Annotated in this window: 50 protein-coding genes and 1 tRNA gene (2 of these 51 cut by a window edge); 25 read left to right on the top strand and 26 right to left on the bottom strand. The window is 65.0% G+C overall.

The window, feature by feature from the left end:
• Positions 1–444, bottom strand: partial view of a transposase gene (locus EJ068_RS14975; RefSeq protein ID WP_189512649.1) — the 5' portion only. Its footprint begins 129 nt before the window's first position; 444 of the gene's 573 nt are visible here — the first part of the coding sequence; it begins with the start codon at positions 442–444; its stop codon lies beyond the left edge, outside the window.
• A 207-nt stretch (positions 445–651) separates the two neighbouring features.
• Entirely contained in the window at positions 652–2667 is a 2016-nt protein-coding gene (locus EJ068_RS14970; protein ID WP_129554608.1) for a thioredoxin domain-containing protein, read from the bottom strand.
• Positions 2668–2787: 120 nt separating this feature from the next.
• On the opposite strand from EJ068_RS14970, the gene mnmE reads away from it, so the two are divergent.
• The 7 genes from mnmE (at position 2788) to EJ068_RS14935 (ending at position 10461) form a co-directional block, all read left to right on the top strand.
• Positions 2788–4095, top strand: a complete 1308-nt coding sequence (mnmE, locus tag EJ068_RS14965) for a tRNA uridine-5-carboxymethylaminomethyl(34) synthesis GTPase MnmE (RefSeq protein WP_127252953.1) — start codon at positions 2788–2790, stop codon at positions 4093–4095.
• A 167-nt stretch (positions 4096–4262) separates the two neighbouring features.
• Positions 4263–6137: a tRNA uridine-5-carboxymethylaminomethyl(34) synthesis enzyme MnmG gene (gene mnmG / locus EJ068_RS14960; RefSeq protein WP_127252952.1), complete on the top strand. Its 1875-nt coding sequence runs from the start codon at positions 4263–4265 to the stop codon at positions 6135–6137.
• The gene (rsmG, locus tag EJ068_RS14955) at positions 6134–6775 is read left to right on the top strand and encodes a 16S rRNA (guanine(527)-N(7))-methyltransferase RsmG (protein ID WP_127252951.1); all 642 of its coding nucleotides are present in this window, start codon (positions 6134–6136) and stop codon (positions 6773–6775) included. The genes mnmG and rsmG overlap by 4 nt, the downstream gene beginning before the upstream one ends.
• 17 nt (positions 6776–6792) lie before the next feature.
• The gene (locus EJ068_RS14950; protein ID WP_042645323.1) at positions 6793–7590 is read left to right on the top strand and encodes a ParA family protein; all 798 of its coding nucleotides are present in this window, start codon (positions 6793–6795) and stop codon (positions 7588–7590) included.
• Positions 7591–7655: 65 nt separating this feature from the next.
• Complete coding sequence (locus EJ068_RS14945) at positions 7656–8549, top strand: ParB/RepB/Spo0J family partition protein (protein ID WP_127252950.1); 894 nt, start codon at positions 7656–7658, stop codon at positions 8547–8549.
• A gap of 376 nt (positions 8550–8925) precedes the next feature.
• The gene (locus tag EJ068_RS14940; protein ID WP_127252949.1) at positions 8926–9552 is read left to right on the top strand and encodes a DUF1326 domain-containing protein; all 627 of its coding nucleotides are present in this window, start codon (positions 8926–8928) and stop codon (positions 9550–9552) included.
• Positions 9553–9675: 123 nt separating this feature from the next.
• A complete protein-coding gene (locus EJ068_RS14935; RefSeq protein WP_127252948.1) occupies positions 9676–10461 on the top strand; it encodes a DUF2182 domain-containing protein in 786 nt (261 codons plus the stop codon).
• Positions 10462–10604: 143 nt separating this feature from the next.
• Here the strand turns inward: EJ068_RS14935 and holA are convergent, their stop codons facing one another.
• Positions 10605–11648, bottom strand: coding sequence for a DNA polymerase III subunit delta (gene holA, locus EJ068_RS14930; RefSeq protein WP_127252947.1), 1044 nt, complete (start codon positions 11646–11648; stop codon positions 10605–10607).
• Positions 11649–12096: 448 nt separating this feature from the next.
• Here holA and EJ068_RS14925 point away from each other — a divergent pair, with 448 nt between their 5' ends.
• The 4 genes from EJ068_RS14925 (at position 12097) to lpdA (ending at position 17371) form a co-directional block, all read left to right on the top strand.
• A complete protein-coding gene (locus tag EJ068_RS14925; RefSeq protein ID WP_127253666.1) occupies positions 12097–13329 on the top strand; it encodes a 3-methyl-2-oxobutanoate dehydrogenase (2-methylpropanoyl-transferring) subunit alpha in 1233 nt (410 codons plus the stop codon).
• Positions 13330–13331: 2 nt separating this feature from the next.
• Entirely contained in the window at positions 13332–14345 is a 1014-nt protein-coding gene (locus EJ068_RS14920) for an alpha-ketoacid dehydrogenase subunit beta (RefSeq protein ID WP_127253665.1), read from the top strand.
• An 11-nt stretch (positions 14346–14356) separates the two neighbouring features.
• Entirely contained in the window at positions 14357–15667 is a 1311-nt protein-coding gene (locus tag EJ068_RS14915) for a dihydrolipoamide acetyltransferase family protein (protein ID WP_127253664.1), read from the top strand.
• A 306-nt stretch (positions 15668–15973) separates the two neighbouring features.
• The gene (gene lpdA / locus EJ068_RS14910; protein ID WP_129554607.1) at positions 15974–17371 is read left to right on the top strand and encodes a dihydrolipoyl dehydrogenase; all 1398 of its coding nucleotides are present in this window, start codon (positions 15974–15976) and stop codon (positions 17369–17371) included.
• A 128-nt stretch (positions 17372–17499) separates the two neighbouring features.
• On the opposite strand, the gene EJ068_RS14905 is transcribed toward lpdA, so the two are convergent.
• Positions 17500–18603, bottom strand: coding sequence for a saccharopine dehydrogenase family protein (locus EJ068_RS14905; protein WP_127253849.1), 1104 nt, complete (start codon positions 18601–18603; stop codon positions 17500–17502).
• Positions 18604–18740: 137 nt separating this feature from the next.
• On the opposite strand from EJ068_RS14905, the gene EJ068_RS14900 reads away from it, so the two are divergent.
• Positions 18741–19169 (top strand): Lrp/AsnC family transcriptional regulator, encoded by a 429-nt coding sequence (locus tag EJ068_RS14900; RefSeq protein WP_127253848.1) that lies wholly within the window; start codon positions 18741–18743, stop codon positions 19167–19169.
• A 275-nt stretch (positions 19170–19444) separates the two neighbouring features.
• Here EJ068_RS14900 and EJ068_RS14895 read toward each other — a convergent pair whose 3' ends face one another.
• The 5 genes from EJ068_RS14895 to EJ068_RS14875 form a co-directional block, all read right to left on the bottom strand.
• On the bottom strand, positions 19445–21472 hold the full coding sequence (locus tag EJ068_RS14895) for an aldo/keto reductase (protein WP_129554606.1): 2028 nt from the start codon (positions 21470–21472) through the stop codon (positions 19445–19447).
• Positions 21473–21526: 54 nt separating this feature from the next.
• Positions 21527–22612, bottom strand: a complete 1086-nt coding sequence (gene ugpC, locus EJ068_RS14890) for a sn-glycerol-3-phosphate ABC transporter ATP-binding protein UgpC (RefSeq protein ID WP_127252912.1) — start codon at positions 22610–22612, stop codon at positions 21527–21529.
• 12 nt (positions 22613–22624) lie between these two features.
• The gene (locus EJ068_RS14885) at positions 22625–23461 is read right to left on the bottom strand and encodes a carbohydrate ABC transporter permease (RefSeq protein ID WP_127252913.1); all 837 of its coding nucleotides are present in this window, start codon (positions 23459–23461) and stop codon (positions 22625–22627) included.
• Complete coding sequence (locus tag EJ068_RS14880; protein ID WP_127252914.1) at positions 23458–24318, bottom strand: sugar ABC transporter permease; 861 nt, start codon at positions 24316–24318, stop codon at positions 23458–23460. Before EJ068_RS14880 ends, EJ068_RS14885 begins: the two co-directional genes overlap by 4 nt.
• Before the next feature lie 179 nt (positions 24319–24497).
• Positions 24498–25766: an ABC transporter substrate-binding protein gene (locus EJ068_RS14875; protein WP_127252915.1), complete on the bottom strand. Its 1269-nt coding sequence runs from the start codon at positions 25764–25766 to the stop codon at positions 24498–24500.
• A gap of 106 nt (positions 25767–25872) precedes the next feature.
• On the opposite strand from EJ068_RS14875, the gene EJ068_RS14870 reads away from it, so the two are divergent.
• Complete coding sequence (locus EJ068_RS14870) at positions 25873–26742, top strand: helix-turn-helix domain-containing protein (RefSeq protein ID WP_127252916.1); 870 nt, start codon at positions 25873–25875, stop codon at positions 26740–26742.
• A gap of 19 nt (positions 26743–26761) precedes the next feature.
• Here the strand turns inward: EJ068_RS14870 and EJ068_RS14865 are convergent, their stop codons facing one another.
• From EJ068_RS14865 to EJ068_RS14855, 3 genes are all read right to left on the bottom strand, one after another.
• Positions 26762–28135: a HAMP domain-containing sensor histidine kinase gene (locus EJ068_RS14865; protein ID WP_127252917.1), complete on the bottom strand. Its 1374-nt coding sequence runs from the start codon at positions 28133–28135 to the stop codon at positions 26762–26764.
• 45 nt (positions 28136–28180) lie between these two features.
• Entirely contained in the window at positions 28181–28858 is a 678-nt protein-coding gene (locus EJ068_RS14860; RefSeq protein ID WP_126063578.1) for a winged helix-turn-helix domain-containing protein, read from the bottom strand.
• Positions 28859–29094: 236 nt separating this feature from the next.
• On the bottom strand, positions 29095–29880 hold the full coding sequence (locus tag EJ068_RS14855) for a hypothetical protein (RefSeq protein WP_127252918.1): 786 nt from the start codon (positions 29878–29880) through the stop codon (positions 29095–29097).
• Positions 29881–30108: 228 nt separating this feature from the next.
• On the opposite strand from EJ068_RS14855, the gene EJ068_RS14850 reads away from it, so the two are divergent.
• Positions 30109–30735, top strand: a complete 627-nt coding sequence (locus EJ068_RS14850; RefSeq protein ID WP_127252919.1) for an isoprenylcysteine carboxylmethyltransferase family protein — start codon at positions 30109–30111, stop codon at positions 30733–30735.
• A gap of 268 nt (positions 30736–31003) precedes the next feature.
• Here the strand turns inward: EJ068_RS14850 and EJ068_RS14845 are convergent, their stop codons facing one another.
• Both EJ068_RS14845 and EJ068_RS14840 read right to left on the bottom strand, forming a co-directional pair.
• A complete protein-coding gene (locus tag EJ068_RS14845) occupies positions 31004–31213 on the bottom strand; it encodes a hypothetical protein (protein WP_127252920.1) in 210 nt (69 codons plus the stop codon).
• On the bottom strand, positions 31210–31965 hold the full coding sequence (locus EJ068_RS14840; protein WP_127252921.1) for a COG4280 domain-containing protein: 756 nt from the start codon (positions 31963–31965) through the stop codon (positions 31210–31212). Before EJ068_RS14840 ends, EJ068_RS14845 begins: the two co-directional genes overlap by 4 nt.
• A 239-nt stretch (positions 31966–32204) precedes the next feature.
• Here EJ068_RS14840 and EJ068_RS14835 point away from each other — a divergent pair, with 239 nt between their 5' ends.
• Complete coding sequence (locus EJ068_RS14835; RefSeq protein ID WP_127250445.1) at positions 32205–33224, top strand: LLM class flavin-dependent oxidoreductase; 1020 nt, start codon at positions 32205–32207, stop codon at positions 33222–33224.
• 618 nt (positions 33225–33842) lie between these two features.
• Complete coding sequence (locus EJ068_RS14825; RefSeq protein WP_189341969.1) at positions 33843–34841, top strand: substrate-binding domain-containing protein; 999 nt, start codon at positions 33843–33845, stop codon at positions 34839–34841.
• Between the two features lie 170 nt (positions 34842–35011).
• On the opposite strand, the gene EJ068_RS14820 is transcribed toward EJ068_RS14825, so the two are convergent.
• Positions 35012–36070, bottom strand: coding sequence for an ornithine cyclodeaminase (locus EJ068_RS14820; RefSeq protein ID WP_127250447.1), 1059 nt, complete (start codon positions 36068–36070; stop codon positions 35012–35014).
• A gap of 2 nt (positions 36071–36072) precedes the next feature.
• Positions 36073–37005, bottom strand: a complete 933-nt coding sequence (rocF, locus tag EJ068_RS14815) for an arginase (RefSeq protein WP_127250448.1) — start codon at positions 37003–37005, stop codon at positions 36073–36075.
• 130 nt (positions 37006–37135) lie between these two features.
• Between rocF and EJ068_RS14810 the strand changes: the two genes are divergently transcribed.
• Positions 37136–37576, top strand: coding sequence for an Lrp/AsnC family transcriptional regulator (locus EJ068_RS14810; protein ID WP_095820631.1), 441 nt, complete (start codon positions 37136–37138; stop codon positions 37574–37576).
• Positions 37577–37719: 143 nt separating this feature from the next.
• Here the strand turns inward: EJ068_RS14810 and EJ068_RS14805 are convergent, their stop codons facing one another.
• From EJ068_RS14805 to EJ068_RS14795, 3 genes are all read right to left on the bottom strand, one after another.
• Entirely contained in the window at positions 37720–38109 is a 390-nt protein-coding gene (locus EJ068_RS14805; protein WP_127250449.1) for a hypothetical protein, read from the bottom strand.
• Between the two features lie 202 nt (positions 38110–38311).
• Positions 38312–38503, bottom strand: a complete 192-nt coding sequence (locus EJ068_RS14800) for a hypothetical protein (protein ID WP_127250451.1) — start codon at positions 38501–38503, stop codon at positions 38312–38314.
• A gap of 591 nt (positions 38504–39094) precedes the next feature.
• Positions 39095–39169: transfer RNA gene (locus tag EJ068_RS14795), tRNA-Gly, on the bottom strand.
• Between the two features lie 278 nt (positions 39170–39447).
• Here EJ068_RS14795 and EJ068_RS14790 point away from each other — a divergent pair.
• The 4 genes from EJ068_RS14790 to EJ068_RS14775 all read left to right on the top strand — a co-directional run bounded on the left by EJ068_RS14790 (position 39448) and on the right by EJ068_RS14775 (position 42454).
• A complete protein-coding gene (locus EJ068_RS14790; protein ID WP_127250486.1) occupies positions 39448–39948 on the top strand; it encodes a prolyl-tRNA synthetase associated domain-containing protein in 501 nt (166 codons plus the stop codon).
• An 84-nt stretch (positions 39949–40032) separates the two neighbouring features.
• A complete protein-coding gene (trxA, locus tag EJ068_RS14785; protein WP_127250488.1) occupies positions 40033–41025 on the top strand; it encodes a thioredoxin in 993 nt (330 codons plus the stop codon).
• Between the two features lie 335 nt (positions 41026–41360).
• Positions 41361–42032, top strand: a complete 672-nt coding sequence (locus tag EJ068_RS14780; protein ID WP_127250489.1) for an LON peptidase substrate-binding domain-containing protein — start codon at positions 41361–41363, stop codon at positions 42030–42032.
• 173 nt (positions 42033–42205) lie between these two features.
• Positions 42206–42454 (top strand): Trm112 family protein, encoded by a 249-nt coding sequence (locus EJ068_RS14775; RefSeq protein ID WP_127250491.1) that lies wholly within the window; start codon positions 42206–42208, stop codon positions 42452–42454.
• A 259-nt stretch (positions 42455–42713) separates the two neighbouring features.
• Here the strand turns inward: EJ068_RS14775 and EJ068_RS14765 are convergent, their stop codons facing one another.
• Genes EJ068_RS14765 through EJ068_RS33310 form a run of 3 tightly spaced genes read right to left on the bottom strand, consistent with a single transcriptional unit; the run spans position 42714 to position 48464 of the window.
• The gene (locus EJ068_RS14765; protein WP_127250493.1) at positions 42714–46046 is read right to left on the bottom strand and encodes an error-prone DNA polymerase; all 3333 of its coding nucleotides are present in this window, start codon (positions 46044–46046) and stop codon (positions 42714–42716) included.
• Positions 46043–47533 (bottom strand): DUF6504 family protein, encoded by a 1491-nt coding sequence (locus EJ068_RS14760; protein WP_129554605.1) that lies wholly within the window; start codon positions 47531–47533, stop codon positions 46043–46045. Before EJ068_RS14760 ends, EJ068_RS14765 begins: the two co-directional genes overlap by 4 nt.
• On the bottom strand, positions 47475–48464 hold the full coding sequence (locus EJ068_RS33310) for a hypothetical protein (RefSeq protein WP_127250497.1): 990 nt from the start codon (positions 48462–48464) through the stop codon (positions 47475–47477). The genes EJ068_RS14760 and EJ068_RS33310 overlap by 59 nt, the downstream gene beginning before the upstream one ends.
• A 183-nt stretch (positions 48465–48647) precedes the next feature.
• On the opposite strand from EJ068_RS33310, the gene EJ068_RS14750 reads away from it, so the two are divergent.
• Positions 48648–49085, top strand: coding sequence for a metallopeptidase family protein (locus EJ068_RS14750; protein WP_042645389.1), 438 nt, complete (start codon positions 48648–48650; stop codon positions 49083–49085).
• A gap of 202 nt (positions 49086–49287) precedes the next feature.
• On the opposite strand, the gene EJ068_RS14745 is transcribed toward EJ068_RS14750, so the two are convergent.
• From EJ068_RS14745 to EJ068_RS14730, 4 genes are all read right to left on the bottom strand, one after another.
• Complete coding sequence (locus EJ068_RS14745) at positions 49288–50214, bottom strand: IS110 family transposase (protein ID WP_129554534.1); 927 nt, start codon at positions 50212–50214, stop codon at positions 49288–49290.
• Between the two features lie 244 nt (positions 50215–50458).
• Positions 50459–50665, bottom strand: coding sequence for a DUF1737 domain-containing protein (locus EJ068_RS14740; protein ID WP_042645368.1), 207 nt, complete (start codon positions 50663–50665; stop codon positions 50459–50461).
• A gap of 29 nt (positions 50666–50694) precedes the next feature.
• Positions 50695–51573: a CoA ester lyase gene (locus EJ068_RS14735; RefSeq protein ID WP_127386594.1), complete on the bottom strand. Its 879-nt coding sequence runs from the start codon at positions 51571–51573 to the stop codon at positions 50695–50697.
• A gap of 259 nt (positions 51574–51832) precedes the next feature.
• Positions 51833–53053 (bottom strand): IS481 family transposase, encoded by a 1221-nt coding sequence (locus tag EJ068_RS14730; RefSeq protein WP_245463269.1) that lies wholly within the window; start codon positions 53051–53053, stop codon positions 51833–51835.
• A gap of 539 nt (positions 53054–53592) precedes the next feature.
• On the opposite strand from EJ068_RS14730, the gene EJ068_RS14725 reads away from it, so the two are divergent.
• The 3 genes from EJ068_RS14725 to EJ068_RS14715 all read left to right on the top strand — a co-directional run.
• Complete coding sequence (locus EJ068_RS14725) at positions 53593–54291, top strand: response regulator transcription factor (protein WP_128314680.1); 699 nt, start codon at positions 53593–53595, stop codon at positions 54289–54291.
• Positions 54279–55850 (top strand): ATP-binding protein, encoded by a 1572-nt coding sequence (locus tag EJ068_RS14720; RefSeq protein ID WP_127386318.1) that lies wholly within the window; start codon positions 54279–54281, stop codon positions 55848–55850. Before EJ068_RS14725 ends, EJ068_RS14720 begins: the two co-directional genes overlap by 13 nt.
• Positions 55851–55931: 81 nt before the next feature.
• Positions 55932–56689: the 5' portion of an FAD-binding oxidoreductase gene (locus EJ068_RS14715; RefSeq protein ID WP_127253081.1), read on the top strand. Its footprint extends 409 nt past the window's final position; 758 of the gene's 1167 nt are visible here — the first part of the coding sequence; its start codon is at positions 55932–55934; its stop codon lies beyond the right edge, outside the window.

The following is a 56689-nucleotide window of genomic DNA, read 5'->3' as shown; positions in this document are numbered from 1 at the left end:
CGCGGCGGCCTGCATGAAGGAGGCATCAATCAACGTGCCGCGCTTGACGATCAGCCCCTTCTGCTCAAGCTGCCGCGTGATCTCATAAAACACCCGGTCGATCAGCCCATCGCACTTCAGCTCCTCGCGGAAACGCCACAACGTCGAATGGTCCGGCGTGGGGTCCGACAGGCTGAAACCGGCAAAGCGGCGGAACGACAGCCGGTCGCGCAGTTGTGCCTCCAGCGAAGGATCGCTGAGATTGTTCCACACGCCAAGCAGCAGACAGCGCAGCAAGGCCTCAGCCGGATAGCTAATGTTGCCCCGTCCTGGTCCGCTGCGCTGACCAAGAAGCGCCTTGATCGGCACCCAGTCGATCACTCGCGAGATCTGGTCAAGCTCCGTCACATCCGACCACACCAGCCCATCCGCAAGGCTCAGTTGTCCAAGCACGCGATCGACCATCCGAATCATCTCCCCTTCATGCCGGACATACGGAATCACCAACTCAGTTCCGTGCAAAGCCCTCCTTGTGGGAGAAGGTGGATCGGCGCGCAGCGCCGAGACGGATGAGGGGTGTTCCAGCGGAGTGAGACGCTGGTGGCATCTGGAGCACCCCTCATCCGTCGCCTTCGGCGACACCTTCTCCCACAAGGGGAGAAGGAAAAGGCGCTATCGCCTCAGCAACTTCTCCAACTCCTGTGCATCGGTCACCGCCGGCAGGCACAGCTGGCCGCTGCAGAACCAGGCGCTTGGCTTGTCCGTCGGCGGCAGCACGCCGCCCGGCAGCAAGGGTCGATTCGTTTCCGTGCCGATCGGCACGACGATGTCGACCCGGCGCGGGTCGGGATTCCGATTCGCGACCGGAACGAGGCTTGAAGATCCTGGATCATCTATGATGACAAGCTTCAGCGGTTCGAGCGCCAGGGCACAGGCATTGACGATGCCGGCCTGGCCGTAGGCCTGCTGGGATGCGCGGCCCATGGCGTGCTCGGCGGCCGCCCAGGCCTTCTCCCCGAGTTCGAGGTCGCCGGTGAGCGAAGACAACCGAACCAACGCCTCGACGATCTGGCTGGTGGCCGAGGGAATTGCTTCGTCGACATCGCCGCGGATGCGGATCGGCACGTCGCCGCTATCCGACGCCGTCAGCCAGTAGCCGGTCTTTTCCGCATCCAGGTGCCAGCGATCGAGCTCGCCGATGAACAGCCTGGCGTGATCGGAATAGGCCGGGTCGCCGGTTGCCTCGAACAACGCAATCGCGGCATTGGTCATGGCGGCGTAATCGCTGGACAGTGCGGGAAAAAGCGTCTTCGCGCCGAGCATGGAATGCGGCAGACGGCCGTCCAGGCTGGCCTCGACAATATGGGTGAAGGTTTTTGCCGCGGCATCGATCCAGTCGCGCCTGCCAAGGGAGCGGCCGGCTTCGGCGAGTGCTGCGATCATCAGACCGTTCCAGTCGGTGAGCACCTTGCCGTCACGGCCCGGCCTGACCCGCTGTTCGCGGAAAGCCAGCAGCTTCGCTTTCAAAGGCGCAAGATTGGCGTAGTCGGCAATGCCTTTGCTTTGCTGCATTTCGCTTTGGCGGACGATCGGCTTGCCTTCCCAGCCATGCGGTGCGGCCAGCTCGAAATACTGAAAGAAAGTCGGGGCGTCGTCGCCCAGCGCGGCCTCGATCTCGTCGCGGCTCCACGTGTAGAAGAGCCCCTCCTCGCCGTCGCTGTCGGCGTCGAGGCTGGCGGCGAAGGCGCCGCCTTCGACACGCATCTCGCGCAGCAGCCAGGCGACGGTCTCTTCGATTCGCAGCCGGAACAAGCCTTTGCCGGTGGCAGCATAGGCCCAGTTGCACAGGCGGATGAGCTGGGCATTGTCATAGAGCATTTTTTCGAAATGCGGCACCAGCCATTCGGCGTCGGTGGAATAGCGGCTGAGGCCGCCGCCGACATGATCGTAGATGCCGCCGGCAAGCATCTTTTCGAGACTGGTGAGCACGGCATCGCGGTGGTCCACCTGGCCGTCGCGCAGCCAGGACAGCCAAAGCGTATGCATGAAGGGCGCATTCGGGAATTTTGGCGCGCCCTTCAAGCCGCCGAGATCGCGGTCGATCATGCCGTCGATGCGGCCGGAGAGATCGCTGAGCGTATCGCGGTCGAGCACCGCCTTGCCCTTTGTTCCGGCAAGCCGGGATTCGACATGGACGGCCAGCCCGTCGGCGCTTTCCGCGAGGCTCTGCTGCTTTTCCCGCCAGGCCTTGTCGACTGCTTCCAGCACCTGGATGAAGCCCGGTCGTCCGTAACGCGCCTCGCGCGGAAAATAGGTGCCGCCCCAGAACGGCTTGCCGTCGGGCGTCAGGAACATGGTCAGCGGCCAGCCGCCCTGCTCGCCCATGGCATGGAGCGCAGCCATGTAGATCTGGTCGATGTCCGGCCGCTCCTCGCGATCGACCTTGATATTCACGTAGAGCCGGTTCATGACGGCCGCGACGGCGTCGTTCTCGAAGCTTTCATGGGCCATGACATGGCACCAGTGGCAGGCGGCGTAGCCGATGGAGAGCAGGATCGGCCGGCCCAGTTCCTTGGCTTCGGCAAGGGCGGCCCGCGACCAGCCGCGCCAATGGACGGGATTGTCGCTGTGCTGCCGCAGATAGGGGCTGGCTTCTTCGGCAAGCAGGTTTCGCGTGGGCAAGGTCACGATGAGCGGCTCGGCGTGGTTTGAGGCAGAGGTCAGAGCGTGATGCCGAAAGGTGAAGCGGCCGACACGCTCTACCTCTTAATGTAGGCGGTTCGGCAGGTCCGGCAAATGGTTTCGCCAATGGCTTCGAAGGATTCGATCGTCGCGCTCTCCAGCGGCCGCCTCCCCGCAGGCATCGCCGTTATCCGTATTTCCGGGCCGAAAACTCGATTCGTGGTCGAAACGATCGCCGGGCCGGTTCAGGATCGGTTTACCAATTTACGGACGATCAGGGCGGCGGATGGCTCGACGATCGACCACGGGCTCGTGCTGTTCTTTCCGGGCCCCGGCAGCTTCACCGGCGAGGATGTCGCCGAGTTCCAGGTGCATGGCAGCCGCGCGGTCGCCGCCAAGATGCTGGAAAGGATCACCGGCTTCGAAGGCGTCAGACATGCCGAGCCCGGGGAGTTCACTAGGCGCGCCTTTCTCAACGGCAGGCTGGATCTGGTCGAGACGGAGGCCTTGGCCGATCTGGTCAATGCCGAGACCGAGGCGCAGCGTCGCTTTGCCTTGCGCAACGCCGAAGGCGCGCAGAGCGAGCTCTATTCAGGCTGGCGCCGCCGACTGATCCATGCGCGGGCGATGATCGAGGCGGAGATCGACTTCGCCGACGAGGAGGACGTGCCGGGTTCCGTTTCGGAGGCGGTCTGGTCAGACGTGACAGCGATGATTGGCGAGATCGAACGGCACGTCGAGGGGTTCAAGGCAGCGGAGATCATCCGTGACGGTTTTGAGGTCGTGATCCTCGGCGCGCCGAATGCCGGCAAGTCCAGTCTGTTCAACGCCTTTGCGCGGCGCGAGGCGGCGATCGTCACCGACGAACCGGGCACCACCCGCGATCTGCTCGAGGTCGTCATGGACCTCAACGGGCTGAAGGTACGGCTTGTCGATACCGCCGGGCTGCGCGACGCCGCGGGTAAGGTGGAATCGATCGGCATCGAAAGGGCGCGGGCCAAGGCTGACGTGGCCGATCTCGTCCTGCTGTTAGAGGATATGGCCAATCCGGTACCTGTCGGAGGAGTCCCCGCTGGGGCTCCGCTGCTGCGGATCGGCACGAAGTCGGACATCGCCGATGCGGGCGGTGGCGCCTACGACCTGATGATTTCTTCTAGGGACGGCAGCGGACTGGCGTGCCTTCTCGACGAGATCGGAAGCCGCGCCGCCGCCGCGGTTGGCGAGGCCGGTGACGTCCTGCCCTCCAGAATGCGCCATGTCGAGCTGCTGCAAGAGGCGATGGATTTCCTGAGGGCGGCGCTGTCAGGGCAAAGCCAAGAGTTGCGCGCCGAGGAATTGCGGTTGGCGGCGGAGCGCCTCGGGCGGATCGTCGGTGCCGTCGATGTAGAGGATCTGCTCGACGTCATCTTTTCGCAGTTCTGCATTGGTAAATGATTCACGTGAAACATGGAGCGGCCTCTGTCCGGCAGTGACTCACGTGAAACAATACGCAATTGGGCCGGATTAATGTTTCACGTGAAACGGCTCCGGTCTTCATCCTTGACAGCTCGAGGTGGCAGGGACATGTGTCTGTCCATCTCTGAAAGCGGATTTTTGGAAAAATGACCGATCACTATGATGTTGTGGTGGTGGGCGGCGGCCATGCCGGCTGCGAGGCAGCGAGTGCTGCCGCGCGCGCCGGCGCCAGGACCGCGCTGGTGACGCTTCGCTTCGATACGATCGGCGTCATGTCCTGCAATCCCGCGATCGGCGGTCTCGGCAAGGGCCATCTCCTTCGCGAGATCGACGCCATGGATGGGTTGATGGGCCGCATCGCCGACGCCGCCGGCATCCAGTTCCGCCTGCTCAATCGCCGCAAGGGGCCGGCCGTGCGCGGCCCGCGCACCCAGGCCGACCGCAAGCTCTATCGGCTGGCCATGCAGGAAGCGATTCGGCAGCAGAACAATCTCGACGTGATCGAAGGCGAGGCTCTCGACTTCGAAATCATGGACGGTCGAATCGCTGCCGTTCAGATTTCCGATGACCGCCGGTTGGCTTGCGGCGCCTTGGTGCTGACCACCGGCACCTTTCTGCGCGGCCTGATCCATATCGGCGAGAAGAAGATCGTCGCCGGCCGCATGAACGAGCAGGCGAGCCACGGCCTGTCGGCGACGATGGCGCGCGCGGGTTTCCAGCTCGGGCGCCTGAAGACCGGAACGCCCCCTCGCCTCGACGGCCGCACCATCGACTGGGCCTCGCTGGAAAGCCAGGCCGCAGACGAAGATCCGGTGCCGTTCTCGTTGATGACGGACGCTATCGCCAACCCGCAGATCCATTGCGGCATCACCCGCACCATGCCGGCAACGCATGAACTGATCCGCGCCAATCTCGGCCGCTCGGCCATGTATTCCGGCTCGATCGAAGGCGTCGGCCCGCGCTATTGCCCATCTATCGAGGACAAGATCGTCAAGTTCGGTGACCGCGAGGGCCATCAGATTTTCCTGGAGCCGGAAGGTCTCGATGACGACACGGTCTATCCGAACGGCATCTCGACCTCGCTGCCGGAGGACGTTCAGCTCGAGATCCTGAAGACAATTCCCGGGCTGGAGAAGGCGACGATGCTGCAGCCGGGCTATGCGATCGAATACGACCATGTCGACCCGCGCGAACTGAAGACGACGCTGGAGACGAAGCGAGTGGGCGGCCTGTACCTCGCCGGGCAAATCAACGGCACGACCGGTTATGAAGAAGCCGGCGCGCAAGGCCTGCTCGCCGGCATCAACGCGGCGCGCAAGGCGGCCGGCGGCGACGAATTCGTGCTCAGCCGGACCGAAGCCTATATCGGCGTGATGGTCGATGACCTCACCAGCCGCGGTATCGCAGAGCCCTATCGGATGTTCACCTCGCGTGCCGAGTTCCGGCTTTCGCTGCGCGCCGATAACGCCGACGAGCGGCTGACGCCGCTGGCCGGGAAGCTGGGCATCGCGTCGCCCGAGCGGCTGAGGCGTTTCGGCGGGATGATCCAGAGGCTCGATGAGGCTCGTATCTTAGCGAAGTCGGTAGCCTGGACGCCGAACGAGGCGGCGCGGCACGGGCTGGAGATCAACAAGGACGGCGTGCGCCGCTCGGCCTATGAACTGCTGGCGCATCCGGGCGTCGACATGGCCTGGCTTACTCGTGTCGAGCCGCGTTTTGCCGCGCTTGACGCCAAGACAGCCGAGCGGCTTGAAACGGAAGCGAAATATTCGGTTTACCTCGATCGCCAGCAGGCGGACGTGGCGCAGATCAGGCATGAAGAGTCGAGGCTCATCCCGGAGGAGATCGACTTCTCGGATGTGCCAGGCCTGTCGAACGAGTTAAAGCAGAAGATGAAGACGCGCCAGCCGCGGTCGATCGCCGACGCGCAACGCATGGAAGGCATGACGCCGGCGGCGCTTGCCATCATCGTCGCGCATGTCCGCAATGCCGAGCTTGGCGCGCGAAGGTCCGTGGCGTGAGCGCGGATGCCTGGGCGGACCTGCAGAAAGCAGCAGGTCCGGTTTCACGTGAAACATTCGAGCGGCTTCGGGCTTTCGAACAGCTGTTCCTGAAATGGAACCGCAGCATTAATCTGGCGGCACCATCGACGCTGGACGATATCTGGCGCCGGCATATTCTGGACAGTGCCCAGCTTGCGCGAATCGCGCCCGCCGCAACGCGCTGGGTCGATCTTGGCTCGGGCGGTGGGTTTCCCGGATTGGTGCTCGGCTTCCTGCTCAAAGAACGTCCCGGCGCATCGATCGATCTTGTCGAAAGCAACCGCAAGAAGGCGTCGTTCCTGCAATCCGTCGTCGGACAGTTCGATTTGCCGGCGCGGGTCCTGGCGAAGCGCATCGACGACAGCTATCCGCTTGTTTCCACACCGGAAATTGTCACGGCTCGGGCGCTGGCGGCGCTCCCGGACCTGCTCGATCTGGCTGCGCCCTGGCTGATCAAAGGGGCGCGCGCGCTTTTCCATAAAGGCCGGGATTACCGGGCCGAAGTGGAAGAAAGCACTCACCACTGGACCTTCGATCTGGTAGAACATTCGAGCATGACCGATCCCCATGGCGTCATCCTCGAAATCAGCGACTTGCGTCCGGCGAAACAGCAATGAATTACTGGCATAGGCCCATGAGCACAGCACCGCGTATCATCACTGTCGCCAACCAGAAGGGTGGCGTCGGCAAGACGACGACGGCCATCAATCTGGCGACGGCCCTGGCCGCGATCGGCGAGCGCGTGCTGATCGTCGATCTCGATCCGCAGGGCAATGCCAGCACCGGGCTCGGCATCGACCGCAAGGACCGGACCGTCTCGTCCTATGATGTGCTGACCGGCGAGCTCGATCTGGAAGCGGCCGCCGTGCCGACGGCGGTGCCCGGCCTGTCCATCGTGCCCTCGACGCTCGACCTGCTCGGCATCGAGATGGAGATCGCCTCGGCGCCCGACCGTGTGCTCAGGCTGCGCAATGCTCTGCGCGCCGCGGCAGAGCGTTCGGCGCCGTTCGGCTATGTGCTGATCGATTGTCCGCCCTCGCTCAATCTTTTGACTTTGAATTCAATGGCGGCAGCCGATTCCGTTCTCGTGCCGCTGCAATGCGAGTTCTTCGCGCTGGAGGGTCTCAGCCAGTTGCTGGAAACGGTCGAGCAGGTGCGCGGCACGATCAATCCGGACCTGACCATCCAGGGGATCGTGCTCACCATGTATGACGGGCGCAACAACCTAGCCAACCAAGTGGTGCAGGATGTACGCACCCATATGGGCGACAAGGTCTATGAGACGATCATCCCGCGCAATGTGCGGGTCTCCGAAGCGCCGTCCTATGGCAAGCCGGCGATCCTCTATGACCTGAAATGCTCCGGCAGCCAGGCTTATCTGCAGCTCGCCTCCGAGGTGATCCGCCGTGAGCGCAAGCTGCGCGCCGCCTGAGCCGCGGCCGCCTGGCAGCCGTGGTTAATCAGCCGATTCGATTCCGAAACGATCTGGACATTATAATGAGCGAAGACCAATCGAGAAAAAGACTGGGCCGTGGCCTCGCTGCGCTTATCGGCGAAATCGACCGTCCGGCGGCGCCGGAAAAGCCGAGCGCGACGGTGGCGGCGGACGGCAAGGTGCCGATCGAGTTCGTCAGCCCCAATCCGAAGAACCCGCGCCGGCATTTCGGCGACGCCGAGCTGACCGACCTTGCCCAGTCGATCCGCGAGCATGGCGTGGTGCAGCCGGTGGTGGCGCGCCCCTCGCCCTCGCAGCCCGGCCGCTACGAGATCATCGCCGGCGAGCGGCGCTGGCGGGCGGCGCAGCGCGCCGGGCTCGCCGAAATCCCGGTCATCGTGCGCGACGTCAACGACCGCACGGCGCTGGAGCTGGCGATCATCGAGAACGTGCAGCGCGCCGACCTCAACCCGGTCGAGGAGGCGCAAGGCTATCAGCAGCTCATCGACGAGCATGGCTATACCCAGGCCGATCTCGGCCAGGTGATCGGCAAGAGCCGCAGCCATGTCGCCAACACGCTGCGTCTGCTGAAGCTGCCTCCCGTCATCCACTCGATGCTGGTCGACGGCGATCTGTCGGCCGGTCATGCCCGCACGCTGGTGACCGCCGAGGACCCGGCGGGGCTTGCCAAGCGCATCGTCAAGGAGGGGCTTTCGGTGCGCCAGGCCGAAGCGCTGGCGCAGACGCCCGCCGGCCCGACGCCGGCCAAGGTGAAATCCGCGACAAGCGCGCCCGAAAAGGACCCCGACACGCTGGCGCTGGAGAAGCTGATGACCGACACGATCGGCATGATCGTGAGCATCGAGCACAAGGGCAAGGGCGGCACGCTGCGCGTCGATTACCGCTCGCTGGAGCAGCTCGACGAGTTGTGCCGACGGCTGAAGGACGAACGGTAGGCGGCTGGAACACCACGGTATATGGGGGTGGCTGAGGTTTTGGCTTAAGTCTGGATACGCCTGATATATCGGTGATAGACATGAAAGGGCTGGCGATATGCCGGCCTTTTTTTTGTTGACGGCCGTTGGGATTAGCCAAAGCGGCACCACGGCCTTCGCCAATCACCGGCGGCGACGAGGGCCAAGTGTCGGAATCGGCTCCGGAGGCCGCCGCTTGACAGTCGGCGGCAACGGCGTACCCTCTATTAGCTTGAACTTAAATGCCCTGGCGTGCCGATCAGTCGCGATGAGGGCTTTCTGCCGTTCCGACACCGTGAAACGGCACTGCTCGCCAAAGCGATATGCCCGACGCGCCTGACGCAAACGGGAGGTGCAAATGGCGGTCAGTTGGCAATTGTCCGGAAGCTATTTCGAAAATTGCAGCTGCGATGTCGTATGTCCTTGTCTGATGTCCACCAACGCGCAGCTGACGTCGAAGCCGACCAAAGGCGTCTGCGACGTCGGTCTGGTCTTTCACATCGACAAGGGCAATTACGGCGACGTTCGACTGGACGGGCTCAACGTCGCGATGGTTGCGCACACGCCAGGCCCGATGGCGGAAGGCAATTGGACGGCCGCCGCCTATATCGACGGTCGGGCCGATGACCAGCAGACGGAAGCGCTGGGCGCGATCTTCACCGGCGCCGCGGGTGGTCCGATGGCTGCCTTCGCGCCGATGATCAGCACCAACCTCGGAGCCAAGAAGGTGCCGATCGACTACAAGATCGACGGCAAGAAGCGGTCGGCGGCGATTGCCGGGGTGGCTGAGCTGGCCGTCGAACCGTTGCCGACCATGCGCGAGGACGGCGAGATGTGGGCGGCTACCGGCCATCCCGTCAATCCCGACTGGCTCGGTCTGGCGATGGGGGGCGCAGGCAGCACCTTCAGCGACCATGGCATGAGCTGGGACAATTCCCGCCGCAACGGGCATTACGCGCCGATCAACTGGTCCGGCCAGCTCTAGAGCGTTTCACCGTTTCACGGAAACGGCGATCCGCTATCCCTTTGTTTTTACGCAATTCCGGGCGGAAAACCGCTCACACTTTCCTGGAATTGCTCTGGCGCCTGGCAGCAGAACGGCCCGCTCATGCCGCTGACCCTGCAGCGAAACATCATACTCGCGTTGCTGATCGCCGCGGCCGCGGCGGCATGGTGGGCGCTGCTTGCCTGGCAGCAGACAGGCATGGACGCCGACATGCGCATGGACTCTCCCACCATGGGCATAACGGCCGCGCTGTTTCTTGCCGTCTGGCTGATCATGATGATCGCCATGATGTTTCCGGCGGCGGCGCCGATGATCCTGACCTTTCACCAGGTCCAGAGCGGCAAGCGGGGCCGTGGCCAGGCCTTTGTCTCGACCTGGGTGTTCGTAGCCGGCTACATGCTGGTCTGGACGGCGACGGGCGTTCTCGCATTTGCCGGCGCGGCGGGCGCGGAGATGCTGGCCGCACATGTGGGATTGTCTGCGGCGACGGACGCGCGCATCGGCGGCGCGCTGCTGATGGTGGCAGGCGCCTATCAGCTCTCGCAGTTGAAAGACCTGTGCCTCGCCAAATGCCGCTCACCGATCGGTTTCATCCTGACCTCATGGCGCGATGGGCGGTTAGGCGCGGTGCGCATGGGCCTGCGGCATGGGCTCTTTTGCCTGGGCTGCTGCTGGTTGTTGTTTCTCGCTCTGTTTCCGCTCGGAATCATGAACCTCGCCGCAATGGCCGTGGTCACGCTGCTGGTCTTTGCGGAGAAAACATTCCCGTATGGAGAGCGGATTGCGAAGGTGTGGGGCGTGGCCCTGCTTCTTTATGGCGCGGCGGTGCTGATCCTTCCGCAGGCGCTGCCAACTTTCCAGCCGATGGACACGATGACGATGAACTGACTGAAGGCGGCTCTCTGGCAAAGATAGCCTGACGTCTTCATAAAGCCGTGAGTGCCGCTGCGGTTGGCTGATACGCTGGCGGGACAGCGCCCCCCTCTGTCCTGTCGGACATTTCCCCCACAAGCGGGAGATCGGCTAATCGCCTACCTCTGCCCCAATCTCGCGCTTTCGATCGCGATGCCGAGCAGCGCCTGCCTGGCCAAGGCCTCCGCCAGGTCCGGCCGCTTGCGCGTCTGCAGCACGGCCGTCTGCAGCCGGCTAAGCGCCCGACCGAGTGCCTCGACGTTCCAGCGCTCCAGCGTCTTTTCCACCAGCTTGCGGCGCGAGAAGAAGACGGGCGGACGGGCGCCGGCAACGACCGAGGCGGCGTTGCGGCCGCCGCTCTCCATCTGGCCGCGCATCACCTGGATCGCCTGCAACTGCCGCATCGCCGAAGACAGCACCAGGAACGGATGGCCGCCGGACTGGCAATGACGGGTGAAGGCGATGTCGAAATCGCCGACCCTGCCGTCCAGCATGGCGTCGACCGCGGCATCGAAGGAGGCGCCGGAGACATCGCCGGACAGCGCGTTGATGTCCTCGATGCCGATCTCCTTGCGGCCGTGCGCATAGAGCACCAGCTTCTCGATCTCGCCGCGCGAGGCGAGGCGGTCGCCGCCGAGATTGCGGCGCAGCGCCTGGCGGGCTTCCAATGTCATCGACATGCCCGCCTTGCGCAATTCGTCGTCGATCACCGAGTCGAGATCGCGGGCTTCGTCGGCATAGCAGGGCAGAGCGATGGCGTTGGCGGCGGCCTCGACGATAGCCCTGAGGCCCGTGCCCTTCTTCAGGTCGCCCGCCTCGATCAGAATGACGGCGTCGCGGGCGGGCTCGGTGGTCAGCGCCTTGATGTCGTCGGCCAGCGCCTTCTGGCCGCTGGCGTTTCTCACCCAAAGCAGCCGCCGGTCGGAAAACATCGGCACGGTGCGAGCCTCGTCGAGCAGCCGGCCCTCGTCGCGGTCGACCTCGGCGCCGTCGAGCTTCACCACCGAGAAGGGGTCGTCGAGCGGCAGGCCGGTTTTCGCGGCGAAGGCTTTCGCGCGCTCGGCGACAAGGCCGCGATCGGGACCGTAAAGCAGGACGATTCCCATGGAGGGGTCAGGCCTCGCCAGCCACGAATCGACCTCGTATCCTTTCTTCTGTGCCATGCGGGGTGGGTTAGCATGAGGCGGGGCGGGGGAACCAGCGCCATCTCCTTCTCCCCTTGCGGGAGAAGGTGGCCGCGCAGCGGCCGGATGAGGGGTGCTCCAGGGAATGCCAGCGTTCTCACTCCGCTGGAACACCCCTCATCCGTCTCGGCGCTGCGCGCCGATCCACCTTCTCCCACAAGGGGGAGAAGGGAAGGCGGCGCGGTCTCCACCTCCCAATTACCTTTTCTGGCTCCAATCGCCTCGCAAACTTCCGCCAAATTGCGCGGGGCGCGAAAACATCGACAAGAAATTTCGTCGCCATATCTGCATCTTGAGCCTGCGCGTCGCATCGGCTTGCTAAGGCCGGCGCCGGGAGGAAGGCCCTGCCCAGATCCGGCGAATTGGCACTGGTCTGGCGGCGCGGATGTGCAAAGATCGCACCGGCAACATTGGAGGATGTGAGCTCATGGCCGATGCTGGAATGTTGCGCTTTCATGTGCCCGAGCCCGAGGTGCGGCCCGGCGGTACGCCCGACTTCTCCAATGTGACCATTCCCAAGGCCGGCTCGGTGCCGCGTCCCGAGATCGACGTCGATCCGCGCACCATCCGCGACATGGCTTTCTCCATCATCCGCGTGCTCAACCGCGCCGGCGAAGCGGTCGGGCCGTGGGCGGGGCTGCTCAGCGACCAGGAACTGCTCGAAGGCCTGCGCCATATGATGACGCTTCGGACCTTCGACGCGCGCATGCAGATGGCGCAGCGCCAGGGCAAGACCTCCTTCTACATGCAGCATCTTGGCGAGGAAGCGGTGAGCTGCGCGTTTCGCAAGGCGCTCAAGCCGGGCGACATGAATTTCCCGACCTACCGGCAAGCCGGCCTTCTCATCGCCGACGGCTATCCGATGGTCACGATGATGAACCAGATCTACTCCAACGAGGCCGATCCGCTGAAGGGCCGGCAACTGCCGGTGATGTATTCCTCGAAGGAGCATGGCTTCTTCTCGATCTCGGGCAATCTGGCGACGCAATATATCCAGGCGGTCGGCTGGGCGATGGCCTCGGCGATCTCCAACGATTCGCGCATTGCCGCCGCCTGGATAGGCGACGGCTCGACGGCGGAGTCCGATTTTCACGCGGCGCTGGTTTTCGCCTCGACCTACAAGGCTCCTGTCGTGCTCAATGTCGTCAACAACCAGTGGGCGATCTCGACCTTCCAGGGTATCGCCCGCGGTGGCTCCGGCACGTTCGCCGCGCGCGGCCTCGGCTTCGGCATTCCTTCGCTGCGCGTCGACGGCAACGACTACCTCGCCGTGCACGCCGTGGCGAAATGGGCGGTCGAACGGGCGCGCGCCAATCTCGGACCGACGCTGGTCGAATATGTCACCTACCGCGTCGGTGCGCATTCGACGTCCGACGATCCGTCGGCCTACCGGCCGAAAGCCGAGTCCGACGCCTGGCCGCTCGGCGATCCGGTTATCCGGCTGAAGAACCACCTTATCCAGAAGGGCGTCTGGTCCGAGGATCGCCATACCCAGTCGGAGGCCGAGATCCTCGAAACGGTGATCGCAGCGCAGAAGGAGGCCGAGGGCCACGGCACGCTGCATGCCGGCGGAAAGCCGTCGACCCGCGACATGTTCGAGGGCGTCTATGCCGAGATGCCTCCGCATCTCAGGCGCCAGCGCCAGCAGGCAGGGGTCTGATCATGCCCAGGCGTACCATGATCGAGGCGATCCGCGACGCCATGGACGTGTCGATGGAACGCGACAACAAAGTCATCGTCTATGGCGAGGATGTCGGCTTCTTCGGCGGCGTGTTCCGCGCCACGCAGGGCCTGCAGGCCAAATACGGCAAGAGCCGCTGCTTCGACGCGCCGATCAGCGAATCCGGCATCGTCGGTTCGGCCATCGGCATGGCCGCCTACGGGTTGAAACCCTGTGTCGAGGTGCAGTTTGCCGACTATGTTTATCCGGCCTACGACCAGATCGTCTCGGAGGCGGCGCGGCTGCGTTACCGTTCGAATGGCGATTTCACCTGCCCGATCGTGGTGCGCATGCCGACCGGCGGCGGCATTTTCGGCGGCCAGACGCACAGCCAAAGTCCGGAAGCGCTGTTCACCCATGTCTCCGGCCTGAAGGTGATCGTGCCGTCCAATCCGCATGACGCCAAGGGGTTGCTGATCGCGGCGATCGAGGATCCGGACCCGGTGATCTTCCTCGAGCCGAAGCGGCTCTATAATGGGCCCTTCGACGGCCATCACGACAAGCCGGTGACGCCCTGGTCGAAGCATGAGCTCGGCGAGGTCGCCGACGGCCATTACACCATCCCGCTCGGCAAGGCGGCGATCCGCCGCCAGGGTTCGGCCGTCACCGTGCTCGCTTATGGAACGATGGTCTATGTCGCGCAGGCCGCGGCCGAGGAGACCGGCATCGACGCCGAGGTGATCGATCTCAGGACGCTGCTGCCGCTCGACCTCGACACGATCGTCGCCTCGGTGAAGAAGACCGGACGCTGTGTCGTCGTGCATGAAGCGACGCTGACTTCCGGCTTCGGCGCCGAGCTGGTCTCGCTGGTCCAGGAGAACTGCTTCTATCATCTGGAAGCGCCGGTGGCGCGGGTCGCCGGCTGGGACACGCCCTACCCGCACGCGCAGGAATGGGACTATTTCCCCGGCCCGGCGCGGGTCGGCCGCGCCTTGCTCGAAACGTTGGATGCTTAAGGGGGCCTGAGATGGGCGAACACGTCATCAAGCTTCCCGATGTCGGCGAAGGCGTCGCCGAGGCCGAGCTTGTCGAGTGGCACGTCAAGGTTGGCGACCTTGTGCGCGAGGACACGGTCCTCGCCGCCGTCATGACCGACAAGGCAACCGTCGAGATCCCGTCGCCGGTCGACGGCGAGATCCTTTGGCTGGGCGCCGAGATCGGCGACACGGTGGCGATCGGCTCGCCGATCGTGCGGCTGAAGGTGGCCGGCGAAGGCAATGTGAAGGCGGCCGCCCAGGCCGTGCCGGAAGAGAAGGCGCCCGCCGCGTCGGCCGAGCCAAAACCAGCGCCGGCACCGGACATGCCGAAAGCGGCGCCAAAGCCAGCCGATCCGCCGGCTAAGGTTTCGCCAGCCGCAGCGCCGAGGGCCGCGCGCCCTGCTGCCGTTTCCGGCGCGCCGCGCGCGGAAGGCGAGAGGCCGCTGGCCTCGCCGGCCGTGCGGCTGCGAGCGAAGGAAGCCGGCATCGATCTGCGCCAGGTTCCGGGCAGCGGTCCGGCCGGGCGCATCAGCCATGAAGACATCGACGCGTTTGTGGCACGCGGCCCGCAGGTTGCGCGCGCCAGCAGGCTTGCTCCCAAGGACGGCGTCGAAGACATCAAGGTCGTCGGGCTCAGGCGCAAGATCGCCGAGAAGATGTCGCTGGCGAAATCGCGCATCCCGCACATCACCTATGTCGAGGAGATCGACGTCTCGGCATTGGAGGAATTGCGCGCGACGTTGAACAAGGAGAAGCGCGCCGATCGCCCGAAGCTGACGCTGCTGCCCTTCCTGATGCGGGCGATGGTCAAGGCGATCGCCGAGCAGCCCAACCTCAATTCACTGTTCGATGACGAGGCCGGGATCATACACCAGCATGAGGGCATTCATATCGGCATCGCCGCGCAGACGCCGAACGGGCTGGTGGTGCCGGTGGTGAAACATGCGGAGGCGCGTGACCTGTGGGACAGCGCTGCGGAAGTCAACCGGCTGGCCGATGCGGCCAAGGCCGGCACGGCGAGCCGCGAGGAGCTGTCCGGCTCGACCATCACCATCACCTCGCTCGGCGCCATGGGCGGCGTGGCGACCACGCCGGTCATCAACTATCCGGAAGTGGCGATCATCGGCGTCAACAAGATGATGGTGCGGCCGGTGTGGGACGGCACGCAGTTCATCCCACGCAAGATGATGAACCTGTCGTCCAGCTTCGACCACCGCGTCATCGACGGCTGGGATGCCGCGGTGTTCGTGCAGCGCATCAAGGCTCTGCTGGAAACGCCAGCGCTGATTTTCGTGGATTGAAAATGACAACGGTCGCAAAGACCCCCTCACCCGGATTCCCAGTCGAATTGCGAAGGGCAATTCGGGGCAATCCGACCTCTCCCCGAGGGGAGAGGTGGTCGCCGGCGACTCCGCTGTCCTCTTCTCCCCTCGGGGAGAAGGTGGCCGCGAAGCGGCCGGATGAGGGGGTCTCCAGGGAAAGCCAGCGCCTCACTCCGCTGGAACACTCCTCATCCGTCTCGCGCTGGCGCGCCGATCCACCTTCTCCCACAAGGGGAGAAGGGGGAGGCGCGCGGCGACCTTCGCCATCAAGAAGAGCGTAAGCCCATGAAAGAAATCTCCTGCAAGCTGCTGGTCATCGGCGCCGGGCCGGGCGGTTATGTCTGCGCCATCCGCGCCGGGCAACTCGGCGTCGACACGGTGATCGTCGAAACCGGCAAGCCGGGCGGCACCTGCCTCAATGTCGGCTGCATCCCGTCCAAGGCGCTGATCCATGCCGCGGAGGAGTTCGAGAAAATAGCGCATATGGCCGGCGGCAAGGATCCGCTCGGCATCAAGGTCGCCGCGCCGACGCTGGACCTCGCAAGAACCGTCGCCTGGAAGGACGGTATCGTTAGCCGGCTCAACAGCGGCGTGGCCGGGTTGTTGAAGAAGGCCAAGGTGAAGACGGTGCAGGGCTGGGCGACGTTCCGCGATGGCAAGACGGTCGAGGTCGAAACCGAGACCGGCACGCAGGTCATCCGCGCCGAGACCGTGGTGATCGCCACCGGCTCGGCGCCGGTCGAGCTGCCGTTCCTGCCTTTCGGGGGACCTGTGATTTCGTCCACCGAGGCGCTGGCGCTAAGCGATTTGCCGAAGAAGCTCGCGGTCGTCGGCGGCGGCTATATCGGGCTCGAGCTCGGCATGGCCTTCGCTAGGATGGGCGCCAAGGTCACGGTGGTCGAAGCGTTGCCGCGCGTGCTTGCGCAATATGATGCCGAGCTGACGCGGCCCGTGCTGAAGCGGCTTGGCGAGCTTGGCGTCGAGGTCATGACGGGCGCCAAAGCGAAGGGATTGTCGACCAAGGGCGATGCGCTGCTGGCCGAGACGGCGGACGGCAAAAGCGCCAAGATCGCTGCCGACAGGATTTTGGTCACGGTCGGGCGCAAGCCGCTCACCGAGGGCTGGGGGCTGGACCAGATCGACCTCGACAGGACGGGAAAATTCATCCGCATCGACGACCAGTGCCGCAGCTCGATGCGCGGCATCTATGCCATCGGCGACGTTACCGGCGAGCCGATGCTGGCGCATCGGGCGATGGCGCAGGGCGAGATGGTGGCCGAGATCGTCGCCGGCCACAAGAGAAGCTGGGACAAGCGCGCCATTCCCGCAATCTGCTTCACCGATCCGGAGCTGGTCACCGCGGGCCTGTCACCGGAAGAGGCGAAAGCATTCGCCGGCGAGGTCAAGATCGGCCAGTTCCCCTTCGCCGCCAACGGCCGGGCGATGACGAAACAGGGCGAGGATGGGTTTGTCCGCGTGGTTGCTCGCGCGGACAATCATCTGGTGCTCGGCATCCAGGCGGTCGGGCAGGGCGTGTCCGAACTGTCGGCGGCCTTCGGCCTAGCGCTGGAGATGGGCGCGCGGCTGGAGGATATCGCCGGCACGATCCACGCGCATCCGACGCAGGGCGAGGGTTTCCAGGAAGCGGCGCTGAAGGCGCTGGGCCACGCGCTGCATATTTGAGCTCCTTACCCTCCCCCTTGTGGGGAGGGTCGATCCGCGAAGCGGAGCGGGGTGGGGGTTCTCGTAGGGCGCTGCCCCCTCCCCGGCGCTGCGCGCCGACCCTCCCCACAAGGGGGAGGGTGGGAGACTCACCCCGCCAGCCGGCTTACCATCTCGTGCTGGGCATAAGCCCGGCCGAAGCGGTTGGCGAGGAAGGCGTCGAGAGCGATGTCTTCCTGGCGCACGAAACCGTTCGCCGGCAGCGAGCCGTCGGCCAGCATGTCGAGCACGGCGCAGATGCCCGACGCTGTGGTGATCTGGATGGCGCTGCGCACGATGTTGCCGACGCGGTGCGAATAGATCTTATTGGCGTAGGTCTCCTGCAGCAGGCGGCCGTTGCGGCGGCCAGAGACGGTGACGAAGACGATGACCACGTCCTGCAGCGTCGAAGGCAGGGCGCTTTCGAAAATGTCCTTCAGCACGTCGCGGCGGTGGCGCAGTCCCAAATCGTTGAGCAGCGCCTTCATGATCGCGGCGTGGCCGGGATAGCGGATGGTGCGGTAGTTCAGCGTGCGCACCTTGCCCTTCAGCGTCTCGGCCAGAGTGCCGAGCCCGCCGGAGGTGTTGAAGGCCTCATAGGTGACGCCGTCGAGCGAGAATTCCTCGCGCTCCTCCAGCGGCGGCACTTCGATCAGCTCGCCCTCGACGATCGCCTCGCAGGGCTCGCAATATTCGTTGATGACGCCGTCGGTGCTCCAGGTAAGGTTGTAGTTCAGCGCATTGGACGGATATTGCGGCAGCGCGCCGACGCGCATGCGAACGCTTTCCAGCGTGTCGAAGCGGCTGGCGAGGTCGTTGGCGACGATCGAGATGAAGCCCGGCGCCAGGCCGCATTGCGGGATGAAGGCGTTTTTCACACTGCGCGCCAGTTCCTTGACGCGGCGGGTCGAGACGACGTCCTCGGTGAGGTCGAGATAGTGCACACCGGCGGCGGCGGCCGCCTCGGCGATGCGGGTGGTGAGGTGGAAGGGCGCGGCGCTCAGCACGGCGAACTTGCCGGCGAGGATCTTTTCCAGTTTGCCGGCGGCGGCGATGTCGAGCTCCTGCGTCGCGACGCCGGCCGGCAATTCGGCGGCGGCGAGCTGGGCGGCCGAGCGGTCGACAAGCGTGACGCGGTAGTCGCCCGTGGCGCTCAGCATTTCGGCGATGGTCGAGCCGATCTTGCCGGCGCCGACGACAACGATGTTCTTCATGATCAATTCCCCCTGCAATCCTGATTTGGGCCAATTCGATTTGGCGAAAATCATTGCAGCTTGCCTGTCGAAAGGAAGCGTGGAATCTGGCAATATGACGCTGAACTTTAAGCGATTTGCCGAAAGGTTTCGTCGAAATGCTCACTCAAGCCGAACAGGGCCTGCTCACTTTGCTGCGCGCCAACGCGCGGGCCTCGACCGCCGAGCTCGCGCGCCAGCTCGGCGTATCGCGCACCACGGTGCAGAGCCGCATCGAGCGGCTGGAGCAGCGCGGCATCATCGCCGGCTATGGGGTGCGGCTGTCGCCCGACTATGAGCAGGGGCTGGTCAAGGCGCATGTGCTGCTCACCGTCACGCCGAAACTCGCCGACAAGGTGGTGCGCAGCCTGGAAGCGATGCCGCCGGTGCGGACGGTGCATTCGGTGAGCGGCAATTTCGACATGATCGTCATCGTCGACGCGCCGTCGATCCGCGACCTCGACGCGCTGCTCGACAAGATCGGAGCGATGGATGGGGTGGAGCGGACCTCGTCGTCGATCATCCTGTCGACGCGGGTGGATCGGTGAGAGGGGACTCATTTCAATGCGCCGGCGCGAGGCCCCCCTCTCTGTCCTGCCGGCTTTCGTCGCTCGGAAAGCCAAGCAATTGGCTTCCCGTCCGCTGCGCGGACCGCTCCTCAACCCCCTCAAGGGGGGAGATCAGATGTGGCGCCGGCTTTCGCTAATCGCCAACGTTGCAAAGGGAGCGCCGGCGCTGAAGCTGCCAATCTCCCCCCTTGAGGGGGAGATGCCCGGCAGGGCAGAGAGGGGGGCGAAGGAACGCGACGCCCCTGATTTTCCCCCTAAGCCCTCCTCCTCTCCGCCCCCTCGTCCAGCCACGCCACATCCTCCGGCGTCAGCTTGATATCGAGCGCCCTGAGGCTGTCCTCCAGCTCGTCCAGCGTGCGCGGGCCGATCAGCGGGACCGACGGGAAGGGCTGCGCCAGCACGTAGGCCAGCGCGACATGGATCGGGCTTTTGCCGAGTTTTCGGGCCAGCTCGATCGCCCGGTCGCGGCGGGCGAAATTCCTTTCCGAGTACCAGACCCGCACCAGCTCCTCATTGTCAGTCCGGTCGCGGCCGGCGCGGTCGGTGAAGAAGCCGCGGCCCTGGCTCGACCAGGCGAAGTTCGGCATCTGCCGCGCCGTCAGCCAGGCCTTCCACGCATCGGTCGAGGAGGTGACGCAGCCGGCCCAGATCGGCTCCAGCATTTCGGCCAGCGAGAAATTGTTGGAGAGCGCGCCGGGCTTCTGCCTGCCGTTCTTCTCGGCATAGGCAATCGCTTCGTCCATGCGCTCCATCGTCCAGTTGGAGCCGCCGAACAGGCCGCGGATGCGGCCGGCCCTGGCCTCCGCGTCCATCGCGTCGACGAATTCGCCGACCGGCACGTCCGGATTGTCGCGATGCATGAAATAGATGTCGATATGATCGGTCTGCAGCCGGTCGAGCGACTGGGCGAGTTGCTTGCCGATCACATCGGGATAGCAGAGCGGCGAATGCGCACCCTTGGCTATGATGACCGATTTTTCGCGCACGCCGCGATTCTTAAGCCACTGCCCGAGCAGCGTCTCGGTGTAGCCGCCGCCATAGACAAAGCCGGTGTCGAACAGATTGCCGCCGGCCTCGAAATAGGCGTCGAGCAGGATCGAGCCGGAGGAGAAGCTGCGGAAATCCTCGAAGCCGAGCGCCAGAAGCGAGACGGGTTTCGGCAGGCTGGGGAGGACGCGCTTGCCGATGGCCGTGCCGTCGGTACGCAGCGGCCGGCCGGATATGGTGTTGAGGCGCTTAGCCGGCTTTTCGATCTCGTATTCGAGACCGACGGCGGCGCGCCACTTGTCGAGGACGCGCAGCGTGCCGAGGCTGTCGGCCCAGGACATGCCCGGCCAGGCGAATTCCTGCCTGCCTGCCTGGATTGCTTCGCCCGCGGCATCGACCTCGAAGGAGTAGAGGTGACGTGTCTCGTCAAGGCTGATCACCTCGCGAGCTGCCCCGGACTGGATCACCTCGATCCGGCCCGGCCCGACATCGCGTGCGCCGCCGGCGAACCAGAAATCGGGCACCTCGATCCGGCCCTTGGTGCCGAAAATGCGCAGCACATTGTCCTGGTCGAGCGAGATGCTGCAGGAGATTTCGGCGACGATGCCGCCGGCAAAGTGCAGCAAGGCGGAAGCCCATTCATCGACGCCGGATTGGCCGAGATGGGCCGCGCCCAGGACCTTGTCGGGTTCGGCAAAGGGCTGGCCCGTGGCGGCGCCGGCGATCAGCCGCGCCATCGAGACAGGATAGCCGCCGACATCGAGGATGCCGCCGCCGGCGAGGTCGTTGGCATAGAGCCGGTGCTCGGGCATGAAGCCCGGCATGGCGAAACCAAAACTCGACTTGATCATGCGCACTTCGCCGATGGCGCCCGACTTGATCAGCTCGACCAGCTGGCGTGTCTGCGGGTGCAGCCGGTACATGAAGGCTTCGCCCAGGAAGGTGCCGGCCTTGCGCGCGGCGTGCATCATGGCGTCGGCTTCGAAAGCGGTGAGCGCCAGCGGCTTCTCGCACAACACATGCTTGCCGGCCTCGGCCGCCTTGATCGCCCATTCGGCGTGGCCGGGATGCGGAATCGAAATGTAGACGGCGTCGACCTGGCTGTCTGCGAGCAGCGCGTCATAGCCGTCGAGGATGCGCGCGCCCGGAAAGACTTGCGCCAGGCCTGGCTTGGCAGGGTTGCGGGCGCCGAGCGCCTCAAGCGTGCCGGTGCGCGATCCTTTCACGCCGCCGGCAAAAGACTTGGCGATGCTGCCGGGCCCGAGGATGCCCCAGCGGATTTTTCCAGATGTCATGTCGAATTCTCCATGGGTCGCCGCCACGCCTTGGGGATCGGGCGGAAAAGAAAGTCAGCGAATCCTCGCGCCTGATTTGTCGAAAAGCAGCGAACGCTCGGCCTTGATCGAAACGGTGAAATGATCGCCGCCGGCGCGCTGGCGCGAGGCCTCGCGCTTGACGATCAGCTCCTCGGGCCCCGCGTTGGCGTAGACATAGCTCACGGAACCAAGATGCTCGGCGACGTCGGCCTTGACCGGAATGTCGCAATCGCCCTCGCCGGCCTCGAAGAAATGCTCCGGCCTGACGCCGAGCACAATTTCGGCGCCGATGGCGGGAAAAGCCTCGCGGAGCGGCTTGCGCAATCGTGCGCCGCCATGATTGACCAACTCGATGATCGCGGCGCTGTTCGACGTATCGACGACTTTGGCGCTGAGGAAATTCATCTTCGGCGAGCCGATGAAGCCGGCTACGAATCGGTTGGCTGGATCGTCATAGAGGTCGAGCGGCGCGCCGATCTGCTCGACATCGCCGGCCTTCAGCACGACGATGCGATCGGCCAGCGTCATCGCCTCGGTCTGGTCGTGCGTCACATAGATCATGGTGACGCCGAGCTCCTTGTGCAGGCGCGAGATCTCGACCCGCATCTGCACCCTGAGCTCGGCGTCGAGATTGGACAGCGGCTCGTCGAAGAGAAAAACCTGCGGCTCGCGCACGATGGCGCGGCCGATGGCGACGCGCTGGCGCTGGCCGCCGGAGAGCTGCTTCGGCCGGCGCTGCATCAATTCGTCGATGCGCAGGATCTCGGCGGCGCGTTTCACGCGGCGATCGGTGTCGGCCTTCGGGTTGCCGTTCATGCGGAGACCGAAGGAGAGGTTCTGCTCGACCGTCATATGCGGGTAGAGCGCGTAGGATTGGAACACCATGGCGATGCCGCGGTCGGCCGCCTCGACATCGTTCATCACCTTGCCGCCGATGGCGATGTCGCCGCCGCTGATATCCTCCAGCCCGGCGATCATTCGGAGCAAAGTGGACTTGCCGCAGCCGGACGGGCCGACGAAGACGACGAACTCCCCGTCGGCGATATCGATGTTGGCGCCGTGGACGACCTCGAAGGAGCCGAAGCGTTTTATGACATTGGTAAGGGTGACGGCGGCCATCGCGCTTCTTTCCTATTTGACCGCGCCGGCGGCGATGCCGGCGATGAAATGACGCTGCAACAGCACGAAGACGATGAGCATCGGAACCGTCAGCATCACGGCGCCGGCCATGATGCCGCCCCAGGAAACCTTGGTCAGGCCGATCAGCGTGCCGAGCGCCACCGGCGCCGTCATCGCGCCGGGCTGGCTGTTGATCAGCAGCGGCCAGAGATAATTGTTCCACGAGGCGAGGAAGAGGATGATCGCAAGCGCCGCCAGCATCGGGCGGGCCAAAGGCAGCGCCACGAACAGGAAGATGCGCCATTCCTTGACGCCTTCCACCCGCGCGGCGTCGAACAGTTCGGCGGGCATCATCGAGAAAGCCTGGCGCATGAAGAGCACGCCGAGTGAATTGAACAGCGGCGGCACGATCAGCGCGATCCAGGTGTTGGCCAAAGCGAAGTCGCGCGCCACCATGATGAATTGCGGGATGAGCACCACCGCGTAGGGAAGCGTGATGGTTCCGAAGATGATCGCCACCACCGCGCCCTTGCCGTGGAACTCGTACCGCGCCAGCGCCCAGCCGGCCATCGAGGTGAGCAGCACCGAAAGCACGGTGTAGGTCACAGCCACCGAGACCGAGATGCCGATGGCGCCGACGAAATTGGTGTCGCGCTGCAGATTGTTGAAATTGTCGATGAAGCCGTCATGCGGCAGAAGCTCGATGCCGGGGCTGAAGATGCCGTTGTCGGGCATGGTGGAGAACACCACCATCATCCACAGCGGGAACAGCCAGATCAGCGCCAGCGGCGTCAGGAAGAGATGCAGCAGGATGCTGCGGCCGAGCCTTGCCTGCGAGCGAGAGGTCATTTCGGCTCCCTCATCAGCCAGAGCTGCACCAAAGTGATGGCGATGGCGAGGCCCGCCATGGTGTAGGCGACGGCCGAGGCGTAGCCGAAATTGAGCGAGCGAAAGCCCTGGCGGTAGAGCAGCAGGCCGAGCGTCTCGGTCCCACCGCCGGGGCCGCCGCGTTCGGTGATCAGAAACGGCTCGGTGAAGAGCTGCATGGTGCCGATGATCGACAGCACGGCGCAAAAGACGATGACGGGCTTCAACAGCGGCAAGGTTATGTGGAAGAACTGCTTCACCTTGCTGACGCGGTCGAGCGTCGCCGCCTCGTAGACGTCCTCCGGAATGGACTGCAGGCCGGCGAGGATGATGATGGCGTTGTAGCCGGCCCAGCGCCAGGTCACGGCGATCATGATCAACGCCATGGCCGGCGTGACGTTGGAGAACCAATCGACCTTGGGCAGGCCGACGCTGTTGAGCAGCTTGTTGACGATGCCGAAATCGAGGCTGAACATCAGGCGAAAGGCGGCCGAATAGGCGACCTCGCCGACCACGACCGGGGCGAAGAAGGCGAAGCGATAGAGGCCTCGCGCCTTCAAGAGCGGCGAATTCAGAAGCACCGCCATGACGATCGCCAGCGCAATCATCACCGGCACCTGGATGACCAGGATCAGCAGTGTGTTCTTCAGCGCATTGTAGAAGGCGGGGTCGCCGATCAGGCGGCCCCAGTTGAAGGCCGGCGCGAAACGCCACGGCACGGTCCGCGTCGCCTGGAAGGAGATCAGGAAGGACGAGATGATCGGCCAGATCCAGAAGACGGCGAAGATCAAGAGGTAAGGCGTGAGGAAGCGGTACGCGGTGGCGTTCTGAGTGCGCATCGGCTTCCTCCTTTCTTTGTGTTTTCCTTCTCCCCTTGTGGGAGAAGGTGGCCGCGCAGCGGCCGGATGAAGGGTGTTCCAGCGGAGCGAGACGTTGGCATTCCCTGGAGCACCCCTCATCCGTCTTGGCGCTGCGCGCCAAGCCACCTTCCCCCACAAGGGTGGAAGGCAAGGCGCGCTTACTTCACCGGCAGGCCCGTCGCCGCGGCGATCTGCTTGGCGGCGTCGTCGAGCGCGGCCTTGGCGTCGGGATAGCCGTTGGCCAGATATTTGGTCTGCACGGCGCGGACGATTATCTCGGCGTCGCTCTGGAACTGGGTGCCGCGGCTCGGCACCACCTTGGGCAGCGTGGAGAGGATATCCTTCCAGACCGGCTGGCCGCCCCAATATTCCTGGCCCTGCGCGGCGTAGGGATCGTCGAGGGCAGAGACCAGCGACGGCACCAGGCCGAAATCCTTCAGCATGGTGATCTGGCCGTCGTTGGTCCCCAGCGTGTATTTCAGATAGGCGTAGGCCGCTTCCTTGTTCTTCGAGGCCGATGTGATGGCCAGCGACGAGCCGCCGAGATTGGCGGCGCGCGGGCCGTCGGCGGTCAGGCTCGGCATCAGATAGACGCCCCATTTGCCGCTTTCCTTCGGCGATTCGGTGCGGATCGTGCCTTCATACCAGCCGCCATAGACCTGGGTGGCGACGGTGCCGGCGGTGTTATTGGTGATCTTGGTCGACCAGTCGGCCGACGACACGATGCCGGCGTCCTTCATCTCCTTGACCTTGGTCATGGCGTCGACGCATTTCGGCTCGGCCACGGTGATCGACTGGCCGTCCTCGGCGAAATAGGCGCAGCCCTGCTCGTTGGAGATCATGCGGAAAAATTCGGTGTCGCCGTTGAAATCGGCATTGGTCATCGACACGCCGGGATTGGCGGCCTGGATCTTCTTGCCGGCGGCGATGAAATCGTCCCAGGTCTTGATCGAGGCCGGATCGACGCCTGCCTTCTCGTAGAAGTCGCGGCGGTAGAAGACGGCGACCGGGCCGGAATCCCATGGCATGGCATAGGCCTTGTCGCCGACCTCGAGCTCGGTGCGCTTGAAATCGGGGAATTTCTTCTGGTCTTCGGCGGTGTAGCCCAGCGTGTGCAGGTCGACGAAGCAGTCCGGGAACTGGCTCCAGTAGTTCTCGGCCTCGCCGTTCTCGATCGTGACGATGTCGGGCAGTCCGACGCCGCCGGCGGCGCAGCCGGCGATCGACTTGTCATAGGTCGGCTGGTTGCCGAGGTCCTGAACCGTGACCTTGATGTCGGGATATTTCTTGTTGAAGCCCTCGACCGTCGACTTCAGCGACGAAGCGGCGATGTTCCAGCTCCAGATGGTGATCTCGCCGGACTGCGCCAGCGCCGGGCCTGAACCCAGGGCAAGCAACAGCGCGGCGCAGGTCAGTGTCGTGCGCATTGAAATCCTCCCATTTCATTTGCTCTCTCGCTGTGAGCGTGGCTAGACTATGCGGCGCGGAAGGCTTGTCCCCGACAGAGGGAATAAGAAGTTGGCGGAAAGTAAGATGCCAGAGCGTCCGTTCTACCAGCCTGGCGCGAGCAGCGTCGAAGGCCTGCCGCTGGCCTTGCAGATGTTCCACAATCATCCGCTGGTGATGCTGAAGCCGCATTGGCACGCCCAGGTCGAGGTGAACTTCATCGTGCAGGGCAGCGTGCACTACCGCATGGCCGAGCATGAGATCGCGCTGTCGGCCGGCGAGATGTGCCTGTTCTGGGGCGGCCTGCCGCACCAGATGGACGATCTGACCGACGACGCTGTCTATGCCGGCGCGCATCTGCCGCTGGTGCATTTCTTCAGGCTGCATCTGCCGGCCGATGTCCGCCACCGGCTGATGACCGGCGCGACGCTGGTGACGAATGCCACCGATCAATCCGACAATGACAATTTCAAGCGCTGGAACGATTATGCGCGCTCGGGCGATCCGGCCAGGACAGAGCATGCCGTCAACGAGCTGCTGCTTCGGCTAGAGCGGGTGCGTTTCGAGCCCTACCGGCTGGTGCCCGGAACCGCCGCCGGGCATGGCGCGGGCAGCCCCTTCGACCAGCAGTCCTCACGCAATGTCGGGCGCATGTGCGATTTCATCGCCGAGAATTTTCTCTACGATATCGACTGCGTGAACATCGCTTGCGCCGCCGATATCCATCCCAAATACGCCATGAGCCTGTTCAAGAAATCGACCGGCATGACGCTCAACGAATATGTCAGTCTCTTGCGGCTGAGCTATGCGCAGGCACTTCTGATGCATGAGGACGCCAATGTGCTGAAGGTCGCGATGGACTCCGGCTTCGGCTCGCTCAGCGCCTTCAACAAATCGTTCCGCAAGCTTGCCGGCATGTCGCCGTCCGATTTCCGCCGGGCGGGCGCCGCGCGGTGACCGCCAAAGCGGATCCGGATCAGGCGGCTTTCACCGCCGGGAAGCTGACCGTGACGCCGAGACCCGGTTTGCAATCCTCCAGCGTTATCGCGGCGCCATGCAAGTCGGCCACAGCCTTGGCAAGGCTGAGACCCAGGCCGCTGCCCGGCGTCGTGCGGCTCGCATCCAGGCGGTAGAGCCGCCGGAACACCTTTTCACGCTCCTCGGCGGGAATGCCCGGGCCATTGTCGCGGACATGGATGAGCACGTGACTGCCATCCCTGGTCACCGAAAGCCCGATCGCCGTGCCCGGCGGGCAATGCCGGAGCGCGTTCTCGACAAGATTGGCGAGCATCTGCATCAGCAGGTCCCGGTCGCCGTGAACGTACCATTTCGTATCCGGAAGGATGGTCGTCGACAGCGACTTGCCGTCGTCGTCCGCGACATCGGCATAAACCTCGCCGATGGTCTCGACGATCGGCCCGACATCGAGATCGACGAAACGCGCCTTGCGGGCGCCGGCCTCGATCTGGGCGATGCGCAGCAGCGCGTCGAATGTGCTGTTGATCTGCTGGCTCTCGGCGCGGGCGTCGGTCAGCTCGGCCGAGACATCCTCGCCCGATGCCGTCTTGTCGGCGGCCTGCTCCAGGATCATCTGCAGCCGGTTGAGCGGCGTCTTGAGGTCATGGGCGATGTTGGCGCTCACCTCGCGCATGCCGTCGACCAGCGCCGACAGGCGCTCTAGCGCGGCATTCACCTGAGCAGAGACGGCGTCGATGTCGTCGCCGCTGCCGATCAGCGGAATGCGCGCGTCGAGCCGCCCATGCGAGACGTCGACCATGGTGCTGGCGATGCCATCGAGGCGCCGCTGGACACGCGAGGCGAGCACGGCGCCGCCGCCGATCGCCAGAACGGTGATGACGAGCGTAGCCCAGCCGAAGCTCATCAGCACGATCCTTTCGAGATCCTCGGTTTCCGAAAGCGAGAAGGCGACGGTCAAATTGTTGTCGCCGACCGTGCCCGAATAGGCGCGGTATTCGGTACCTGGCGGCACGCCCGGCAAGTCGGCTGCGAACATGGAAAACCCATCCGGCAGGCCGGAGGCGGTGAAATCGCCGGCGAGGCGGTTGCCGGCCTTATCGGTGAGGGAAAAGATCTGGTCCTTGTCCTGGCTGAACTGGGCATGGTCCCTGACGGTGGAGACGAGATCCTCCTCGTCGCTCTCGGCATGGGTCGCGGCGATCAGCGAGTAGGTCTCCTTGATCGACTGATCGAGCTGCCTGGCGAGCGAGGCACTCATCAGTTGATAGACGACCGCGCCGGACAGGATGAAGGCAAGCAGGAACAGGAAAGCGAAGGTCAGCGCCAGCCTGAACGGCGTGCTGCGCAGCAGGCTGGAGCGCCTATCGCTCATGCGCGCGCGAAGGCGCTTGGTCGCCCGGCAATCGCGGATGCGGGATCAGGCCGGAACATGCAGGCTGTAGCCGGTGTTGCGCACCGTATGGATCAGCGGCACGTCGAAGGGCCTGTCGACCTTGGCCCTCAGCCGGCTGATATGCGTCTCGACGACGCTGGTCTTGGGATCGAAGTGAAAATCCCAGACGCGCTCCAGCAGCATGGTGCGGGTGATGACGCGCCCCTCGCCGCGCATCAGCACCTCAAGCAGGCTGAACTCGCGCGGCTGCAGGTCGATCGGCTGACCCTGTCTGGTCACGCGGCGCTGGATCAGGTCCATTTCGAGGTCGGCGACTCGCAGCGCCGTCTTCTGCTCCTGCGCCGCCGGCCGGCGGCCAAGCGCATGAATGCGGGCAAGCAGCTCCGAAAAGGCGAAGGGCTTGACCAGATAGTCGTCGCCGCCCGCCTCCAGGCCCTCGACGCGGTCGTCGACGCCGCCGATCGAGGTGAGGAAGATAGCCGGCGTATGGATGCCGGCGGCGCGCACGGCCTTGATCATCGACAGGCCGTCGAGGCCGGGAACCATGCGGTCGGCGACGATCACGTCATAGGCGTTGCGGGTCGCGGCGAAGAGGCCGTCATGGCCGTCGCGCAAAAGATCGCAGACATGGCCGGCCTCGGTCAGCCCGCGGACGATATAGTCGGCGGTTCTCGGATCGTCCTCAACAAGCAGAAGTCGCATCGCCCCGTGCTGTCCTTGCCGCAACCTCGCCGGCATGGCGGCGCCGGCCGGCTCTTTCCTGGCTGGTTCTCCAGGATAGGATGCCGAAACGCGTGAAGCGGCTCTCGGGCGGCATCATGCCCCATCTCGTCGTCTCGGCGCAATTCCGGACGGATTGCACCAACCATCTGCTTTACGCATTCGGGGACCGAAGACCGCTACACATTTTTGCGAGACGGCTGGTTCAGGGATCGCGCTCAGTCGAGCAGGGCCTGCTCGTCCTCGTCGATCAGGCTCTTCAGCGTCATATAAAGAACGATGACCACGATAGAGCCGAGGAAGGTCAGGCTGGTGAAAGTGGTGCCGAAGCCCATGCCGCCATATTCGACCGGCCGCGCCAGCAGGTCGCCGAAGGAGGCGCCGAACGGTCGGGTCAGGATATAGGCGAGCCAGAAGGCGAGGATGGCATTCAGGCCGAGGACGAAATAGCCAAAGGCGATCGCCGCGATGACGCCGCCAAAGATAAGGCCAGTGGCGAGATAGCCAAGGTCGAAGCGCTCGGCGACCAGATCGCCGGCGGCGGTGCCCAGCGAGAAGGTGAACAGGATCGCCAGCCAGTAGAAGATCTCGCGCCGGGTGGTGAAGACGGTGTGGATCGACAGGGTCTTCTCACTGGCGTACCAGGCGATGAAGGTCAGGGCGAGGGCGACCGAGAAGATGATGGTCGTCGTCTCCAGCCGCACGCCGAAATTGTCGACGAGGTTGTCGGTGACCAGGGTGCCGACGACGCTGGTCAGGACGACCGCCAGCCAGTAGGCCCAGGGCACGTAACGCTTCTGCGCGAATTGCAGGACAAGCGCGACAATGAGAATGCCGCTCATGATCAGCGATGTGACGGTAAGGCCGAGACCGAGATTGACGGCGAGATAGTCCGCCGCCGTCTCGCCCATGGTCACCGCCATGATCTTGATCAGCCAGAAATCGAGGGTGACGTCCGGGGCCCTGTTCAGTTCGGACCCGTATTCGTTGGCTGTCATGGTCATGGCGATGGCGTCATCCTGTAAGGGCCGGTCGTCGGTGCTCTGTTCAAGCCGACAATCCAAGCCGACAACTCGGGGCCGTCAGGCTAGGCGGGTAAATTCACCGCGGCCTGTCCGCATCCTTACAAATTCGTAAGGTCGGCCAAAAACATTCGCCGGGTCTCATCATCGCCAGGGGGAAGGGTTAGAGAAAGCCCGGCGTCCGTCTCGGCGCCGCAGCGGTGAGAAAGAATGGCCTCCCTCAAAGCGGCGCCGAAAGCGTTCGACCAGCACAAGCGCCTGATCTTCGTACAGGTGGCAGCCGTGCTTGCCGTCATCCTGCTTCTTTTCAGCAGACCGGCGCTGGCCGAAGGATCGAACGGACATGAAGCGCTGGAGACGATCGGCTTCGCGATGGTGCTGGCCTGCTTCCTTGGCCGTCTATGGAGCATCCTTTTCGTCGGCGGCAGGAAGAATGACGAGCTGATCGTGTCCGGCCCGTTCTCGATGACCCGGAACCCGCTCTATTTCTTCTCGACCGTCGGCGCGGTCGGTATCGGACTGATGTTCGGCTCGGTGCTGGCGGCCGCGATGCTCGGCCTGGCAAGCTTGCTCATCTTCCGGTTCACCGCGCGCAAGGAGGCCGCGTATCTCGCCGGCAAGTTCGGCGCGGCTTACGCGGCCTATGCCGAACGCACGCCGTCCTTCTGGCCGAATCCGATGCTTTATCGCGACGAGGCGCAGTGGCTGTTTTCGACGGGCGCGCTGAGGAACACGTTCCGCGACGGGCTCTATTTCATGGCTCTGTTTCCGGTGATCGAGGCGGTCGAGTTTGTCCGCCTCAGCGGTCACCTGCCGACGCTTTTCACTGTTTATTAGTTCCCGGGACGGAACGACCGGCGGCTATGTTTGCTTGGCAGGCGACATAGGTTGGAGATTGGCCGAAGCGCCCATCGCGATCCATGCCGTGACGTCGAGGCGTTGCCACGCTGCAGAATTCTGCGCCGCTTCGTTCCCCGGCAAAGGTCACGGAATGGATCCTCGGGTCTGCGCTCCGCTTCGCGTCGCTCCGCCCGTGGATGACGAGGTTGGGAGGCTTGCGCCAATCCCCACCGTTTGCGCTGATTTGCCAGACTACAAACGCCCCTCAGCGCGCCTTGTCGCGCGCGGCGCGGCGCGTGCTCTCCAGGAGAATCGCCAGGCAGCCGGCGAGAAGCAGGAAGCCGCCGATGAGCGGCGGCAGCCCCAGGACTTTCACCGCGGCGGTGACGAGCGCGATCAGGATCAGCGCCAGCAGAGCCAGATTGCCGTCGTCGACGAACATGCCGACGACTTCCTTGAAGACAAGACGGATCATCGGGCGACTCCCTTGGCGGGCGCCGGATAGGCGCCGCGCAGCCAGCGCATGATGGCGAAGGATGCGGCGGCGATGACGGTAAAGATGGCGAGCAGAGCGAGGTCGGCGCCCGGCCAGTCCGCGCCAAGGCCTTCGCCGGTCCAGAACACGCCGAAGCTGGTCAGCATCAGCCCGACGACGAATTTCAGCGAATTTTCCGGCACGCGCGCCAGGGGCCGGTGCACGGCAAGGCCGATCAGCATCACCAGCACGAAGGCCGCCAGCGCGCCAAGGCCGGCATAAAGCGTCTGGCCATGTGCGGCGCCGACGGCAATGACGATGAACACCACCTCGACGCCCTCGAGCAGCACCGCCTTGAACGACGCGACGGCGGCCAGATAGTCGGCCCGGCGGTCGCCGGCCTGCCGGCGCAGCACCTCCGTCTCCTTGGAAAAGGCCTGTTCCTCGTCATGCAGCGCGATCACGCCGACGCTGCGCAGGATCGCCTTTCGCAGCCAGCGCATGCCGAACAGGATCAGGAGCACGCCGACCGTCAATTGCAGGACGTCGATGGGGACGAGCGCCAGCAGCGGCCCGAAAATGAGCACCAGCGCCGCAAGCAGGGCGAGCGCCAGGGCAGCGCCGGAGAGCGCTGGGCGCCAGCTGCGCGTCACCCCAACGGCGAGCACGATGGTGAAGGCTTCGACGACCTCGACGAAGGACGCCAGGAAAGAGGCCGTCACGGTGGAAAGTATCGGTGTCAGGCCATGCATCAAAGGCTTCGTCCAGGAATCACGATCGGCGGGAACGATACAGCGCTCCGGCAGCGGCGAGAATGCGGAGATGAGCTTATCTGGTTCCGCATGGTGCGAGGGGTGCGGAGCATTTCGAGGAACTCATTGACGGTCTGTATCCGTTCGGTGTCCGTTGTATCGCGGCGCTGCCCTGGCTATCTGCGGGAGCAACAAGGCATTTGAGCGGCCGATGTGCCGCCCCAGCAGGAACGGAGCACATGAAGAAGATCGGATTTCTGTCGTTCGGGCATTGGTCGCCCTCGCCGCAATCGGGCACGCGCTCGGGCGCCGACGCGCTGCTGCAGTCGATCGACCTCGCGGTCGCGGCCGAGGAGCTCGGCGCCGATGGCGCCTATTTTCGCGTCCACCATTTTGCCCGGCAGCTCGCCTCGCCGTTTCCGCTGCTGGCCGCGGCGGGCGCGAAGACCAAGCGGATCGAGCTCGGCACCGCCGTCATCGACATGCGCTACGAGAATCCGCTTTACATGGCCGAGGATGCGGGCGCCGCGGACCTCATCGCCGGCGGGCGCTTGCAGCTCGGAATCAGCCGCGGCTCGCCCGAGCAGGTGATCGATGGCTGGCGCTATTTCGGCTACGTGCCGCAAGAGGGCAAGAGCGACGCCGACATGGCGCGGAACCACGCCGAAATCTTCCTCGACCTGTTGCGCGGAGAAGGTTTTGCCCAGCCCAACCCGCGGCCGATGTTCCCCAACCCGCCCGGCCTGCTCAGGCTTGAACCCTTCTCGGCTGGCCTGCGCGATCGCATCTGGTGGGGCGCGGCCACCGACGCCACCGCCGTATGGGCAGCCAAGCTCGGCATGAACCTGCAGAGCTCGACGCTGAAATTCGACGAGAGCGGCGAGCCGCTGCATGTCCAGCAGGCCAAGCAGATAAGGGCCTATCGCGCCGCCTGGAAGGAAGCCGGCCACACGCGGGAGCCGCGCGTCTCGGTCAGCCGCAGCATCTTCGCGCTCGTCAACGACATGGACCGCGCCTATTTCGGCGGCAGCGAGGGCCAGGACCACTTTGGCTATATCGAGCCGGAGAAGCGCGCCGTGTTCGGCCGCTCCTATGCCGCCGAACCGGACAGGCTGGTCGAACAGCTCAAGGAGGACGAGGCGATCGCCGAGGCCGACACGCTGCTGCTCACCGTGCCCAATCAGCTCGGAGTGGATTACAACGCCCATGTCATCGAGTCGATCCTGAAGCACGTCGCGCCGGCACTCGGCTGGCGGTGAAGGCGGTTGGGCGGTGGTATCATGCCGGCGATGATGATCAACATTTGACTCTATGACAGGCCTGCGGGCGCCAAACCGCCGGCGTTAGCGCCACCCCTCATCCCCTGCCGGGAACTTCTCCCCGTATAGTGACGGGGAGAAGGCGCTGGCCGCGGCCTGGGTGCTTGTTCTGCAGCGCTGGCGATTGGCGAAACCGTTCGCGGCAGCGTCTTTCTCCCTGTCACTATACGGGGAGAAATGTCCGGCAGGACAATGAGAGGCGGCGCCGGCCTCTCAGGCACAGGCGCAGGCAGCACTTCAAATGGTGCCCTCGGCAGCTGCTTCCCGATATTGACACTCGCCAAAACTGCGGCTTCCTTATGCGTAATCGGTTGCGTAACCGATTGCGGAGTGAACGGAAGGCTCGGGCATCGGCTGTGGCGGTTTGGCGTCAACGACAATTACCTTGTCGTCGTGCCTGCCGTCATCCTAGACGCGTACCGAGTAAGTGCAGAAGATCCGCCTGATCGATTCCAGTAGGGTGCGTAGCGGTTTTCAGTCCGGGAATTGCGCAGGAAGATGGAGCGGGTTAGCGATTCCACGCTAAAGCGCTCTCGGAAGCTACCGGGACCAGGGCCCATGACGACCATTGCCGATGTTGCGCGTCACGCGGGGGTGTCCGTCGCAACGGTCTCGCATGTGATGAACCATACCCGCCATGTCGAGCCGGAAACGGCCGAGCGCGTGCGCGCCGCGATCACGGCGCTGCGCTACAGCCCGAACTCGGTGGCGCGGAGTCTGCGGCGCGGCGAGACCAAGACCATCGGCCTGCTGCTGCCCGACAATTCCAACCCGTTCTTCGCCAGCGTCGCTCGGCAGATCGAGGATGCCGGCTTCCTCTCCGGCTACACGGTTATCCTGTGCAACTCCGACGGCAACGCCGCAAAGGAGGAGCGCTACCTCTCGGTGCTGATGGCCAAGCAGATCGACGGGCTGATCTTCGCCGGCTCGTCCGATCATGCGCGGGTGTTCGCCCGCCTGCTGCCCAGCATGCCGGCGGTGCTGCTCGACCGCGAGATCCAGTCGGTCAATGTCGATTCGGTGCTGGTCGACCATGACCATGGCGGCTATCTCGCCGGCAAACATCTGGCCGGACTCGGGCATGAAAAGCTCGGTGTCATCGGCGGCCCGCGCGATTCCAGTTCCAGCCCGGCCCGCCTGCGCGGTTTCGCGCGCGCGCTCGAAGAGGCGGGCCTCGAGCTGCCGGCCTCGTCGATCGTCGATTCCGACTATCATTTCGCCGGCGGGCGCCTGGCGATGGAGCAGCTGATGGCGCAGGCGCCGGGCATCACGGCGGTGTTCGCCTGCAACGACCTGATGGCGATGGGCGCGGTCACGGCGCTGCGCTCGCGCGGCTTGCGGGTTCCCGACGACATCTCGATGGTCGGGTTCGACGACATCCCCTATGCCGTCACCACTTGGCCGCCGCTGACGACAATCGCGCAGCCGGTCGAAAAGATCGGTACGCGTGCGGTGAGCCTGCTGCTCGAGAGGCTGGCCGAGCCGGAAGCGCCGTCAAGGCGCGAGGTGCTGGCGCCGGTGCTGGTCGAGCGGGAGAGCTGCGCGGCGCGGGGGTAGCACGTTATCTCCCCCCTTGAGGGGGAGATGTCGCCGAAGGCGACAGAGGGGGTCGCCGCGCGTGAAGCGCCAACCTCCATCTGTGGAATCAAGCCGAGCCCAGTCGGACCGACCCCCTCTGGCCTGCCGGCCATCTCCCCCTCAAGGGGGGAGATTACGCGCTCGTTCCCTCACGCCGCCGGCTGCATGGCGGCCCTCTCCAGCATGCCGAACAGGTCGCGCGGCTCGTCGGGGTCGGCGAGCAGGTCGAGTTCCTCATAGAGGCCGGTGGCCTGGAGCTGGTCGCGGACATAGCGCAGCGCCGAAAAATCCTCGGTGGCGAAGCCGACGGAATCGAACAGCGTGATCTGCTCGGGCGCCTTGCGGCCCTTTGCCTGGCCGGTCATCACCTGCCACAGCTCGGTCACCGGATGGTCGGCGTCGAGCTGCTGGATCTCGCCTTCGATGCGGGTCTGCGGCGGGAACTCGACGAAGATGTCGGAGCGCAAAAGGATGTCGCGGTGCAGTTCCGTCTTGCCGGGGCAGTCCCCGCCGACGGCGTTGATGTGGACGCCGGAGCCGACCATGTTGTCGGTGAGGATGGTTGCATACTGCTTGTCGGCGGTCACCGTGGTGATGATGTCGACACCTTCCACCGCGTCCTGCCCGGTCGCGCAGATGGTGATGTCAAAACCCTTGGCCGCCAGGTTGCGGGCGCATTTTTCGGAAGCCTGGCGGTCGATGTCGTAGAGCCGCAGCCGGTCAATGCCGAGCAGTGCCTTGAAGGCGATGGCCTGGAACTCGGACTGGGCGCCGTTGCCGATGATGGCCATGGCGCGCGACCCCTTGGGCGCCAGGTATTTTGCCGCTACGGCGGAAGTGGCGGCGGTGCGCAGCGCCGTCAGGATGGTCATCTCGGTGAGCAGCATCGGATAGCCAGAGCCGACATCGGCGAGCACGCCGAAGGCGGTGACGGTCTGGCGGCCCTCGCGCATGTTCTTCGGATGGCCGTTGACATATTTGAAGCCGTACATCTTGCCGTCGCTGGTCGGCATAAGCTCGATGACGCCGTCATGGCTGTGCGAGGCGATGCGCGGCGTCTTGTCGAACAGCTCCCAGCGGCGGAAATCCTCCTCGATATAGGCGGCGAGCTCGGTGAGGAAACGCTCGACGCCGATGGCGAGCACCAGCTTCATCATGCGGTCGACGCTGACGAAGGGAACGATGGCGAGGCGCGAAGGCTGGGTCATGATCAGAGGCTCCCGGAATGGCTGCGGGTCGGGCGGTCCATGATGCGGCGGCCCATCAGGCTGGCGGTGAGGTCGACCATCAGGGTCGCGGTGCGGCCGCGCTCGTCGAGGAACGGGTTCAATTCGACCAGGTCGAGGCTGGAGACAAGGCAGCTGTCGGACAGCATCTCCATCACCAGATGCGCCTCGCGAAAAGTGGCGCCGCCGGGAACGGTGGTGCCGACGGCCGGCGCGATCGACGGGTCGAGGAAGTCCACGTCGAGGCTGACATGCAAGAGCCCGTTCTCCTTCTCGACGCGCGCGAGGAAAGCGCGCAGCAAGGGTGCGATGCCGTGCTCGTCGATGGCGCGCATGTCATGCACGGTGACGCCGGCTTCAGCGAGCGCGCGGCGCTCGGCCGGGTCGACGCTGCGCAGGCCGATGGCGCAGATGCGGGCCGGGTCGACCGCCTGCGGCAGATCCGGGAAATAGCCCTGAAAACCGGACTGGCCGCTGGCATAGGCGAGCGGCACGCCGTGCAGATTGCCGCTGGTGGTGGTGTCGAGCGTGTGGAAATCGGGATGCGCGTCGAGCCACAGCACGAAGAGCGGCCGGCCGCGTTTGGCGGCGCGGCGCGCCACGCCGGACACCGTGCCGGCGGAGATCGAATGGTCGCCGCCGAGGAAGATCGGCACGGCTTCCCTGGAAGCGGCGTAGGCGGTCTCGGCGATCGCCGCGGTCCAGGCGGAGATCTCCGGCAGGGCCTTGAGCGCGAGGTTGCCGTGCACCACCGGGCGCGCCACCGCCTTCTCGACCGCGCCCCAGTCCTCGACCTCATGGCCAAGCTCCGAAAGCACCGAGACGAGACCTGCCGTGCGCAGCGCGCTCGGCCCCATCTCGCATCCCATCCTGCCCGCGCCGTCCTGCACCGGCGCGCCGACGATCCTGCAGCGCATGATTTTTCAGCCCCTACGATTGATTGGCTGATTGGATCATCAGGCGCTGGCGGTTTGAACAGGCGAAATTGGCATTTCGAGAAGAATGATCTATCATTTTGTGCATCCAATTTGACCAAGATGAGCAATCATGGACGCGCTCGACGAAAGACTGGTCACGCTTCTTCGGCATGATGCGAGGCGCAGTGTGTCCGACCTCGCGGTCGATCTCGGCGTCTCGCGCGCCACGGTCAGGGCGCGGATGGAGCGGCTGGAAAAGTCCGGCGAGATCATCGGCTACACGGTGGTGCTGCGCGCCGACGCGGTCGATCAGAGGATACGCGGCGTGATGATGATCGAGATCGAGGGCCATGCCGCCGACCGCGTCATCCGGGCGCTCGGTGGCCTGCCCGAGGTTTCGACCATCCACACCACCAACGGCCGCTGGGACCTCGTGGTGGAGCTCGGCACCGCCTCGCTCACCGATTTCGACGCCGTGCTGCGCCGGATAAGGCTGATCCCCGGGATCACGGGCAGTGAGACCAGCCTGCTGCTGGCGACGCCGCGGACGACAAGGGCGCGGCTGGCATAACCGGTCCGTGAGTCTCGGGACGGTCGGCGGTCCGCGGGCGTTATCTCCGCCTTGGCATCGTGGGAACGCGACGGCCCCGGTGTGAGGCCCGGCAGGGCTCGATCACACCGGCGGCCGCATGCGGGGGGGGAGCGCTCGGGTCGTCAGCCGTTCGGATAGTAGCCGCCATCGCCGCCGCTGCCGATATAGGTCCCTTGGCCGGAGGCATTCTGAAGCCGCTGATCCAACTGGTTGATCTGCCCGATCGCCGACCGGCCTCGGGTGGGCTGGATGGCGTCCGCCTGCCGCATCAGGTCGCGGGCTTGGTCCTGTGTGATCTTGCCGGCCTGCCTGGCCTCGCGGATACCTTGTTTCACGCCAAGCAGCTGCTGCGTCGCAACTCTCGCTTCCGGGTCCACCGGCACCGATGCCGTGGTTGTGGTGTCGACCGCCGCTCTATGATGGCGGTGCACGGCATAGGCGCTCGAAAGCGGTATGGCCGCGAAGATCGAGGCGGCCGCAATGATCTTTGAGATGAAAGAACGTGATGACATCTCCTCGGGATGGAGGAAGCGGTAAACCCGCTTTCCAAAACGGGCCGTCCAGTCGCGTCGTGTGGCGGTGCAGGCCACTCACCGCCGGCGGTTCTCGGCCCCCGAAGGAGATATGGAAGCCGGCACAACGTTGAAATGCGTTGGCACGCAAATGTTATCCGATGTGATCTGGGGTTGAATCGCGGCGCTGCAGACCGCGTCCTCAGGCGACGCTGGCGAAGGGACCCGGCGAATCGACAACCGGCCCGCCCGCATTGGCCTGGTCGGCCAGATCCTCGGCTTCGCCACGCGTCAGTCCGATCAGCACCCGGCCGTCCATCTCCGCCGGGAGGTCGAGAGCCAGATCATGGACAAGCCAGTCGTCACACGGATCCTGCATCGCTGCGAACCTCATCGGCGCTCCCTCGGTCGGCGCATCTAAATCTCCGACGAGTCCGATTGTTCCGGATTGGAACGGCAGAATACCGATAAATGGCTGCAATACCGACGAAGAGGCTGCGGCGCCGATTGATCCGCCTGTCCGGCAAGCCGCTCCGCCTCCTCGCGGCTCAGGCCGAGCAACAATATGTCCCCGACCTGCGCCGGATAACCCGAAAGCAGGTCATATACCATCCATTGGCCGCACGGATCCGGTAAGGCTGTGAACCTCATGGCCGACGTTCTTTGATCTAGTATGCCCCAACGCAACGACTCGCGGGAACTGCGCCCGCGAAACTGCCCGGCCGGATTTAGTTCCGGCACTTTCACTCAACATATAGTTGTCAGGCGCCTGGCAAAAGAGGCTCTACAGTCCCTTCGACATGCGACCCAAGTCTGATGGGTCGCGGCACTTCCTGGATGACCCGCGCCAACTGCCGGCGGCAGATGTCGTCACTTCCCCGGCAATCCGGGAAGCTCCGAAGATCAAGAAGATCAAATGGTCCAGACGCGAAAAAGCCGCGGAAAACCGCGGCTTTTCGTTTGCTTGATCCTCGGTGGAGGAAACTGGAGCGGGTGAGGCGATTCGAACGCCCGACCCCAACCTTGGCAAGGTTGTGCTCTACCCCTGAGCTACACCCGCTCGCGCGGCCTCGGCCGCAAGCCGCGCCTATATGGCCGAAGAGCGCGGCGATTGCAACAGGGAAATGACGGTCTTTTTGGAGTGAATTTCTTCGTGCGGCGAGATCCGCTTCGAAAGCGCCGAAGCTGCGTGGAACGGGGCGATCGCCAATCCGCGCTCAAAGCTTCCACGCGCCTTTCCCGGAAGTGCTCCTTTCCCGGAATTGCTTCGGCGGCCTTGCCCCGACGGCATTGTTGGCCGTAAACGGCGTGACCGCTCTTTTGACTGCGCGAGGACCGATGCCGAAGACCGAAGCCGAGCTCAACGAATTTCTCGCCGATCTCGGCATCTCCGTCTCGACGGTCAGGCACCCGCCGCTGTTCACCGTCGCCGATTCGCAAGGGTTGCGCGGCGAGATTCCCGGCGGCCACACCAAGAACCTGTTTCTCAAGGACAAGAAGGACAATTATTTCCTTGTCACCGTCGGCGAGGAAGCCGTCGTCGACCTGAAGCAGATCCATCACCTGATCGGCGCCGCCAGCCGGGTCTCGTTCGGCAAGCCCGAGATGCTGGTGGAGCTGCTCGGCGTCATGCCCGGCGCGGTCACGGTTTTCGGCCTGATCAACGACAGGGAGGGGAAGGTCAAGGTGGTGCTCGACCAGGAATTGATGAGCCACGACGTCATCAACGGCCACCCGCTGACCAATGAGGCGACGACCTCGATCGCCGCCGCCGATCTGATCAGATTCGTCGAGGCAACCGGCCACGATCCTGTTATCCTGAAAGTCTCACAATCTTGAAAGTCAGGGCTTGATCGCCACATGGAAGGCGGTTCCAAAATCCGACAATGACGCGCCTGAAAGCGCGACCGAAAGGGCGACACGATGAGCGACAACAATCCGTATAGCGGCGCGTTCGGCGGCAATGGCGGCCAGTACGCCCAGACGGTGCAATATGGTGGCGGCGACCGCCCCAAGGTTTCGCTGGGCGAGACGCCGGCGGCGGCCGACCTGATCAAGGACACCACCACCGCCACTTTCGCCGCCGACGTCATCCAGGAATCGCGGCGCCAGCCGGTGCTGGTCGACTTCTGGGCGCCGTGGTGCGGGCCGTGCAAGCAGCTGACGCCGCAGCTGGAAAAGGCGGTGCAGGCAGCCGGCGGCAAGGTCAAGCTGGTCAAGATGAACATCGACGACCACCCCTCGATCGCCGGCCAGCTCGGCATCCAGTCGATCCCCGCGGTCATCGCCTTCAAGGACGGCCAGCCGGTCGACGGCTTCATGGGCGCCATTCCCGAAAGCCAGATCAACCAATTCATCCAGAAGGTTGACGGTAAGGGCGGTGGCGCGCCGCAGATCGCCGACGCGCTGGCCGCTGCCGCCGAGGCGCGCACGGCCGGCGACGTGCAGACCGCGGCCGACATTTATGATGCGATCCTCGAGCAGGCGCCGGAGACGCTGGAGGCGATCGCCGGCTTGGGCGAAATCCTGTTCGATGCCGGCGACGCGGAAGGCGCCGAGGCGGTTCTGGCCCGGGCGCCTGAGGACAAGAAGGACGCGCCGGCGCTGGCGGCGCTGCGCGCCAAGATGACGCTGGCGGCCGAAGCGGCAGCGCTCGGCAATCCGGCCGAATTCGAGCGCCGGCTCGCCGCTAACCCAGCCGACCATCAGGCGCGCTTCGACCTGGCGATGATCCAGAACGCGCGCGGCGATCGCAATGCGGCCGCCGACAATCTGCTTTCGATCGTCAAGGCCGACCGCAGCTGGAACGACGACGGCGCCAGGGCGCAGCTGCTGAAGCTCTTTGAGGCCTGGGGAATGACCGACGAGGCGACGCTGGCGGCACGCCGCAAGCTGTCGTCGCTGCTGTTCTCGTAGAGCATTTCGGCGTTTCACAGAATCGCGAAACGCTCTAGGTATTTGTTCTGACGCAATTCCGGACGAAGGCGGCTCAAGCACTTGTCCCGGAATTGCGCTCAAAGCGCGTCGCGATCTTTCGGATTCGCTCCATGCGCTTTGGGTTTTGATTTTACGCATGTCTTTATCCCGTTCCCACTTTCGGGAGACATGCTTTGAAGTTTTTTGCCGGCTGTCGCGGCCGGCAGGCTTGAGCGGAGGAGTGCCAGCGCCAGATAAGGGCTGTGCCGATCAAGAGGGTGCGAGAGGAGATTGCAGGGTGATGCGCTTGCCGGCGTTGCTTCGGGAGGATCGCGGTGCGCGTTGGTAACGCACTCTACCGGCTGGCCAAGGATCTGCCGTCGGCAATCCCGGTGTTTCCGCTCGCCGGCGCGCTGCTGCTGCCCGGCGGCCGCATGCCGCTCAACATCTTCGAGCCGCGCTATCTGCAGATGATCGACCAGGCGATGGCCGGCTCGCGGCTGATCGGCATGATCCAGCCGAGCCTTGACGGCGCCTTGCGCGACGACGGCGAGCCGGAGCTGTGCAGCGTCGGTTGCGCCGGGCGCATCATCTCGCTGGCCGAGACGGGCGACGGCCGCTACCTGATCTCGCTGCAGGGCGTGTGCCGGTTCCGCATCGTGCAGGAGCTCGCGGCGAAGGCGCCGTTCCGGCAGTGCAAGATCATGCCGTTCCTGGCCGACCTCGAGGAGGACCCGGCCGCCGCCGAGATCGACCGGCCGGCGCTGCTCAAGGCGTTTCGCGCCTATCTGCAGGCCAATGACCTCGAGGCCGATTGGGAAAGCGTCAGCCGCGCCGAGAACGGCATGCTGGTCAACGCGCTGTCGATGATGGCGCCCTACGGGCCGGCCGAGAAACAGGCGCTCTTGGAAGCGCCGGACCTGAAGACGCGCGCCGAGACGCTGATCGCCATCACCGAGATGACGCTGGCGCGCGAGGATGACGAGTTTGGCTCAAGCCTGCAGTAAGTGTGCTGATATTCAGGTGAGGCCGGCCTGCGAACGGCGGCTTCCTGCGCTTCCGGTGCTCACGTACTTCAAGTACGCTCCGCTCCGGTTCTCGGAAACCACCATTCTCGACCCGGCCTGACCTGAATCTCAACACACTTAGGGTCGGGGGAATTGGACAATGGAAAAGTGCGATGCCAGCGGACGGACGTGACGGACGAAAAGCCGAGGTCGACCCGAAGCTTCTTGAATTGCTGGCCTGCCCGCTGACCAAGGGGCCGTTGACCTGGGATCCGGAGCGCAGCGAGCTGGTCTCGCGCGTGGCGAAGCTCGCCTATCCGGTGCGCGACGGCATCCCCATCATGCTGCCTTCGGAGGCGCGCACGATCTCGGCCGAGGACATGCTGGCGCCACCGCCGCCGCGGCTCAGCGGGCCTTCGTGAGCGGGCTCATAAGTGCACAGCGCGACGTAGGTTGGCGATCCTTCGCGCCCCCCTCTGGCCTGCCGGCCATCTCCCCCACGAGGGGGGAGATTGGCAGCTGCGGCGCCGGCTCACTCCTTCAGCCTTGGAGATTGGCGAAAGCCGGCGTGACGTCCAATCTCCCCCCTCGTGGGGGAGATGTCCGGCAGGACAGAGGGGGGCGCTGTCCCGCCGACATCAAAGTTGTGCATCGTGACGGCACGCGCAGTCCGACATCATCCTACTGAAAATTCCGTCCTTTCGGCATGACCTGTTGCGCGGCGCTCGACAGTGTGGCGACATCCTGGCGGACCGGCAGGTCACGGCTTGCGTCGGCCTTTGATCCAACCGGCCGTTCGGCGGGCTCGATGACCGGGCGATTGGCGGACTCCAGCAGCACGCTCAGCCAGGAGGTCAAATCCTCGATCCGGTCGGCGACGATGTGGATGACGTTCGATTCATGCTGCAGCTTGCCGGTGACGCGGATGAAGCGGGCGCCCATCACCACCGGGCGGAAGCGGTCGAAGACGCGCGGCCAGATGATGACGTTGGCGATCGATTTTTCGTCCTCCAGCGTGAGGAAGATGGCGTTGCCCTTGCCCGGCCGCTGGCGGACCAGCACGAGGCCGGCGACGGAGACGCGGCGGCCGTCGCGCACCGACGGCAGCTGGGCGTTGGGGGTGATGCCGGCGCGGGTGAGCCGCTCGCGCAGGAAGGCGACGGGATGCTCCTTCAGCGACAGGCCGAGCGAGCGGTAGTCATGCACGACATGCTCGCCGAGCGGCATTTTCGGCAGTTTCGTTTCCGGCTCCAGCTCGCGCAGGCGAAGCGAGGGCTGGTCGAACAGCGGCAGTTTTTCTGCTGCGCTCCTGCCGTCGAGGGCGCGGACTTCCCAGAGCGCGGCACGGCGGTCGAGGCCGATCGAGCGGAACGCGTCGGCCTCAGCCAGTCTTTCGATCTCGCCGACATCGAGGCCTGAGCGCAGCCAGACATCCCTGACCGATCGATAGCCGTTACCGCGCTGCGCGACGACGGCTTCCATGCGTTCCTTGGACAGGCCCTTGATCTGGTGGAAGCCGAGGCGGACGGCATGCGCCGTCTCGATGACGCCGCGCATCGAAGCGTGGCGCTCGAGGATGCGGGACGGATCGAAGGCGGTGGCCTCCAGGGTGCAGTCCCAAACGGAATGATTGATGTCGACCTCGCGTATTTCGACGCCATGGTCGCGCGCGTCGCGCACAAGCTGGGCGGGCTGATAAAAGCCCATCGGCTGCGCATTCAGGATCGCGGCGCAGAAGACGTCGGGAAAGAAGGTTTTGAACCAGCAGGAGGCATAGACCAGCAGCGCGAAGGAGGCGGCGTGGCTTTCGGGAAAGCCATATTCGCCAAAACCCTCGATCTGCTTGAAGCAGCGCTCGGCGAACTCCTTGTCGTAGCCATTGCCGACCATGCCGTCGATCATGCGCTGGCGGTAATTGCCGATCGTGCCGGTGCGCTTGAAGGTCGCCATGGCGCGGCGCAGCTCGTCGGCCTCGCCCGGCCTGAAGCCGCCGGCGACGATGGCGATCTTCATCGCCTGTTCCTGGAAAAGCGGCACGCCCAGCGTCTTGCCGAGGATCTTCTTAAGCTCCAGGCTGGGGTAATGGACCGCCTCCTTGCCCTGCCGCCGGCGCAGATAGGGGTGGACCATGTCCCCCTGGATCGGGCCGGGGCGCACGATCGCCACCTCGATGACGAGGTCGTAGAAGTTTTCCGGCTTGAGACGCGGCAGCATCGACATCTGCGCGCGCGACTCAATCTGGAAGACGCCGAGCGTGTCGGCCCTCTGGATCATGGCGTAGACGTCCTCGTGCTCCTCGGGAAGGGTGGCGAGCACGTAAGGCCGTCCAAACGGATCCCGCGCTTGCGGGTAATGATCGGTGAGCAAGGTGAAGGCGCGCTTCAGGCAGGTCAGCATGCCGAGCGCCAGCACGTCGACCTTGAGGATCTTCACCGCGTCGAGATCGTCCTTATCCCACTCGACCATCTTGCGCTCCTCCATCGCGGTCTTGACGATGGGCACGACCTCATCGAGCCGGTCGCGGGTGATGACGAAGCCGCCGACATGCTGGGAAAGGTGGCGGGGAAAACCCATGATCTCGTTGGCGCGCTCCAGCACCTGGCGCGACAGCGGATCGGTGCGGTCGAGTCCGCCGGCATTGGCTTCCCTTTCGCCGAGCTCGGAGGTCGACCAGCCCCAGATGGTGCTGGACAGCGCGCTGCGGACATCCTCGGACAGGCCCATGGCCTTGGCCACCTCGCGCAGGGCGGAACGGCCGCGATAGCTGATGACGGCGGCGGCAAGCGCCGTGCGCTTGGCGCTGTATTTGTCGTAAATGTAAGCGATGACCTCGTCGCGCCTTTCATGCTCGAAGTCGACGTCGATGTCGGGCGGCTCGTTGCGCTCCTCCGAGATGAAGCGCTCGAAGAGTGTGTCGATGCGCTCGGGGCCGACTTCGGTGATGCCGATGCAGAAGCAGATGATCGAATTGGCGGCCGAGCCGCGGCCCTGGCAGAGGATGTCCTTGCTGCGGGCGAATTTGACGATGTCGTGGACGGTCAGGAAGTAGCGCGCATAGTTCAGCCGCTCGATCAGCGCGAGCTCGCTGTCGATGCGTTTGAGCACATGCTCGGGAACGCCGGCCGGATAGCGCCTGACCGCCCCCTCCCGGGCCAGGCGTTCGAGCTCGGCCTGCGGTCCGAGGCCGGATTCGGTCGGTTCGTCCGGGTAGTTGTATTCGAGGTCGCTGAGCGAGAAGGTCAATTCGTCGGCAAAGCGCAGCGTTTCCGCCAGCGCTTCAGGGTGACGGCGGAAAAGGCGCGCCATCTCCAATGGCGGCTTCAGATGGCGCTCGGCATTGGCGGTCAGCTCCAGCCCGACCTCGCAAACCGGCGTGTTGAGGCGGATCGCGGTCAGCACATCCTGCAGCGGGCGGCGCTCGGCGGCATGGTAGAGCACGTCGTTGGTCGCCATCAGCGGGATACGCGCATGGTAGGCCATCGCCGCCGCCTGCTCGATGCGGAAGCGGTCATTGCCGCCATAATCCGGCGCCACGGCCAATCGGAGCGCCGCGCCGAAGCGATCGTTGAGCCGGCTAATAAATTCCAGATTGCCTTCCGCGCCGCCGGACAGATTGGGCAGGATCGCCAGCGACATCCGATCGCCCCATTCGAGCAGGTCGTCGAGCTTGAGCAGCGTCGCGCCCTTCTCGGTCTCGTCGCGCAGATTGGCTTGCGTCAGCATGCGGCACAGATGCCCCCAGCCCTGGCGGTCGCGGGGATAGGCGAGGATGTCCGGCGTACCGTCGCCGAACACCAGGCGGCAGCCGGGATGATAGGCCATCTTCTCCACCTTGGCCTGCTGCCAGGCGCGCACGACGCCGGCGACCGTGTTCCTGTCGGCAAGGCCGATCGACGAAAAACCGTAGAATTTCGCCGTGACCACCAGCTCCTCCGGCTTGGAGGCGCCGCGCAGGAAGGAGAAATTCGAGCTTATGCCGAACTCGGCATAGGGGATGGCGGTCAGCGCGTTCATGCGAACACCCCATGCATGTACCAGCGCGGCGGCGCGGCCTGGGGCGAGGTGCTGTAAAGACCCTGGCGGTAGAGCCAGTAGCGGCGCCCCTCGCTGTCCTCGATGCGGTAATAGTCGCGGGTCGGCGCCTCTTCCTCGCCGGGCAATTGCCGCCACCATTCGGCGGCGATGCGCTCCGGCCCCTCGGCGCGGGCGACGCGGCAAAGCGCGCGCCGCCAGCGGAAATTCATCGGCGGCCCCTCGGGGATCTCGGTCGCCGGCACCTCAATCGGCTCGGGCGAGCGGAACAGGCGCACCGGCCGCTCCGGCGGATAGATGGTCATCGGCGGGGCTGTTCGGGGCGGCGCCGCCCGCCCGGCCGCCGGCGGGGGCCTTTGCGGCGCTTCGGCGAAAGGCACGCTCTTGACGGCGCGCTCCGGCAGATGGCTCTCGACAACCACAGGCTTCAGCACGGCGGCCTCGCCGAGGCGGGCGCGGACGCGGTCGGCGAAGAGCGCGATGTCGGCGTCATCATCCTCCGCCTCGCCGGTGAGGTCGCCCTGAACCAAGTCGAAGGCGGCGACCGACAGCACGGAAAGCCGCACCAGGTCGAAGCCGAAGCCGGCGTCGATGCTCTGCTCCAGCGCGGTGAGCCGCTCATGGAACAGTCTTTGGATCAGCCGCGGCTCGCGCATCGGGCGCGAGGTGCCGACGGCGATGCGGCTGACGGCGCCGTCGACGCGAAAGAGAAACAGCGCCAGCGTCCTTGCGCCTTCGCCGCGCCGTTCGAGGTCGGTCTTCAGGGCGATCGCCAGCCGGCTTATGAGCCGCTCGATGTTGTCGGTGAGCATGACCGGCTCGGCAAGATGGCGCTCGACCGAGAGCGGCGCGACGGGAAGGCGCGGCGACACGGCCTCGTCGAGCCGGCCGAGCGCCTGGTCGAGGCGCAGAAGCAGAGTAGCGCCGAAGCGGCGGGCGAGCGGCGCGCGTGGTGCCGCCATCACCGCGCCGGCGGTGCGCAGGCCTACGCTTTCCAGGAGAGCGCGGGTCTCCGGCGCGATGCGCAACGCCGACAATGGCAGTGGCGCAAGCAGCGCCTCCTCCTCGCCGCCGGCCACGATGCGGTTGCCGTGGAAGCGCGCCGCCGCCCAGGCGGCGCCAGGGGTCGAGGCCAGGCCGGCGCGGACATCGAAACCCTGCTGGAAGAAGCGGGTGAGGATCTCGTCCTGCATGGCGCGCTCGCCGCCGAACAGATGCGTGCAGCCGGTGACGTCGAGGAACAGCCCGTACTCGGCGTCGATCGCCACCAGCGGCGTGTAGCGGTCGCACCAGTCGGCAAGGCCTTCGAGCAGGCGGCGGTCGGCCTCCGGGTCGGCCTCGACCACATCGATCGAGGGGTGCATGGCGCGGGCATCGGCAATGCCCATGCCGCGTTTCAGCTTCAGCGCCTCAGCCCGCTCGTCGAGGGCTGCGATGCGCTGGGTGTTGTTGTCGCGATGGCTGATCACCAGAGGCAGGTGCTGCGAGGGCCGGGAACGCCAGGACCGCCCCAGACGCTGGCGCAGGATCCGCTCCGCGCTGAGATGCGGGAACCACAGCGACAGGATTCTCTGTTCTTTCCGCAAAAGCGTGCTCATTTGGGTTCCACTCCAGTGTGAATTGTCCGGGCAGGGCCGTGCGGCTCTTGCCGATATCGACCTTGAAGGCAGGGCGGCCGATCGAGCCGGCGAGCGGTCCGGCGACCGTCTCGCGGTTCGCCGCCGGCGCCGCCGAGACGATGAGGCGCACCGGGGCGGCGGTTGGATCGGCCTCGCCGGCCTGGCGCAGCAACAGCAGCGGACGGCCGGCGTTCTGGGCGCGGGCGTGCAGCCGGCGCGTGGCGGTGAGGTCGAGAAGCCGCGGGCTGCCGCGTATTTCGAGGATGACCGCGGCGAAGGCCGTCATGCGGGCGGCCTCCTCGGCGATCCACAGCGCGTCGAGCAGTTTCGGCGCCTCGGAAAACAGCAGTTGTTCCGGCTCGATGCCGAACAGGGCATGAAGGCCCCTGGCATAGGGCAGGCCGGCCTCGTGAAAGATTTCCGACGTGCCGACCCAGAGGATCGGCAGGCCCTGCTTCTCCTTGAGGATCAGGCTTACGAGCGAGAGCGCGAAGCCGGCGACCGCGCCGGCATCGCGGGTCTCCAGCCCATGGATTTCGCTGAGCGCCGCCCTGGGCAGGCCGCCGCCAAGGGCGGTGTCGAGGCGGTCGATGCCGGTGCGCAGGAAGGCATCCGGCGAGGCCACCGCGAGGCCGCGCCGGACAAGCGTCATATCCGACTTGGCGGCATCCGCAGTGGCAGCAACTGGCGCCTGCAGGCGCTCGGGCAGCGTTCCCTCGATCTTCGCGATCTGGCGGCGCAGGGCAAAAACAGTGTCCCGCGCCACGGCGCTCATCGCCATGACGTTCACTTCCGGCAGAAATTGTTCCTGTTATGTTCTTATAGATTCCAGAGGGGCCCGGAAGAGTCAAGCAGAGTCAGAAGGAATTTATTCCTTCGCCTTTTACCCTGAAGGCGGACGGCCAGCCGGCTCATTTGCCTCCAAAGCCGCGAAAGCCTATATGCCGGGATCAAAGGACGTTTCATGGCCCGCATCTACAAGACCCGCACCTGGCACGATCAGCTCTCGCCGTCGATGGACGAGCTGGAGCTCATGGCGCTGGAGGCCTATGCCCATCTGCCGGACGAGTTCCGCCAGCTCACCGGCGAGATCGTCATCCAGATCGCCGAATTCCCGACCGACGAGATCATGGACGACCTGTCGCTGGAGACGCCCTTCGACCTGCTCGGCCTGTTCGAGGGACGCGGCATCGCCGAGCGCTGGAACCCGCAGACCGGCGAGGGTCCGAACCGCGTCACGCTCTACCGCCGCGCCATCCTCGATTACTGGGCCGAGAACGAGGAGACGCTGGGCGACATCGTCACCCACGTCCTGATCCACGAGATCGGCCACCATTTCGGCCTGTCGGACGACGACATGGAGCGGATCGAGGAAGCCGCCGAGCAGGCGGCGGCGGGGTAGTGCACCTCGTTCATCCTATGCACCTCGTCATCCTAGGGCGAAGCAAGGAGCGAAGCGACGCGCGTAGACCCTAGGATCCATGCCGTTCCATCAACACCAAGCTCGCGGTGTAGAACGGAACGCATACCCCCGACACCGCAAATATCCCCTACATTCTGACACGCTGCGCTTTTCGGCTCAGGTAACGGCATGGCAACTGTGTTCACGCGAATGCGGTTTTGTCGCGCATGATGGCGTTGAGGACGACCAGGAGCTTCCTTGCGACGGCGATGATGGCGAGTTTCTTGGACCCTGAGCGGGCAGCAAGTGCGGTATAGAAGGTCTTGAAGCGCTCACAGGTTCTGATGGCGGTGAGGGCAGCCATATAGAGGGCGCGACGCACGCGTGATCGCCCGCCCTGGATCTGGCTCCTGCGGCTGAGCTTGCCGCTCTTGTTGTCGAACGGGGCAAGGCCGGCGAGCGCGGCGATCGCCTTGGGTGAGCGCTGGCCGAGCTCGGGCAGGAGCGCCAGCAAAGAGAGCGCGCCGACATTGGAGACACCGGGCACGGAGACCATCAGCGCATGGTCGCGAGCGGTGTCCTGGTTTTGACGAATGACTTCGGCAATCTGGCTCTCGAACGCCTTGATACGCGTGTCGAGGAAGGCGATCGTCTCTTCCAGATCGGCAATGACGGCCTCCTCGAAAGCCTCGGCGAGGTGCTTCTTCAGCGCTGCCCGCATCTCGACCAAATGATCGCGGTGGCCGGCAAGCGATTGAAGCCGCTCGACTTCTTCGCTCGGCGCCGGCTCGGCCTCAGGGTTATAGCGACGGCCATAGTCGCTCAGCATCCTGGCATCGAGAGGATCGGTCTTGGCGCGCCGGCGCGTCGACTTCGAATAGTGGTGGGTGTGCGCCGGGTTGTGCCGCGAGAACGGCACGCCGGCCTTGGCCAGCGCATGGCGCAGCAGCCGGTCATGGACACCTGTCGCCTCCATGACGACGAAGTCCCGACTGGGATCAAGGCCTGCCACATAGGCGGCGATCGCATCGGCCTGGTTGTCGATGCGCCGAAGACGGCCGCTTGTCTCATCAAAAAAGTCGAGCCACTGCTTGGAGATGTCGCAGCCGACATAGTTCTGGGCTATCATGTCCACGCCTCTTCCTGTGGTGCGGGGTCTGCTTCGAACAGCCCCGTGCAACTGTTCAGGTTGATGGTTCACCGGTGGGAAGGGACCGGGCCATGCCACGGCCTGTCCGAAAGGACGACCACGATCCACTCGGTCTCCTTCCCACCTCAACCATACACCAGAACCAACACACAGGATCCTAGGGTCTGCGCTCCGCTTCGCGTCGCTCCGCCCTAGGATGACGAAGTGGAAGGGTCGCAGCGCTCTACCAGTCGCTGAGCTTGGTGTCGGCTGTATATTCCTGGCCTTCGACGTCCTTCACCACGGCCTGGCCGCAGCGCATCGACTTGGTCTTCTTGTCATAGGCATAGGTCGGCGAGCCGAACAGGTGCCAGCCCTTGTTCAGCGCGGCGGTGACCTTGTGGCAGAAGGTGGCATCGTCCGGACCGGACAGAAAGCGGTAGAGTTTCATTTTTCGAACCCATCATGTGTATCGGCGCATCATGCGCCGATGATCGCGGCCTTCGCCAGAAGTTTCTCGGCTTGCGCCAGATGCAGCCGCTCGACCATGCGGCCGTCCAGCGCGATGACCCCCTTGCCTGCATTTTCAGGCCGCGCGAACGCATCCCGGATCGCACGGGCCTCGGCAAGTGCTTCGGGCGACGGCGAAAAGGCGCGGTTCGCCGGCTCGATCTGGGCCGGGTGGATCAGCGACTTGCCGTCGAAGCCCATGGCGGCTCCCTCGGCGCATTCGCGGGCAAAAGCGTCGAGGTCGCGGAAATCATTGGCGACGCCGTCGATGACGTCGAGGCCGCCGGCCCGCGCCGCCAGAACCAGCTGCATCAGCCACGGCATCAGATAGCGACGGTCGGGCGTCGCCAGAATGCCGGTCGCCTTCACCAGGTCGTTCGTTCCGGCCACGAAGCAAGCCAACCTCGAAGCCGGATCGCGCCCGAGCTCGGCGATGGCGCCGATATTGAGCAGCGCTTTCGGCGTCTCGATCATCGCCCATAGTTTCACGCTGTCCGGCGCGAAATTGTCGTCGAGCAGGTCGCCGGCATCGAGGATGTCGCGCGGCGTGCCGATCTTGGGCAGGAGAATGCCGTCGGGCTCGGCCTTGGCGACAGCCAGAAGATCGTCGGCGCCCCATTCGCTGGCCAAGGCGTTGATGCGCACCACCATCTCGCAGCGTTTTTCGGGCCGGGCGAGAATGCCGGCGACCCTATCGCGCGCGGCAGCCTTGTCGGCGGGCAGGACGGCGTCCTCAAGATCGATGATGACGGCATCGCTGGCCAAGGAGCCGATCTTGGCGAGCGCCTTGTCGGTCGAGGCGGGGATGTAAAGCACCGAGCGGCGCGGGCGGTAGGTGTCGACGGTCATGAGCGATCTATGCCGGGTGATGGCGAGGGAGGCAAGGCAGGGTCCCTTGAGGGCAGGACAATCGCATACGGCAGCGCCAGCCCCCTCTCCGTCTCGGCGCTGCGCGCCGAGCCACCTCTCCCCCACTTTGTGGGGGCGAGGAAACGCTAACCGCCGAGGGCGCGGCTTTCGCAAGCCCAGGTTCCTCGCCCCCGCCAGAGTGTTTGTGCTGGAGACAAGGTGAACGGGTGTTCGGGGACATCGTGGACGCTTTTGTTCATCACGAACTGCTGGGTTGTTTTTGTTGTTCGGCCTGTGGACCCTGTGGGCAACGCTCAGCGTTGTCCACAAGTCCACAGGTCTCGCTTGCGCCCTGACGTAGGTTCAGGGTGGCAATTCGATGCGAGCAGTAGTGCACGCTGAAGACACCATCCTCGACGGTCGGGCGAAGCGCCACCAGCTCGCCGCGGAATGCCTTGCCGAGTCGCCAGGGTCGGTTCCTGAAGCTGATGAAGCCATCACTGTCGACCTTGCGAACCTGGTCGCCCGGTGCGTACTCGATCGCGGGCAGGACGTCGGGAAAGCTGCGCGGGCTCGGCCGGTAGCGCTCGGCCGGCGTGGCCATGTCGAGTGCTTCGTGTGGTCGTTCGTAGTTATAGCGCGGGCGCCACCGATCGAAGGCTCGCTGGCACTCGGCGAGATCGCCGAAGCTTCGCCCGTTGATCACCTCGGCCTTGAGTGTGCGATGGAAGCGTTCTTCCTTGCCTTGGGTCTGCGGATGGCGCGGCCGACCGTGCAGCACGCGGATGCCGAGCCGCAACAGCCAGACGCTGAAGCCGGTGTAAGGCTCACCGCCGGAATCGCTCCACGGCGAGCCGCCGTCCATCAGCATCGCCAGCGGCAAGCCATAGCGGCGAAAGGTAATCTCCAGCTCCCGGCGTACCGTCCGGCCCTGCTCGTCGCCGCAGGCGGACAGCACCAGGTTGAAGCGCGAGTGATCGTCGAGCGTGGTGAGCGGATGGCAGCGCCCGCCATGGATGGCGAAGTGACCCTTGAAGTCCATCTGCCACAGCTCGTTGGGAGCCTCCCGCTCGAAGCGCTGCCATGGTCCCGGATGTTGCGCTGCTGTCGCCTCCGTCAGCCGATCATGACGACGCAGGATCGCGGTGATCGTGCTCGCCGCCGGGATGTCGAGTTCGCCATGTCTCTTCATCGCCTGTCTGATCTTGCGACCGCCCCAGACGTCGTTGCTCTCGTCGCGTACCTGCAACACCCTTGCCTCAATTGCCGAAGCGGTGCGTTGCGGGCTCAAGTGCGGGCGACGCGATCGTTCGACCAATCCAGCCGGCCCTTCCGACCGGTATCGCTCGAGCCACTTATAGCCGGTCGTCGGACTGATCCCGAACCGTCGACAAAGTTCACGCACATTCGCCCACTCTCGCGAGGCAAACTCCACGAACTCTCGCTTCCGATCCATCATGGACACCTCGTAAAACGGCATTCCATCCCTCCCGATCCAAGGATCGGGAAGTGTCCACGATGTCTCCGAACGCCTGTCCACCATCTCCCCAGTCTGTACACAGAGGCGGGGGAGAGGTGGCTCGGCGAAGCCGAGACGGAGAGGGGGAGCGCCCTATGCGATTGTCCTGTCTCTCAAGGAGAGCCGGCCTGCGAGAAATCTGCAAATCCTTGCGGAAAACCTCCTCTAATCCGCCGCGCGCTTACCGCGTCCGTCTGCGACAAGGCCGTCATGCAAACGCCTCACACATCCCGCTGGTCCCTGCCGCGCCGGCTCCGCGACGAAGGCTGGTGGCTCGTCGAGCCGCAAAGACTGCGCGTCGCGGCGGACGTCCTGCTTTTCCCTCCGAGGTCGCGCCACGTGGCGGATACGCCGAGGAGGGTCCGGCGATGATGCCCGAGCGCCTTGCGGTCTCATGGCCTTGTCCCGACACAGCTCCGGACCGAAAACAATTTCGCACTTTTCCTTGGAATTGCTCTAATCCTGCCGTCACCCAAGCTTACCCGCCGGGCCATTGACCGATGCCGCACAACATACTCGTCGCCGACGACGATCCGCATATCCGCGAGATCATCTGCTTCGCGCTGGAAAAGGCCGGCATGAAGACAGCCGCCGTCGCCGACGGCGCCGCAGCGCTGCAGGCGGTCGAGCGGCGCGCGCCCGACCTCATCGTGCTCGATATCGGCATGCCGGAGATGGACGGGCTGGAGGTCTGCCGACGGCTAAGGCAAAAATCCGACGTGCCGGTGCTGTTCCTGTCCGCGCGGGATGAGGAAATCGACCGCATCCTTGGGCTGGAAATGGGCGGCGACGATTATGTGACCAAGCCGTTCAGCCCGCGCGAGCTGGTCGCCCGCGTCAACGTCATCCTGCGGCGCGCGCGCCCAGTGCCGGTCGAGGAAGAAGCGGACGAGCGGGAATTCGCGCATGGCAAGCTGATGCTTGTCCCGGCAAGCCATGCGGCGAGCTTCGACGGCAAGCCGCTCACCTTGACGGCGATCGAGTTCGCCATCCTGAAGGGCTTCCTCGCCCGCCCGCTTCACGTGCTTGGCCGCGACGCGGTGATGGCCAATGCCTATGCCTCGAACATTCATGTCTCGGAACGCACGGTCGACAGCCATATCCGCAACGTGCGGGCCAAGCTGGCGGCGGTCGGCTGCGCCGATGCGATCGCGACGGTGCATGGCGTCGGCTTCCGGCTCGGCCGATGCGGTGGTTGAGCAAGGAAAGGTGGCGGCCGCGGCTCGCCACCGTCGTCATCGCCATCCTGATCGTAGTCATGGCCCTGCCGCTGGTCGGGCTGTTCTTCTTCCGGCTCTATGAGAACCAGCTGATCCGCCAGACCGAGGGCGAGCTGATTGCGCAAGGGGCGGTCGTCGCCGCCGTCTATGCAAAGGAGGTGCGCGCCGCCGGCATTTCCCAGGACAGACTGGGTTCGCCGATCTCGGCCGATCCGGCGCGGGACAACAACTATCCCTATGAACCGATCGAGCCCCGCCTCGATCTCGCCTCGGACGACGTGATGCCGATGCGGCCGGCGGCGGCTCCGGCCGCCGCCGATCCCGCTTTCGCGGCGATCGGCGCAAAGCTCTCCGGCATTCTCGACGAAACGCAGAAGACGACGCTCGCCGGCTTCCGTCTGCTCGACCCGCGCGGCGTGGTGATCGCCGGCGGCGACGAGATCGGTCAGTCGCTCAGCGGGGTCGAGGAGGTGCGGATCGCGCTTTCCGGCGCTTATGCCAGCGAGCTCAGGCTGCGCATCCCCGACCAGCCGCCGCCACCGCTTTATTCGGTGAGCCGCGGCACCAGGGTGCGAGTCTTCGTCGCCATGCCGGTCGAACTCGACGGCCGGGTCGCCGGCGTGGTCTATCTGTCGCGGACGCCGAACAACATCGTCAAGCATCTCTATGGCGAGCGCGGCAAGGTGACGTTGGCGGCCATCGCCATTCTCGGCGGCACGCTCTTGATCGCGCTGGTGTTCATCCGCACCGTCAGCCGGCCGATTTATGCGCTGATCGAGCGGACGAAACGCATCGCCGCCGGCGACCGCGACGCGACCAGGCCGCTCGCCCATCACGGCACGCGCGAGATGGCGGCGCTGTCGACGGCCTTCCTCGACATGGCGACCAAGCTGCAGGCGCGCTCCGACTCCATCCAGACCTTCGCCACCCATGTCTCGCATGAGCTGAAATCGCCGCTGACGGCGATCCAGGGCGCGGCGGAGCTGCTGCGCGATTCCGGCGGCGCGATGGACGAGGCCGAGCGCAAGCGCTTCTCCAACAACATCGTCACCGATGCCGGGCGGCTCAATCTCCTGGTGCGCCGGCTGCTCGACCTGGCGCGCGCCGAAAACCTGGAGCCGAGCGGCGAGAGCACGACACTCCATGCGGCGCTGGCATCCTTGCCGGTCGACACCAGACTGGAGCCGCGGCTCGAAGGCGGCGGCGATATCAGGCTCGGCATCTCGGCCGAGAATCTCGGCATCGTGCTCGCCAACCTCATCGACAATTCGGCGAGGCACGGCGCCCGGCAGGTGGCGATCCATGCCTCGGCCCACGGCGAGCGCGCGTCGATCCAGTTAGGCGACGACGGCGACGGCATCTCGGCCGCCAACCGGGCCAAAATCTTCGAGCCATTCTTCACCACGCGGCGCGAGACCGGCGGCACCGGCGTGGGGCTCGGCATCGTGCTGGCCCTCCTAAAAGCGCATGATGGCACGATCAGGCTGGTTGACTCCGAGCGCGGCACGCGCTTCGAGATCAGTCTGCCGGTCGTCTGAGAACCGGGGTGGCTTGCTACGCAATTCCGTACGGAAAACCGCTACACACTTTTCCTGGAATTGCTCTGATCGGAGAAAAAAGTGCGCTACGACATCGTCATCATCGGCGGAGCCATCGTCGGGTCCTCGGTCGCCTATCATTTGCGGGAGGAAGGCTTTACCGGCTCCATCGCTCTGGTCGAACGCGACCCGCAATTCTCCCACGCGGCGACGACCTTGTCCTGCGCCTCGATCCGCCAGCAATTCTCCATCCCTGAAAACATCCGCCTGTCGCAGTTCACGCTAAAGCTGTTCCGGCGGCTGAAGGAGACGTTCGGCGCCGATGCCGATATCGGCTTCCGCGAGGGCGGCTACCTCATCCTTGCCGGCGAGGCCGGGCTGCCGATCCTCAAGGCCAATCACGAGACTCAGGTCGCCGAGGGCGCCGATATCCTGCTCGAGGATGCCGGGCAGCTGGCGCGCCGCTTCCCATGGCTGTCGGTCGAAGGCATTTCCGCCGGCGCCTATGGCCGCAGCGGCGAGGGCTGGTTCGACGCGCATGCGCTGTTGACGCTGTTCCGCAAGGCGCTGCGCGACAGGAAGATCGATTTCATCACGGCTTCCGCCACCTGCATCAAGCGCGAGGGCAACCGCGTCACCGCTGTGTCGCTCGACAATGGCGAGACGCTCGAAGCCGGCACCGTCGTCAACGCCGCCGGGCCGAACGCCGGCAATGTCGCGGCATTCGCCGGGCTCGAGCTGCCGGTCGAGCCGCGCAAGCGCAACGTCTTTGTCTTCGAGGCGCGCGAGAAATATGCCGACATGCCGCTGCTGGTCGATCCGTCCGGCATCTATGTGCG

This window comes from Mesorhizobium sp. M2A.F.Ca.ET.043.02.1.1 (assembly GCF_003952405.1).
Taxonomy (GTDB): Bacteria; Pseudomonadota; Alphaproteobacteria; order Rhizobiales; family Rhizobiaceae; genus Mesorhizobium.
Note: the sequence above shows the minus strand (reverse complement) of the source record. Positions and strands in the feature narration are given on the sequence as shown.

Coding starts and splice junctions, on each gene's coding strand:
- mnmE (WP_127252953.1), top strand. CDS start 2,788: ATGGCTTCGAAGGATTCGATCGTCGCGCTCTCCAGCGGCCGCCTCCCC.
- mnmG (WP_127252952.1), top strand. CDS start 4,263: ATGACCGATCACTATGATGTTGTGGTGGTGGGCGGCGGCCATGCCGGC.
- EJ068_RS14950 (WP_042645323.1), top strand. CDS start 6,793: ATGAGCACAGCACCGCGTATCATCACTGTCGCCAACCAGAAGGGTGGC.
- EJ068_RS14945 (WP_127252950.1), top strand. CDS start 7,656: ATGAGCGAAGACCAATCGAGAAAAAGACTGGGCCGTGGCCTCGCTGCG.
- EJ068_RS14940 (WP_127252949.1), top strand. CDS start 8,926: ATGGCGGTCAGTTGGCAATTGTCCGGAAGCTATTTCGAAAATTGCAGC.
- EJ068_RS14935 (WP_127252948.1), top strand. CDS start 9,676: ATGCCGCTGACCCTGCAGCGAAACATCATACTCGCGTTGCTGATCGCC.
- holA (WP_127252947.1), bottom strand. CDS start 11,648: ATGGCACAGAAGAAAGGATACGAGGTCGATTCGTGGCTGGCGAGGCCT.
- EJ068_RS14925 (WP_127253666.1), top strand. CDS start 12,097: ATGGCCGATGCTGGAATGTTGCGCTTTCATGTGCCCGAGCCCGAGGTG.
- EJ068_RS14920 (WP_127253665.1), top strand. CDS start 13,332: ATGCCCAGGCGTACCATGATCGAGGCGATCCGCGACGCCATGGACGTG.
- EJ068_RS14915 (WP_127253664.1), top strand. CDS start 14,357: ATGGGCGAACACGTCATCAAGCTTCCCGATGTCGGCGAAGGCGTCGCC.
- lpdA (WP_129554607.1), top strand. CDS start 15,974: ATGAAAGAAATCTCCTGCAAGCTGCTGGTCATCGGCGCCGGGCCGGGC.
- EJ068_RS14905 (WP_127253849.1), bottom strand. CDS start 18,603: ATGAAGAACATCGTTGTCGTCGGCGCCGGCAAGATCGGCTCGACCATC.
- EJ068_RS14900 (WP_127253848.1), top strand. CDS start 18,741: ATGCTCACTCAAGCCGAACAGGGCCTGCTCACTTTGCTGCGCGCCAAC.
- EJ068_RS14895 (WP_129554606.1), bottom strand. CDS start 21,472: ATGACATCTGGAAAAATCCGCTGGGGCATCCTCGGGCCCGGCAGCATC.
- ugpC (WP_127252912.1), bottom strand. CDS start 22,612: ATGGCCGCCGTCACCCTTACCAATGTCATAAAACGCTTCGGCTCCTTC.
- EJ068_RS14885 (WP_127252913.1), bottom strand. CDS start 23,461: ATGACCTCTCGCTCGCAGGCAAGGCTCGGCCGCAGCATCCTGCTGCAT.
- EJ068_RS14880 (WP_127252914.1), bottom strand. CDS start 24,318: ATGCGCACTCAGAACGCCACCGCGTACCGCTTCCTCACGCCTTACCTC.
- EJ068_RS14875 (WP_127252915.1), bottom strand. CDS start 25,766: ATGCGCACGACACTGACCTGCGCCGCGCTGTTGCTTGCCCTGGGTTCA.
- EJ068_RS14870 (WP_127252916.1), top strand. CDS start 25,873: ATGCCAGAGCGTCCGTTCTACCAGCCTGGCGCGAGCAGCGTCGAAGGC.
- EJ068_RS14865 (WP_127252917.1), bottom strand. CDS start 28,135: ATGAGCGATAGGCGCTCCAGCCTGCTGCGCAGCACGCCGTTCAGGCTG.
- EJ068_RS14860 (WP_126063578.1), bottom strand. CDS start 28,858: ATGCGACTTCTGCTTGTTGAGGACGATCCGAGAACCGCCGACTATATC.
- EJ068_RS14855 (WP_127252918.1), bottom strand. CDS start 29,880: ATGACCATGACAGCCAACGAATACGGGTCCGAACTGAACAGGGCCCCG.
- EJ068_RS14850 (WP_127252919.1), top strand. CDS start 30,109: ATGGCCTCCCTCAAAGCGGCGCCGAAAGCGTTCGACCAGCACAAGCGC.
- EJ068_RS14845 (WP_127252920.1), bottom strand. CDS start 31,213: ATGATCCGTCTTGTCTTCAAGGAAGTCGTCGGCATGTTCGTCGACGAC.
- EJ068_RS14840 (WP_127252921.1), bottom strand. CDS start 31,965: ATGCATGGCCTGACACCGATACTTTCCACCGTGACGGCCTCTTTCCTG.
- EJ068_RS14835 (WP_127250445.1), top strand. CDS start 32,205: ATGAAGAAGATCGGATTTCTGTCGTTCGGGCATTGGTCGCCCTCGCCG.
- EJ068_RS14825 (WP_189341969.1), top strand. CDS start 33,843: ATGACGACCATTGCCGATGTTGCGCGTCACGCGGGGGTGTCCGTCGCA.
- EJ068_RS14820 (WP_127250447.1), bottom strand. CDS start 36,070: ATGACCCAGCCTTCGCGCCTCGCCATCGTTCCCTTCGTCAGCGTCGAC.
- rocF (WP_127250448.1), bottom strand. CDS start 37,005: ATGCGCTGCAGGATCGTCGGCGCGCCGGTGCAGGACGGCGCGGGCAGG.
- EJ068_RS14810 (WP_095820631.1), top strand. CDS start 37,136: ATGGACGCGCTCGACGAAAGACTGGTCACGCTTCTTCGGCATGATGCG.
- EJ068_RS14805 (WP_127250449.1), bottom strand. CDS start 38,109: ATGTCATCACGTTCTTTCATCTCAAAGATCATTGCGGCCGCCTCGATC.
- EJ068_RS14800 (WP_127250451.1), bottom strand. CDS start 38,503: ATGAGGTTCGCAGCGATGCAGGATCCGTGTGACGACTGGCTTGTCCAT.
- EJ068_RS14790 (WP_127250486.1), top strand. CDS start 39,448: ATGCCGAAGACCGAAGCCGAGCTCAACGAATTTCTCGCCGATCTCGGC.
- trxA (WP_127250488.1), top strand. CDS start 40,033: ATGAGCGACAACAATCCGTATAGCGGCGCGTTCGGCGGCAATGGCGGC.
- EJ068_RS14775 (WP_127250491.1), top strand. CDS start 42,206: ATGCCAGCGGACGGACGTGACGGACGAAAAGCCGAGGTCGACCCGAAG.
- EJ068_RS14765 (WP_127250493.1), bottom strand. CDS start 46,046: ATGAACGCGCTGACCGCCATCCCCTATGCCGAGTTCGGCATAAGCTCG.
- EJ068_RS33310 (WP_127250497.1), bottom strand. CDS start 48,464: ATGGCGATGAGCGCCGTGGCGCGGGACACTGTTTTTGCCCTGCGCCGC.
- EJ068_RS14750 (WP_042645389.1), top strand. CDS start 48,648: ATGGCCCGCATCTACAAGACCCGCACCTGGCACGATCAGCTCTCGCCG.
- EJ068_RS14745 (WP_129554534.1), bottom strand. CDS start 50,214: ATGATAGCCCAGAACTATGTCGGCTGCGACATCTCCAAGCAGTGGCTC.
- EJ068_RS14740 (WP_042645368.1), bottom strand. CDS start 50,665: ATGAAACTCTACCGCTTTCTGTCCGGTCCGGACGATGCCACCTTCTGC.
- EJ068_RS14735 (WP_127386594.1), bottom strand. CDS start 51,573: ATGACCGTCGACACCTACCGCCCGCGCCGCTCGGTGCTTTACATCCCC.
- EJ068_RS14730 (WP_245463269.1), bottom strand. CDS start 53,053: ATGCCGTTTTACGAGGTGTCCATGATGGATCGGAAGCGAGAGTTCGTG.
- EJ068_RS14725 (WP_128314680.1), top strand. CDS start 53,593: ATGCCGCACAACATACTCGTCGCCGACGACGATCCGCATATCCGCGAG.
- EJ068_RS14720 (WP_127386318.1), top strand. CDS start 54,279: ATGCGGTGGTTGAGCAAGGAAAGGTGGCGGCCGCGGCTCGCCACCGTC.